The sequence below is a fragment of the Methylotenera sp. genome (assembly GCF_029946165.1).
Classification (GTDB): Bacteria; Pseudomonadota; Gammaproteobacteria; order Burkholderiales; family Methylophilaceae; genus Methylotenera.
Genome location: NZ_JAQSDZ010000024.1, coordinates 1 through 57,671, shown reverse-complemented (window position 1 = coordinate 57,671; position 57,671 = coordinate 1). Strand labels below are relative to the sequence as shown.

56 protein-coding genes and 1 pseudogene (1 of these 57 running past the window's edge) are annotated in these 57,671 nt (G+C 42.1%); 23 read left to right on the top strand and 34 right to left on the bottom strand.

All coding sequences use genetic code 11. The features are described from left to right. Together PSV17_RS12245 and PSV17_RS12240 are read right to left on the bottom strand one after the other, a co-directional pair. A protein-coding gene (locus tag PSV17_RS12245) for a cbb3-type cytochrome c oxidase subunit I (RefSeq protein ID WP_300483044.1) crosses the window boundary here: on the bottom strand, nt 1-1,350 show its 5' portion. It extends 27 nt beyond the left edge of the window; only the first 1,350 of its 1,377 coding nucleotides appear in the window; it begins with the start codon at nt 1,348-1,350; the stop codon falls past the left edge of the window. Nucleotides 1,351-1,377: 27 nt separating this feature from the next. Continuing rightward, complete coding sequence (locus tag PSV17_RS12240; RefSeq protein WP_300483042.1) at nt 1,378-1,803, bottom strand: cytochrome c; 426 nt, start codon at nt 1,801-1,803, stop codon at nt 1,378-1,380. A gap of 143 nt (nt 1,804-1,946) precedes the next feature. Here PSV17_RS12240 and PSV17_RS12235 point away from each other — a divergent pair, with 143 nt between their 5' ends. Beyond that, nucleotides 1,947-2,621 carry a Crp/Fnr family transcriptional regulator gene (locus PSV17_RS12235; protein WP_300483040.1) on the top strand — a complete coding sequence of 225 codons (675 nt, stop codon included), beginning with the start codon at nt 1,947-1,949 and terminating at the stop codon, nt 2,619-2,621. Between the two features lie 70 nt (nt 2,622-2,691). On the opposite strand, the gene PSV17_RS12230 is transcribed toward PSV17_RS12235, so the two are convergent. Both PSV17_RS12230 and PSV17_RS12225 read right to left on the bottom strand, forming a co-directional pair. Further along, the gene (locus PSV17_RS12230) at nt 2,692-3,249 is read right to left on the bottom strand and encodes a TetR/AcrR family transcriptional regulator (protein ID WP_300483037.1); all 558 of its coding nucleotides are present in this window, start codon (nt 3,247-3,249) and stop codon (nt 2,692-2,694) included. Nucleotides 3,250-3,296: 47 nt separating this feature from the next. Continuing rightward, nucleotides 3,297-4,076, bottom strand: coding sequence for a hypothetical protein (locus PSV17_RS12225; RefSeq protein ID WP_300483036.1), 780 nt, complete (start codon nt 4,074-4,076; stop codon nt 3,297-3,299). Nucleotides 4,077-4,222: 146 nt separating this feature from the next. Here PSV17_RS12225 and PSV17_RS12220 point away from each other — a divergent pair, with 146 nt between their 5' ends. From PSV17_RS12220 to PSV17_RS12185, 8 genes are all read left to right on the top strand, one after another. Then, nucleotides 4,223-5,269, top strand: coding sequence for a MoxR family ATPase (locus PSV17_RS12220; protein ID WP_300483034.1), 1,047 nt, complete (start codon nt 4,223-4,225; stop codon nt 5,267-5,269). Continuing rightward, on the top strand, nt 5,266-6,126 hold the full coding sequence (locus tag PSV17_RS12215; RefSeq protein WP_300483032.1) for a hypothetical protein: 861 nt from the start codon (nt 5,266-5,268) through the stop codon (nt 6,124-6,126). The genes PSV17_RS12220 and PSV17_RS12215 overlap by 4 nt, the downstream gene beginning before the upstream one ends. A 12-nt stretch (nt 6,127-6,138) precedes the next feature. Further along, nucleotides 6,139-7,047 (top strand): nonribosomal peptide synthetase MxaA, encoded by a 909-nt coding sequence (locus PSV17_RS12210; protein WP_300483030.1) that lies wholly within the window; start codon nt 6,139-6,141, stop codon nt 7,045-7,047. Continuing rightward, complete coding sequence (locus PSV17_RS12205) at nt 7,048-8,013, top strand: vWA domain-containing protein (protein WP_300483028.1); 966 nt, start codon at nt 7,048-7,050, stop codon at nt 8,011-8,013. Continuing rightward, a complete protein-coding gene (locus PSV17_RS12200; protein WP_300483025.1) occupies nt 8,013-8,549 on the top strand; it encodes a hypothetical protein in 537 nt (178 codons plus the stop codon). Before PSV17_RS12205 ends, PSV17_RS12200 begins: the two co-directional genes overlap by 1 nt. Further along, on the top strand, nt 8,546-9,517 hold the full coding sequence (locus PSV17_RS12195) for a VWA domain-containing protein (protein ID WP_300483023.1): 972 nt from the start codon (nt 8,546-8,548) through the stop codon (nt 9,515-9,517). The genes PSV17_RS12200 and PSV17_RS12195 overlap by 4 nt, the downstream gene beginning before the upstream one ends. A 156-nt stretch (nt 9,518-9,673) precedes the next feature. Then, nucleotides 9,674-10,258, top strand: coding sequence for an FxDxF family PEP-CTERM protein (locus PSV17_RS12190; RefSeq protein ID WP_300483021.1), 585 nt, complete (start codon nt 9,674-9,676; stop codon nt 10,256-10,258). Nucleotides 10,259-10,532: 274 nt separating this feature from the next. After that, nucleotides 10,533-12,098: an HDOD domain-containing protein gene (locus PSV17_RS12185; RefSeq protein WP_300483018.1), complete on the top strand. Its 1,566-nt coding sequence runs from the start codon at nt 10,533-10,535 to the stop codon at nt 12,096-12,098. A gap of 43 nt (nt 12,099-12,141) precedes the next feature. Here PSV17_RS12185 and ybaL read toward each other — a convergent pair whose 3' ends face one another. The 12 genes from ybaL to PSV17_RS12125 form a co-directional block, all read right to left on the bottom strand. Next, the gene (ybaL, locus tag PSV17_RS12180; protein ID WP_300483015.1) at nt 12,142-13,833 is read right to left on the bottom strand and encodes a YbaL family putative K(+) efflux transporter; all 1,692 of its coding nucleotides are present in this window, start codon (nt 13,831-13,833) and stop codon (nt 12,142-12,144) included. Nucleotides 13,834-14,049: 216 nt separating this feature from the next. Next, a complete protein-coding gene (pepN, locus tag PSV17_RS12175; protein WP_300483205.1) occupies nt 14,050-16,656 on the bottom strand; it encodes an aminopeptidase N in 2,607 nt (868 codons plus the stop codon). Nucleotides 16,657-16,740: 84 nt separating this feature from the next. Continuing rightward, on the bottom strand, nt 16,741-17,964 hold the full coding sequence (gene ccmI / locus PSV17_RS12170) for a c-type cytochrome biogenesis protein CcmI (protein ID WP_300483013.1): 1,224 nt from the start codon (nt 17,962-17,964) through the stop codon (nt 16,741-16,743). Nucleotides 17,965-17,985: 21 nt separating this feature from the next. Further along, the gene (locus tag PSV17_RS12165; protein ID WP_300483011.1) at nt 17,986-18,447 is read right to left on the bottom strand and encodes a cytochrome c-type biogenesis protein CcmH; all 462 of its coding nucleotides are present in this window, start codon (nt 18,445-18,447) and stop codon (nt 17,986-17,988) included. Next, the gene (locus tag PSV17_RS12160; protein ID WP_300483009.1) at nt 18,447-18,974 is read right to left on the bottom strand and encodes a DsbE family thiol:disulfide interchange protein; all 528 of its coding nucleotides are present in this window, start codon (nt 18,972-18,974) and stop codon (nt 18,447-18,449) included. The genes PSV17_RS12165 and PSV17_RS12160 overlap by 1 nt, the downstream gene beginning before the upstream one ends. Beyond that, nucleotides 18,971-20,953 carry a heme lyase CcmF/NrfE family subunit gene (locus PSV17_RS12155; RefSeq protein ID WP_300483007.1) on the bottom strand — a complete coding sequence of 661 codons (1,983 nt, stop codon included), beginning with the start codon at nt 20,951-20,953 and terminating at the stop codon, nt 18,971-18,973. The genes PSV17_RS12160 and PSV17_RS12155 overlap by 4 nt, the downstream gene beginning before the upstream one ends. A 132-nt stretch (nt 20,954-21,085) precedes the next feature. Continuing rightward, nucleotides 21,086-21,535 carry a cytochrome c maturation protein CcmE gene (gene ccmE / locus PSV17_RS12150; RefSeq protein ID WP_300483202.1) on the bottom strand — a complete coding sequence of 150 codons (450 nt, stop codon included), beginning with the start codon at nt 21,533-21,535 and terminating at the stop codon, nt 21,086-21,088. A 7-nt stretch (nt 21,536-21,542) separates the two neighbouring features. After that, on the bottom strand, nt 21,543-21,707 hold the full coding sequence (gene ccmD, locus PSV17_RS12145; RefSeq protein ID WP_300483005.1) for a heme exporter protein CcmD: 165 nt from the start codon (nt 21,705-21,707) through the stop codon (nt 21,543-21,545). Further along, nucleotides 21,707-22,456 (bottom strand): heme ABC transporter permease CcmC, encoded by a 750-nt coding sequence (ccmC, locus tag PSV17_RS12140; protein WP_300483003.1) that lies wholly within the window; start codon nt 22,454-22,456, stop codon nt 21,707-21,709. The genes ccmD and ccmC overlap by 1 nt, the downstream gene beginning before the upstream one ends. Nucleotides 22,457-22,543: 87 nt before the next feature. Continuing rightward, nucleotides 22,544-23,212 (bottom strand): heme exporter protein CcmB, encoded by a 669-nt coding sequence (gene ccmB / locus PSV17_RS12135; RefSeq protein WP_300483002.1) that lies wholly within the window; start codon nt 23,210-23,212, stop codon nt 22,544-22,546. After that, on the bottom strand, nt 23,209-23,826 hold the full coding sequence (gene ccmA, locus PSV17_RS12130; RefSeq protein WP_300483000.1) for a cytochrome c biogenesis heme-transporting ATPase CcmA: 618 nt from the start codon (nt 23,824-23,826) through the stop codon (nt 23,209-23,211). Before ccmA ends, ccmB begins: the two co-directional genes overlap by 4 nt. 131 nt (nt 23,827-23,957) lie before the next feature. Further along, a complete protein-coding gene (locus tag PSV17_RS12125) occupies nt 23,958-25,895 on the bottom strand; it encodes an ATP-dependent DNA helicase (RefSeq protein ID WP_300482998.1) in 1,938 nt (645 codons plus the stop codon). Nucleotides 25,896-26,044: 149 nt separating this feature from the next. On the opposite strand from PSV17_RS12125, the gene PSV17_RS12120 reads away from it, so the two are divergent. Then, on the top strand, nt 26,045-26,617 hold the full coding sequence (locus tag PSV17_RS12120) for a C40 family peptidase (RefSeq protein ID WP_300482995.1): 573 nt from the start codon (nt 26,045-26,047) through the stop codon (nt 26,615-26,617). 27 nt (nt 26,618-26,644) lie between these two features. Here the strand turns inward: PSV17_RS12120 and PSV17_RS12115 are convergent, their stop codons facing one another. After that, nucleotides 26,645-26,935: a SelT/SelW/SelH family protein gene (locus tag PSV17_RS12115; RefSeq protein ID WP_300482992.1), complete on the bottom strand. Its 291-nt coding sequence runs from the start codon at nt 26,933-26,935 to the stop codon at nt 26,645-26,647. Between the two features lie 147 nt (nt 26,936-27,082). Between PSV17_RS12115 and PSV17_RS12110 the strand changes: the two genes are divergently transcribed. From PSV17_RS12110 to PSV17_RS12095, 4 genes are all read left to right on the top strand, one after another. Further along, complete coding sequence (locus PSV17_RS12110) at nt 27,083-28,615, top strand: S41 family peptidase (RefSeq protein ID WP_300482990.1); 1,533 nt, start codon at nt 27,083-27,085, stop codon at nt 28,613-28,615. A 138-nt stretch (nt 28,616-28,753) separates the two neighbouring features. Then, nucleotides 28,754-29,935, top strand: a complete 1,182-nt coding sequence (locus tag PSV17_RS12105; RefSeq protein WP_300482989.1) for a (Fe-S)-binding protein — start codon at nt 28,754-28,756, stop codon at nt 29,933-29,935. Between the two features lie 15 nt (nt 29,936-29,950). Next, nucleotides 29,951-30,580, top strand: a complete 630-nt coding sequence (gene coq7, locus PSV17_RS12100; protein WP_300482986.1) for a 2-polyprenyl-3-methyl-6-methoxy-1,4-benzoquinone monooxygenase — start codon at nt 29,951-29,953, stop codon at nt 30,578-30,580. A 14-nt stretch (nt 30,581-30,594) separates the two neighbouring features. Further along, nucleotides 30,595-30,912, top strand: a complete 318-nt coding sequence (locus PSV17_RS12095; RefSeq protein ID WP_300482984.1) for a DUF2322 family protein — start codon at nt 30,595-30,597, stop codon at nt 30,910-30,912. Between the two features lie 6 nt (nt 30,913-30,918). Here the strand turns inward: PSV17_RS12095 and PSV17_RS12090 are convergent, their stop codons facing one another. The 5 genes from PSV17_RS12090 to bioA form a co-directional block, all read right to left on the bottom strand. After that, nucleotides 30,919-31,332, bottom strand: a complete 414-nt coding sequence (locus tag PSV17_RS12090; RefSeq protein WP_300482982.1) for a VOC family protein — start codon at nt 31,330-31,332, stop codon at nt 30,919-30,921. Continuing rightward, on the bottom strand, nt 31,319-31,750 hold the full coding sequence (locus tag PSV17_RS12085) for an OsmC family protein (RefSeq protein ID WP_300482980.1): 432 nt from the start codon (nt 31,748-31,750) through the stop codon (nt 31,319-31,321). Before PSV17_RS12085 ends, PSV17_RS12090 begins: the two co-directional genes overlap by 14 nt. Nucleotides 31,751-31,942: 192 nt before the next feature. Then, nucleotides 31,943-32,437 carry an FKBP-type peptidyl-prolyl cis-trans isomerase gene (locus PSV17_RS12080; protein WP_300482978.1) on the bottom strand — a complete coding sequence of 165 codons (495 nt, stop codon included), beginning with the start codon at nt 32,435-32,437 and terminating at the stop codon, nt 31,943-31,945. A gap of 75 nt (nt 32,438-32,512) precedes the next feature. Then, nucleotides 32,513-33,916: a D-alanyl-D-alanine carboxypeptidase/D-alanyl-D-alanine-endopeptidase gene (gene dacB / locus PSV17_RS12075; RefSeq protein ID WP_300482976.1), complete on the bottom strand. Its 1,404-nt coding sequence runs from the start codon at nt 33,914-33,916 to the stop codon at nt 32,513-32,515. Beyond that, nucleotides 33,913-35,232 (bottom strand): adenosylmethionine--8-amino-7-oxononanoate transaminase, encoded by a 1,320-nt coding sequence (bioA, locus tag PSV17_RS12070; protein ID WP_300482973.1) that lies wholly within the window; start codon nt 35,230-35,232, stop codon nt 33,913-33,915. Before bioA ends, dacB begins: the two co-directional genes overlap by 4 nt. Before the next feature lie 117 nt (nt 35,233-35,349). Between bioA and PSV17_RS12065 the strand changes: the two genes are divergently transcribed. Continuing rightward, a complete protein-coding gene (locus PSV17_RS12065) occupies nt 35,350-37,266 on the top strand; it encodes a U32 family peptidase (RefSeq protein WP_300482970.1) in 1,917 nt (638 codons plus the stop codon). A gap of 13 nt (nt 37,267-37,279) precedes the next feature. Here the strand turns inward: PSV17_RS12065 and PSV17_RS12060 are convergent, their stop codons facing one another. The 5 genes from PSV17_RS12060 to PSV17_RS12040 all read right to left on the bottom strand — a co-directional run bounded on the left by PSV17_RS12060 (nt 37,280) and on the right by PSV17_RS12040 (nt 41,106). After that, complete coding sequence (locus PSV17_RS12060; RefSeq protein ID WP_300482968.1) at nt 37,280-37,681, bottom strand: DoxX family protein; 402 nt, start codon at nt 37,679-37,681, stop codon at nt 37,280-37,282. A gap of 107 nt (nt 37,682-37,788) precedes the next feature. Continuing rightward, on the bottom strand, nt 37,789-38,919 hold the full coding sequence (locus PSV17_RS12055; protein ID WP_300482966.1) for a phospholipase A: 1,131 nt from the start codon (nt 38,917-38,919) through the stop codon (nt 37,789-37,791). 165 nt (nt 38,920-39,084) lie between these two features. Next, nucleotides 39,085-39,426, bottom strand: coding sequence for a zinc ribbon domain-containing protein YjdM (locus PSV17_RS12050; protein ID WP_300482964.1), 342 nt, complete (start codon nt 39,424-39,426; stop codon nt 39,085-39,087). A gap of 49 nt (nt 39,427-39,475) precedes the next feature. Continuing rightward, a complete protein-coding gene (locus tag PSV17_RS12045) occupies nt 39,476-40,534 on the bottom strand; it encodes an aldo/keto reductase (RefSeq protein WP_300482962.1) in 1,059 nt (352 codons plus the stop codon). Between the two features lie 11 nt (nt 40,535-40,545). Continuing rightward, a complete protein-coding gene (locus tag PSV17_RS12040; RefSeq protein WP_300482960.1) occupies nt 40,546-41,106 on the bottom strand; it encodes a hypothetical protein in 561 nt (186 codons plus the stop codon). A gap of 266 nt (nt 41,107-41,372) precedes the next feature. Between PSV17_RS12040 and PSV17_RS12035 the strand changes: the two genes are divergently transcribed. The 3 genes from PSV17_RS12035 to PSV17_RS12025 all read left to right on the top strand — a co-directional run bounded on the left by PSV17_RS12035 (nt 41,373) and on the right by PSV17_RS12025 (nt 44,146). Next, complete coding sequence (locus tag PSV17_RS12035) at nt 41,373-41,660, top strand: co-chaperone GroES (protein WP_300482958.1); 288 nt, start codon at nt 41,373-41,375, stop codon at nt 41,658-41,660. A gap of 53 nt (nt 41,661-41,713) precedes the next feature. After that, a complete protein-coding gene (gene groL / locus PSV17_RS12030; RefSeq protein WP_300482956.1) occupies nt 41,714-43,357 on the top strand; it encodes a chaperonin GroEL in 1,644 nt (547 codons plus the stop codon). A gap of 249 nt (nt 43,358-43,606) precedes the next feature. Further along, nucleotides 43,607-44,146 carry a hypothetical protein gene (locus PSV17_RS12025; protein ID WP_300482954.1) on the top strand — a complete coding sequence of 180 codons (540 nt, stop codon included), beginning with the start codon at nt 43,607-43,609 and terminating at the stop codon, nt 44,144-44,146. A gap of 233 nt (nt 44,147-44,379) precedes the next feature. Here the strand turns inward: PSV17_RS12025 and PSV17_RS12020 are convergent, their stop codons facing one another. Beyond that, entirely contained in the window at nt 44,380-44,493 is a 114-nt protein-coding gene (locus tag PSV17_RS12020; protein ID WP_300482951.1) for an FMN-binding protein, read from the bottom strand. A gap of 397 nt (nt 44,494-44,890) precedes the next feature. Between PSV17_RS12020 and uvrD the strand changes: the two genes are divergently transcribed. Next, entirely contained in the window at nt 44,891-47,089 is a 2,199-nt protein-coding gene (gene uvrD, locus PSV17_RS12015; RefSeq protein ID WP_300482949.1) for a DNA helicase II, read from the top strand. 51 nt (nt 47,090-47,140) lie between these two features. Here the strand turns inward: uvrD and PSV17_RS12010 are convergent, their stop codons facing one another. From PSV17_RS12010 to PSV17_RS11995, 4 genes are all read right to left on the bottom strand, one after another. Beyond that, on the bottom strand, nt 47,141-47,878 hold the full coding sequence (locus PSV17_RS12010; RefSeq protein ID WP_300482946.1) for a BPSS1780 family membrane protein: 738 nt from the start codon (nt 47,876-47,878) through the stop codon (nt 47,141-47,143). 11 nt (nt 47,879-47,889) lie between these two features. After that, nucleotides 47,890-48,852 carry a homoserine kinase gene (gene thrB, locus PSV17_RS12005; protein WP_300482944.1) on the bottom strand — a complete coding sequence of 321 codons (963 nt, stop codon included), beginning with the start codon at nt 48,850-48,852 and terminating at the stop codon, nt 47,890-47,892. Nucleotides 48,853-48,953: 101 nt separating this feature from the next. Further along, complete coding sequence (locus tag PSV17_RS12000) at nt 48,954-49,334, bottom strand: DUF2782 domain-containing protein (RefSeq protein WP_300482941.1); 381 nt, start codon at nt 49,332-49,334, stop codon at nt 48,954-48,956. Between the two features lie 79 nt (nt 49,335-49,413). Further along, nucleotides 49,414-50,142, bottom strand: coding sequence for a TIGR00730 family Rossman fold protein (locus PSV17_RS11995; protein ID WP_300482939.1), 729 nt, complete (start codon nt 50,140-50,142; stop codon nt 49,414-49,416). Between the two features lie 202 nt (nt 50,143-50,344). Between PSV17_RS11995 and polA the strand changes: the two genes are divergently transcribed. Beyond that, complete coding sequence (gene polA / locus PSV17_RS11990; protein ID WP_300482937.1) at nt 50,345-53,146, top strand: DNA polymerase I; 2,802 nt, start codon at nt 50,345-50,347, stop codon at nt 53,144-53,146. 87 nt (nt 53,147-53,233) lie between these two features. On the opposite strand, the gene PSV17_RS11985 is transcribed toward polA, so the two are convergent. Further along, nucleotides 53,234-54,409, bottom strand: coding sequence for a diguanylate cyclase (locus PSV17_RS11985; RefSeq protein ID WP_300482934.1), 1,176 nt, complete (start codon nt 54,407-54,409; stop codon nt 53,234-53,236). A 206-nt stretch (nt 54,410-54,615) separates the two neighbouring features. Here PSV17_RS11985 and PSV17_RS11980 point away from each other — a divergent pair, with 206 nt between their 5' ends. Both PSV17_RS11980 and PSV17_RS11975 read left to right on the top strand, forming a co-directional pair. Then, nucleotides 54,616-55,371: a molybdopterin-binding protein gene (locus PSV17_RS11980; RefSeq protein ID WP_300482932.1), complete on the top strand. Its 756-nt coding sequence runs from the start codon at nt 54,616-54,618 to the stop codon at nt 55,369-55,371. Between the two features lie 14 nt (nt 55,372-55,385). Beyond that, nucleotides 55,386-55,667 carry a YkgJ family cysteine cluster protein gene (locus tag PSV17_RS11975; protein ID WP_300482929.1) on the top strand — a complete coding sequence of 94 codons (282 nt, stop codon included), beginning with the start codon at nt 55,386-55,388 and terminating at the stop codon, nt 55,665-55,667. Here PSV17_RS11975 and PSV17_RS11970 read toward each other — a convergent pair. After that, nucleotides 55,668-56,953: pseudogene (locus PSV17_RS11970) on the bottom strand (MFS transporter). Nucleotides 56,954-57,113: 160 nt separating this feature from the next. On the opposite strand from PSV17_RS11970, the gene PSV17_RS11965 reads away from it, so the two are divergent. After that, a partial coding sequence (locus tag PSV17_RS11965) for a zinc ribbon domain-containing protein (RefSeq protein WP_300482927.1) occupies nt 57,114-57,671 on the top strand: 558 nt, incomplete at its 3' end.

Below are 57,671 nucleotides of genomic sequence, written 5' to 3'. Positions count from 1 at the left end.
AACAAAGAAACTGCCAATGTAAAGCAACAGGCCAATTAAGAACACCAAACCAGCGCCTTCACGAGCCCAGTAAAAGATTGATATTTGATCTTGTACCGCCATAAAACTCATGGGTGTTGGTGACATGCGTTGCAGCCAAACTTGCACGATTCCAGCACCTGTCAGAAACAAGGCAATAAAGAACATAGAAATTGTCATTAGCCAAAATGACCACATTTCCATAATTTGCGCTCGCTCTGGGTTAGCTGCACGTCCCCGCAAGATAGGCATTGCATAAGAAATCATGGTGAGCACCACTAAGGCATAAGCACCAAAGAAAGCCAAGTGACCATGAGCAGCCGTTAACTGCGTACCATGTGTGTAGTAGTTAATTGGCGCTAATGTGTGCAAGAAACCCCACAAACCAGCACCTAGGAACGCCATTACACTAGTACCTAAAGCCCATAGTACTGCAGCTTTGTTTGGATGTTCACGACGACGTTTATTAACCATGTTGAAGGCAAATATAGTCATCATTAGAAAAGGTATAGGCTCTAATGCTGAGAAGACAGAACCCCACCATTGCCAATAAGCCGGTGCGCCAATCCAGAAGTAATGGTGACCTGTACCAATGATGCCTGTTACTAACGTCATGGTGATAATGACATATAACCACTTTTCAACGACTTCACGGTCCACACCTGTTACTTTAATCAACACGAAAGCTAACATTGCACCTAAAATCAATTCCCAAACGCCTTCTACCCAAAGATGCACTACCCACCACCAGTAAAATTTATCTTTTACTAGGTTGACTGGGTTGTAAAACGAGAACAGAAAGAACACTGCCAAACCAAGCATACCAAGCGATAACACTATGCTGATGGCTGTTTTTCGGCCTTTAAGCACCGTCATAACGATATTGAACAGCCAAGATAAAGCCACTATCACAATCCCTACTTTGGTAGGCAATGGTTGCTCTAAAAACTCACGTCCCATTGTGTTGAGCAGATCGTTACCAGTCCATTTTGCAAGGGATGCATAAGGTACAAGCAAATAGCCAAGTACAGTTACCGCGCCAGCCACTAAGAATATCCAAAAGGTAATGATGGCGAGTTTAGGGCTATACAACTCGGTTTCTGACTCTTCTGGAATCAAGTAATACGATGCTCCCATAAAACCAAATAGCAACCATACAATCAACAAATTGGTATGCACCATTCGAGCTACGTTAAAAGGTATGACTGGGAATAAAAAGTCCCCTACCACATACTGCAACCCCATAATCAGACCAAATAGAATCTGACCAAGGAAAAGGCCTATAGCAGCGATAAAATAAAGCTTCGCCACTGCCTGAGATTTATATTTCATTTTATTATCTCCTTAGAAAATGACGGACTAGCCTTCAATGTTTGGCGGCCATTTATTAGTGTTGATTTCAGAAGCGTATTTAAGAAACGCAACAAGATCATCAATCTCCGCATCAGTTAAATTAAACTGCGGCATTTGACGACGTCCAGGAACGCCTGTTGGCTGCCCTTTGATCCACGCTTTAATAAAATCTGGTCCGCGACGGGGATACACATTGCCTAGTTCAGGAGCAAAATACGCACCTTCGCCCAACAACGTATGGCAACCAATACAATTGTTGGTCTCCCATAGCTTTTTGCCGTGTTCAACGGCTGGCGTAATGTTTTGACTATTGTCTCGCTTCGGTAAAACCTTCATAGTGTCGAAAGTGAGTGCGATAAATAAAAGGAAGAAGAAAACTCCTCCACCATAAAAAACATTTCGCGCCATGGACTTAGTGAAAGTTGCGCTCATAACATTGCTCCTACAGAGTGAATAAAAATACAGCTCGAACAATAGCAGTAGGCAGCATTTTAATTCTTGACCGGAATCAAGTTTTTTTAAACTTGAGTAAATTAGTCAACAATAATCTTTAATAGAATTTAAGGTATTAAAAAATGGATAAAGTACTTATTGCTCAAAAGCTATCTGAGTTTTACATGTTCTCAGAGCTTCAGCCCGCCCAAATTGAGCCGCTTGCCAATGGAACAAGATTAGTGGATGTGCCAAGAGGAGGAGTACTGTTTAACCGTGGCGATAAAGCGCATGGCTTTTACTTACTGCTCGACGGTCAGATTAAGCTTGGCGTCATTTCTCCACAAGGAGATGAAAAAGTCATCGGTTTAATTCAGGCAGGTGAAAGTTTTGGTGAGGCAGTTTTATTCCTAGAGCGTACTTTTCCAATTTACGCACAGGCAACCTTAGACTCCAAAGTTTTATTAATTACCAGAGATGCAATTTTTGATATTCTGGATAACGATGTAACGGTTGTGAGACGCATGTTGGCTGGCATATCTGCCCGTAACCGCCAACTGGTCAATGATATTGAATCTATTTCATTGCAAAATAGTACGCAACGCCTGATTGGCTATTTATTACAGATTAGCTCTGAGTCCCCCAACCCTGAGCGAGTGTTGTTACCTGCTAACAAACTGACAATCGCATCCATGCTCAACATCACGCCAGAAACGCTCTCCCGCGTAATGTTAAGGCTTAATAATGTTGGGTTAATTGAAGTGAATGGTAAGGAAATTGTGATTACCAATATTGCTGGGTTACGAAATTTCGAGTGAAATCGATAACATAAATCAAGGCGCTGATTTTAGTGATGGCTAAAAGATCGATTAAAGACCTAATACATCACTATTTGACTGCACTCTGGATTAATGCGACAGCTGCATTCTTTGCTCTTTTTGCGGCCCCAGTACCTGGGCTTAATCTATCAACTAAAGCAGCCCCTTCAAATATGATGGTGAGTTGTTGTCCAAGCGCAACTGGGTCACGCGCCCCCGCTGTTTTAGCGATTTTCGACAGATAACCTTGTAACTCCGCAGCGAGTACAACAGAGTATTGATTGATTGGGTGATCTGGGTCTGGAAACTCCACCGAAGCAATATGGAATGGAAGTCCATGGAATTCTGGTGTTGAAATCCACACTTCAACCAACTCGCATAGGGTTATCAGAATCTCAATGGAGTCTTCTTTTTTAGAAGCCAATTGCGAATTCAACCACTCGTAGAATTTATCAGATTTACTCTTGAGATAAGCAATGACCAAGAGGTTTTTGCTTGGATAATGTTTATAAAGCGTTGCTTTCGCTACGCCAGACTCAGCAATAATCGTATCTACGCCAGAAGCTTGTATGCCCCTACTGTCAAATAGAAGTGTAGCGACGGCTAATATTTTCTCATTGGTTTTCATCAAAATTCCTTTATTCAAACATAACTAAAATGTTTTAGTTTGAGTGATTAATGTATAAGTGGACGCATAAGTTCTTGTGGGTATAAACAACTCACGTAGCCAAATGCATCTCTTAAATTTTCCACATTATTCACGTCTATCGTACCTTCATTCACAAAAGCCAAAAATGCTTGTCTTTGGCGTTCTGGCAACATAGCTGCTTGCGGAAGTTGGCAAGTGCCCTTTTTCATTTTGCTATAAGCAAGTTGTAACATACTGATGGTAACGGGGTCGGCTATACCTACAGGCATTGAGTTTTTTGGTGCTTCGAAAAGCATGTCATCGCCACTTGCACTTGCTGCGTAATGTTTTGTAGGGATAATTTGCAACGTGCTCAGGCAAATCATAAAAAACATGATTAAGGCGCCGAATTGATAAACTCGATATTCACTTTTAGGATTTAAGTAGTCATCAATGGTTTGCGATAATAACTTCCAAGCCTGAGAGGAATCAGTTTGAGATTGAATTTGAATGGCGCCTATCGTCAAAAAGAACAGCTGATCTATGAATACTTGTGTGCAATTTTTTACAGATTTGCTAACCGCCTCTTGAATTTGGTTCTTAATAAAACTGATGTCTTCAAAAGATAAATTTGAATGTTGTCCATTGGCAATTAGGTTTGCAGCCCTAGCTCTATTCCAATCATTTAACTGTTTTGGCAGCAAGATAAGTGCGATATTTCTACCCGATTTAGAAGAGATGATTTTTTGCAGGCCAGTAAAAGAAACTAAACCTGTTAGATCCCAGAGCTTAATTTTTCTTACCTGATAATTGTGTAATTGGGTCAACTTAATTTACCTCAAAAAAATATCTTGCGTTCACTAGAAAACTTAAAGTAGACTATAAAAACGAACAGACCTGTCTGCATGTTAACGCAATGTATTGCACAATGCAATGCATCGTTCTCCGTAAACTTTATTTATATAGGATTCATATGCAAATATCAATTAATGATGCAAATTTGGCAGATTGGCGTAGTCATGCATTAAAGCTAGAAAACGAAGTGAAAAAGGTAATCGTAGGACAGGAAAAAGCCATTCGTTTGATCAATATCGCGATTTTTGCCCGTGGTCATGTATTACTTGAAGGCGGTGTAGGCGTAGGTAAAACGACGCTGTTGCAATCTATTGCAAGATGCATAGGTGGTGACTATGAGCGTATTGAAGGCACCGTGGATTTAATGCCAAATGACCTTATTTACCATACTTATTTGGGAGAAGATGGTCGCCCAAAAATTGATGAAGGCCCTTTATTAAGAGCTGGCGAGAATTTATCTGTTTTCTTTTTTAATGAAATTAATCGAGCAAGACCGCAAGTGCATGCACTAATGCTGCGTGTAATGGCTGAGCGACATATCAGTGCTTTCAAACGCGAGTATCGCTTGCCTCACATGGTGGTATTTGCCGATAGAAATCAAGTTGAAAAAAATGAGACTTTTGAGATTCCATCGGCCGCGCGCGATAGATTTATGATGGAAATCCCCATCAACATACCAGATGATCGTGATTTGCGTAAAGCGCTCATGTTCGATGTAAAGTTTCAGCATGCAGAAAGTTTGACCCAGCAAGTGGAATCAAAAGTATTGCAGTTTGATCAGCTGAATGCATTTTCAGATTTACTTCAAAGTCATATTAAATCAAGCAATGTTCTAGAAGAATATGCCCTTGATCTGTGGGAGGCAACACAATCACCAGAGAAGTTTGGCATCAAGCTAGACAGTGCTGATATTACTCGCCTGATTCACACGGGCGCTAGCCCGCGTGGAATGGGAATGTTGCTCAAAGCGGCACGCGTGAATGCATGGTTAATGAATCGAGATAGCTTATACCCAGAAGATATTCATGCGGTTTTCCATGAATTGATTGCGCACCGCTTAGTGTTTAACACGATGTATGAGAACCGCAGAACAGTGCTAGCTCGCGAGTTAACGTCACAGATTCTACAAACTGTTGCCGTACCGGCTCAGGCTAAAGCTGCATGATTCCCGCTTACGCAAAACCTTTTACCTATCAGGTTCCTTGGAAATCGAGCAGCGTGCATTACGGCGGCCATCGCGGTACACAACGTGGATTAGGGTTTGAATTTAAAGGAAATGTGTCTCTAATTGATTATCCAGATGCAAGACGCATGGATATCCGCCAAACGTTACGTGACCCTTACGAGCAAGTGCAGGTCAGAGTATTCAATCAAGACAACACGACGCCCATTTTTGCAATATGTGACTTATCAAGCTCAATGCAATTTAAAGGGCGCGTTAGAAAGTTAGATATTGCGAAAGAGATCGCTGCTTCAGTCGCCTATTCAGCTTTTGAGGTTGGTGATTTGTTTAGTTTGATTTGCTATGACAAAACGGTGATTGAGGACATGACACTTACACTCAATCGCAATGTTCAACAATCATTTGAAACCATTGAGCAACTTTCCCAAGTTCATGGAATGAACATCGGATGCGAAGGTATTTTAGAAGTCCCTCAATACTTAAGTCAGCATAAAGGATTAGTGTTTTGGATTTCCGATTTTCATATGCCCTTAGCGCTAATTGAGCAAGCGCTCAGCGCAATGTCTATTCATCAGCTTGTACCTATTGTGCTTTGGGATGAACATGAGTATTTGAAACTACCTAAGTTTGGTTTCGGAAACATGATTGATCCTGAAACTGGGTTGCAAAAAACCATATTTTTTCGTGAGGCCGTAAGGCAACAATTTATTGCTGCATTCGAGCAAAGAAAACAAGCGCTAAACGCCTTATTTTCCAAATTTGAAACACAAGCAGTTTTCATCAGCAATCAATATAAACCAGAAATGATGTCGCATTATTTTGAAGAAATGATGGGTTAGGAAAAACAAAGTATGAAAAATTTAATGCTTAAATGCCTGATATTACTTAGCTTAGTGTCATTCTCTGCAATGTCTGAGGGTCAGAATACCGAGGCCAAACTGATAAAAATCATAAATCCGCCGCAGAATCATGGCGTACAAATTGGTGATGTTTTACATCGCACAGTGGAAATTGAGGTGCAAGAATCTTACAAACTCTCCAAATCTATATTACCTATCAAAGGGAGAAACTTAGATGGGATTGAATTAAAAGATATTCAGGCAAAGTTATCTCACTCAAGTGGAAAAAATAAGTACTTAATTAATCTTACTTACCAAGTATTTGTCAGTGCCAGCAAGCCAGCATTAATACAATTGCCTAAAGAACATTTAACTTTCACAGCTGATAAAAGCAACTTTATTGTAGAGGTGCCTAGATGGCAGTTTTGGTATGCCGCTTTAGTACCAGAAGGTATTTTAAACGCTAAACCGGTTATGCAACCGCAACATAAAGCCGATTTACAGAATGTAGTTTCACATCAAGTTAAGCTAGGATTAGCTATGGCACTCCTAGCAATTGGCGTACTAGGGCTTTTGTATATGAATGCAGATGGGCGTTGGATTCCATGGATGAATGGCGCATTTGCACAAGCGCATCGAAAATTAAAAAAACTACCCAAAACCTTAGAAGGTCAAAAGCAAGCTTCTGTTTTTATGCATCAAGCTTTTAATCAAACCTATGGCTCAAATCTATTTGATTATGAGGTGGATAAGTTTTTGCTTAGCCATCCTCAGTTTTCAAAATTTAAGAATCAAATACGCGATTTTTTCGACCAATCAAATGCATTTTTGTTTGCAAATCACTCCACTGATTCCTCACAATATATGAGCGAGCTACTCAAACTCAGTAAGCATTTAAGAGATTGTGAGCGAGGTGCATAAATGACCCTATTACAACCCATGGCGATTTTGCTTTTGCCCATTATTGCGGTGCCATTTTTGCTAAAGAGCCATCAAGGGCAGATGTATTCGTGGCTTGATATTGTACCTTCGGACAGATTCTCAGAGATTGCTAACCTTACCGTTAAAACTATTACTGCATTATTATTGCTTAGTCTTGTATTGGCACTTGCATCACCGCAAGGCGCGAGCAAGCAGGAACAAAAAATTGGCAAAGGCGCGCAGACTGTGTTGGTCATTGATCGCAGTGTGAGTATGGACCACCCGTTCGCAGGTCAAGTAACAGGCGGCAGGGCGGCAGAGATAAAGTCAGCCGCAGCTAGAAGGTTAATCACGGCGTTTATCGACTCACGCCCTGACGATATGATGGGTGTAGTTGGTTTTACTAACTCAGCACTGTATGGCATGAAAATTACAGCAAATCGTGATGCCATACATGCCGCGATTAACGCAGCTACAGGACCTGCCTTAAACCAAACCAATATAGGTGCAGGTATCACGCAAGCGGTAACACTGTTCGATAACATTCAAAGCTCAGGTTCCAGGGCGGTCATCTTGCTTTCAGATGGCGCGGGAAAGTTGAGTCCAAGAGTTAAATACAAAATCTCACACCAATTAGCGGAAAAAAAGCTCAATCTTTATTGGATTGTATTGCGTGAGCCAGATGACATTAGTATTTTTAGTAAAGAAAATTACACCGAAGAACAAGCGCCTGACTCAATTAATTTAGATCGCTTTTTTAAATCACTCAAACTCAAATACAAAGCTTTCGAGGCAGATAATCCAACCACGCTAGAGTCCGCGCTTCGTGAGATTAACGCTAAAGAAAAAAATATGATTCAGTACTCGGTCACTATCCCCGGTCATGATTACTCAAGAGACCTGATTGTGATTGCATTAGCACTGAGCTTGCTCATTTTATTGGTTAAAAATCTTAGGATACATTAATGGCAAAACACATCAAAAATAGCAATATTATCTTTGGATTATTATTAATTATTGGGCTTATCGGGACGGCTTTTGAAGCTTATCAATATCATAAAATCACGCGATTAAATGACCAAATTGCTTCGGGCAAGTTAATCACAGACATTGATTATCCTTATTTGCAAAAATTTACCGCGGCTTATGATCAAGGAAATAAATCTGATTACAAGCATGCAGTGCAAACTTACAGCCAGTTATTAGATAACGCGCCATCTTTAGCAGATCAAGCCAAAATTCATTTCAATATTGGCAATAATCTGTTTACTTTTGGCTTAATTCGTAGAATTAATGATGATGGCACATTCCAAGATGAAGCAAGATACGCTTATATTCAAGCCAAATTGGCTTATGAGCAATCACTTCGTATCACGCCAGAAGATAAGGCAACCAAATTTAATCTAAGTCTTTTGAATTCCGTGATGGCAAAAAATATGAAGGCAGCACCTAAAGAACAATCCACGATGGAATTAAGTAACTTGCCAATAGGATTACCATGAATAAAACACTTACATTTGTTAAGAGAAATTACGAAACATTTCTCTATATAACAGCCATCGTTTTTATGATACTGGCAATTTTTAAGCCCAATATACAATTAAAACAACGGGTACATAACTACTTACTGGTTGCAGATGTATCTCAAAGCATGAATGCTGAGGATGAAAGGCTCAATAATAAAGCAGTCAGTCGGCTAGCTTATACGCGCTATTTAATGAGGAATATTGTACAAACATCACCATGTGGCACTTATTTTAGCGTAGGTATTTTTGCATCAGACAACGTTGCGTTATTAATTAATCCTCTAGAGGTCTGTAAAAACTTAGATGTCATTACAGATTCTATAGACCATCTTGAGTGGCGTATGGCTTGGAAAGGCAATAGTCGCCTAAGTTTTGGTGTACGCGCAGCGGCGAATGTATTTGACTCTCTCAATGTGCCTGCACAAATGCTATTTTTCACAGATGGAGATGAAGCTCCAAGAGTGAATGTCACTATTCAGCAAGATTTAAGTGGCATACAAATGGGTAAAAATCTAACGTTTGTAGGGATTGGTGGCGTTACGAAAGTTGGTGTTCCGAGGTTTAGCTCGAATAATAAAAGAGTGGGATATTGGCCTATCACTGATAACAATAATGCAGGCGCAGTCGGTGTGACCTATGCTGACCCAAGCCAAGATGAGCCTGATCCCCCAGTCGCAAATGCAGAATATGATCGATTTTTATCTCAATTAGAATCGGAATACTTAATTAAGCTTTCGGCAGATATTAAAGCGACCTACATTAAAGGCAAGGATACATCTAAATTTTATGAGTTTTTAGAGAAACAAAAACCAGCTTCCAGCTTTGTTACTGACTACAACATTCGTTGGCTGTATTTAATTTTATCAATAGTGATTTTGCTGGCTGCGTATATTCCTAGTTTTGTTTCTTTAAGGCATGCAAAAGTTAGAGCTAACCAATTGTAATATCTTTGGATTAAATGGTGATGGATAAGTATTAGTGATAGCAAGATCATTCATCTATTTTGTGCAGCTAGTCCATACGGACTATTGCCGAATATTCTGGCTCAGATAGTATTCGCACGTCGACTTAAATCAGAATAACCTCAAGGAAAATAATACATGTTTAATAATCTTAAAGGATTGCTTCTTGCAATCACAATGCTTACAGCGGTACCAGCAATGGCTTCAACAGAAGACTACGGTACACTTCTATCTGGCTCTTATCAGCCAACTGAAACATTTGCTAGCTTGTCTGTTACAGGTAGCGGTAGTGTTTACAACTTCACACTAACTTCTTTTGACCTTAACAGTATATTTACAACTGGTGCTTTCATTGGCGCGATTGCTGTAAATACAGACCCGGCATTAACACCAGTAGTTTCAAACGTTGTTGGTGGCGCTCCTGTAACTGTTTCTAATGGTGGTGGCCCTACAGGTCAATGGGAATTCCGCTTTGACTTAACTGATAAACAAGCACGTTTAACATCAGGTGAGACAGTATCTTTCACTGCAACATTTGCTAATCCAGTAGCTTTTGCTGGTGATGAATTCGCATTGCATGTACAAGGTTTGACAGACGCACAAGGCGGCAGCGCTTGGTATGTTAACTCAACCTCTCCTGTACCAGAACCAGAGTCATATGCAATGATGCTTGCAGGTCTTGGCTTAATGGGCTTTGTAGCTCGTAGACGCAAAAATGCATAATATAGCTGACTAGCAATATTATTGAAAAGGCCCTGAATATTCAGGGCCTTTTTTCATTTTGCGTCACCAACCTTGTACCACTGTTCAGATGAATCTGAAAAACAAAGTAGCTTTTCTTACAACCGAATCTGAATCAACGTAAGAACTACACCGCAGAATCATTGACCATTTATTAAATGCACTTAGCCTTTTAGCATATAATCTTTCCCATCGATTTACTAATACTTAAAATCAAAACTTTTATAACTCTGGATTGATTACATCTTTTTCATTAATGGCTATAACGGACACAAATAACACTTCTGCACTTGAATCACTGCTACGTCGCATGCGTAGCAATGAGGACTTTCCTGCGCTATCTACCACTTTCAGCGAAATCAATAATGCAGTCAGCTCTGATCTTTCATCTACGCTCAGTCTAACAAAAATCATTCTGCAAGATTTCTCGCTCACCAATAAGTTGCTTAAGATTGTCAACACGGTTTCTTATGGTCAATTTGGAGGAAAAATTAGCACCATTTCTAAGGCTGTAGTCATTCTGGGGTTTGATGTAGTACGTGATATTGCCACCACCTTGATTTTGATAGATTTTTTACAAAACAAATCACAAGCCACTCAACTAACAGATCAAGTGATTTTTTCATTTTTCTCAGGCCTAACTGCTCGGCAACTCACTTATAATTTGCATAAGCAGAATCATGAAGAAGCGATGATTTGTGGAATTTTTCACCACCTAGGACAACTACTCACGACTTTTTATTTTTTTGATGAAAGTCAAAAAATCAATCAACTGATTTCTGATGGTATACCGCCTAAACTAGCATCAATTAAAGTATTGGGGATTAGTTATGATGATTTAGGTAATGGCGTGGCTAAGAGTTGGAATTTCCCAAGCCGCTTACTTCATGGCATGCAAGCGTTACCGAATATTAAAGTTGGTAATTCTACCAATGAGTTGGATCAACTCAATGTAACAGTTAATTTAGCCAGTGAACTCACTGCAATCGTCTCAAGTATTAGTATCGAAGATAAAAATGTAGCCATTGGGCAATTGGTAAAAAAATATAGAAATGCCATTCAAATAGATGAAAAGCTGCTACATGAAACGCTGGAACAAAGCCTTCAGGAAATGGCCATTCGCGCTAAGATACTTAATATAGCCATCAAAAAAAGTTTATTCCTAAAGCGTATATCTGAATACACAAACAAGGCACTGAAAGATCAAAACCAAACAGCACATGACGAAGCAAATGCCAATAAAGAAGCCAAGCAAACTAAGGAAGATTTCGAACATTCTGCTGAGTTATCAGAATCTAATGAAAAAATAGACTCCGAGAGTATTCTTCAAGCCGGCATACAGGAGGTCATGAACACTTTAGTCAGTGACTATAAACTCAATGATGTTTTGCAGATGATATTAGAAACCATGTATCGAGGTATGGGATGCAATCGAGTGTTAATGCTTGTGCGCGATGCAAAAACGAACTTAATGCAAGCTCGATCTGGATATGGTGAGGATACGGAAAAGATATTGCTAGCATTTAAATTTCCCCTACATTCCACACCCGATGTTTTTTATCTTGCCGCTGATACTGGTGCGGATATCGTGATTGAGGATACCGATTCTGAATCAATTGCTGCAAAAATACCCCTATGGTACAAAAAGATTTCTTCGGCAAAAAGCTTTTTACTATTACCAGTGATGATTAATAAAAAAGCTGTTGGTTGCTTTTATGTGGATATGCAAACTACCCATGCATTTGATGAAAAATCCAAAAACCTGAGCCTTCTGCGCACATTGCGCAACCAAGCTGTATTAGCAATCAAGCAAAGCCAATAATTAAAAATAGTTCGTGCAAGCTTGCTGGTCGCGAGAAAACAAATTATTGTGGAATGTATTGTGAAACGATGAACTTGCTCATTCCATTTGCGAGTTCTTCTTCACCATAAAATATTTTTCCAATATTCTCTGTTGTCATTAAATTTGACTCTTCTTCATTATGCGTTCTTATCACAATGATAATTTCAGGTTGCAGCGTTTTTGCAGTTTCGACCATTTTTCTTATATTAAGCGTATCTGGGATTGCAATGACCAGCATGGATGCATTGGCAATATGTGCTTGAATTAAAACAGCAGGTTCTGAGGCATTCCCCGAGACTGCAGGTATACCTTTTTTACGCAAATCCTCAACAATCTCTCTATTTTCATCAGCTACAACATAAGGGATATGATTATCGCTTAATACTCTGGCAATTCTTTGCCCCACTCGTCCATAACCCACAAGTACAACCTGGCCTTCCAAATATTTGCGCTCTGTACTCATAGGTAACTCGGAAAACTGATCTACACGTTGCTCATATAGGCGGGCAGTTTCAGAAATGCCCAGCACCCATTTCTTAAATGGTTTAATGATTGAGAATATAAGTGGATTGATGGCTATTGAAATTAAAGCGCCAGCTAGAATTAAGCTCATGCCTTCAGCGGGCAGAATTTTTAATGAGACGCCTAAACCAGCTAGAATAAAAGAGAATTCGCCAATTTGAGCCAAACTCGCGGCTACAGTAAGTGCAGTATTGAGCGGGTAACGAAGTACCAAAGTGATGACCATTGCAGCAATAGATTTACCAAAAACAATGATGGCTACCACGGCTAATACGCTCAGCGGTTTGGAAAGTAATATTGCTGGCTCAAACAGCATCCCAACTGACACAAAAAATAGCACTGCAAAAGCATCTCTCAATGGTAATGATTCCTGAGCGGCTCTATGGCTGAACTCGGACTCACGCATCACCATCCCAGCAAAAAAAGCGCCTATGGCGAACGACACGCTAAACAAGATGGCCGCGCCGTAGGCAATGCCAATTGCCGTGGCAATAACGGATAAAGTGAATAGTTCTCTTGAGCCTGTTTTTGCAACATGCCACAGAATCCACGGCAACAAACGCTTACCAACGACTAACATCAAGGCGATAAAACCAGTCACCTGCAAAAGCGTAAAGCTAATGGTCTGCCATAATGGCGTAGATGAACTTGCTGTAGTGACGCCGCCTAAAATGGCCGCTAGTGGCGGCATTAATACCAGCACTAATACCGTCACAAGGTCTTCCACCACTAACCAGCCCACAGTTATTTTGCCATTCATACTGTCAAGTATGCCTCTAGACTCAAGTGCTTTTAATAACACAACAGTGCTGGCGCATGATAAAGCCAAACCGAAAATTAAGCCCTCGCCAAACGTCCAACCCCACCAACTAACTAGCAACATGCCAAGTATTGTTGAGATGGTCATTTGTATGACCGCACCAGGTAATGCTATTCGCTTAACTGACATTAAATCGTTAATTGAAAAGTGTAAGCCTACGCCAAACATGAGTAGCATGACGCCAATTTCAGATAATTGAGAGGCAATGCTTATATCTGCCACAAACCCTGGCGTGGCTGGGCCAATCAGAATGCCTGCGAATAAATAACCAACGAGCGCTGGAATCTTACAACTTTCGGCGATAAAACCAAATATAAGTGCCAGCCCAAAGCCAGAGGCGATTGTGGTAATTAGTGTTAAGTCATGATCCATATGTTCGCCTTTTTAGTGGAGCATATTAGTCTTGAAGCATATCAGTCTTTAAGTCATTTCAGATTGATAAAAGCTACTTTAATATAGCATCACTACTTGCAACTAAACATTAAACTTAACAAATGACTTTGCATTATCCTTGATGCGCATTAACACTGTGAGATGCATATCAAATATAACAATATAGCCAGTTTCAGTACGCCGCGCCTCTAGCTTCTAGCCATTCAAGCTTTTACTTACAATCTCAAACACATCGTTTGAAAGGTTAGGCGTGTTCATAATGCTTTGTAGTGCCTCTTTCATATGCGCTTGCAAGGCTGGAGTGTAGCGTTTCCATTCGCGGAATGGTGTTACTTGGCGTGAAGCAATTTGTGGATTGATTTCATTCAACTGGATAATCACATCTCGTAAAATGGCATAGCCTTGACCGCTGGGGTCATGGAGTTTCACTGGATTATTGATTGAGAATGCTGAATAAAGTGAACGCACACGATTAGGATTTTTAATATTAAAGTCTGGATGCTTAAGCAGTTTCGCAAAGTCATCAAATATTGCCTCTCTATTGGCAATCGCTTGAAGCGAGAACCATTTATCCACAACGAGCGGATAGTCCTTAAATCGACGATAGAAATCAGCTAACACTTCTTCTCTTTGAACTTGCGTACTGTCTGACAGACACGATGCCGCAGCAATCATATCGGTCATATTATCAGCGGCATCATAATGCGCTTTTGCAAGTGCGGCGCATCCAGTTCCATTGGTGACAGTTAACAATTCCAACACCGTATTTTGTAATGCTCTACGTCCCATAGCTTCTGGCGATAATGAAAACTCACCCGTATTGCTATTGGCTTTATATAAACGTTGCAATGCTTCTTTGTGGGTCTGTTTAATGGTTTTAAGTATCTGCGTACGGGCATTATCTATTGCCGTAGGGTCAATGACTTCCTGACTTTGTGCAATAACGCCTATCGCAGGTAGCGTGAGGGCGCGTGCGAGTAATGCTTTATCGCCATTATTGGCAAGACCTTGTTCAATCATGGCGCCAAAATCATCTATAAATTGAGAGATATTGGCTTCGCTATCAGCCATCACCCGCTCAATATTACGCAATGCTATTGTTTGTCCTGCTTCCCAGCGGTTGTAACCATCAGTATCTTTAAGTTGTAATAGACGAAGATCATCATCGCTCAAGTCTGTGATTAATTTTACAGGCGCAGAAAAACCACGCAAGATTGACGGCACTGGTGGCGTATTAACATTGTTGAAGGTGAAGCTTTGTTCACGCTCAGTCAGTTCAAGTATCTGTGTTTCATGCGTTTGCGCACCTGTTGCGTCTAGCAAACCAACTGCCACAGGTATGTGAAGTGGTTTTTTATCTAGCTGCCCAGGCGTTGCAGGCTGAGATTGCTCAAACGTGAGTGTATAAGTACTCGATGCCGCATTGTATTGACTAGAAGCTTTTAAAGTTGGCGTGCCAGCTTGTTTGTACCACAAGAAGAATTGCGACATATCGCGACCAGACGCATCTGCCATACATTGCACAAAATCATCACAGGTCACAGCATGGCCATCATAACGGTCAAAATACAAATCTGTCGCTTTGCGAAATGTTTCTTCGCCCAACAAGGTGTGCTGCATACGAATGATTTCCGCACCTTTTTCATACACAGTTTTTGTGTAGAAATTGCTAATCTCGATAAATTGATCTGGCTGAACTGCGTGTGCCAACGGCCCTGCATCTTCTGAAAATTGCAAACGGCGCAAAGAGTTAACATCATCAATGCGCTGCACTGCTTGAGAGTTCATATCTGCACTAAACTCTTGATCTCTAAAAACAGTAAAACCTTCTTTGAGTGATAATTGGAACCAATCTCTACAAGTCACACGATTGCCAGTCCAGTTATGAAAATACTCATGACCAATCACACCTTCAACACTCATAAAGTCACTGTCAGTCGCGGTATTTTGATGGGCGAGGACAAGCGAAGTGTTAAAAATATTAAGTGAGGTATTTTCCATGGCACCCATGTTGAAATCACTCACGGCGACGATATTAAACAAATCCAGTTCATATTCCCGGCCGTACTTTTCTTCATCCCACTTCATGGCTTTAATCAGCGATTGCATGGCGTGGTCACATTGTTTCTCATCACCTGTGCGAACATAAATATGCAAGTCGACATGGCGACCAGACATTGTTTTAAAGCTGTCTGCAACTCGCACCAGATTTCCTGCGACTAATGCAAAAAGGTAGCAAGGTTTTGGAAATGGATCATGCCAAACAGTAAAGTGGCGACCTTCGCCGCATTCGCCTGACTCTACGAGATTACCGTTAGAAAGCAATACTGGATATTTGCTTTTATCTCCTTCAACACGCACAGTAAATGTGCTGAGCACATCTGGACGATCTTGAAAGTATGTAATACGGCGAAAGCCTTCCGCTTCACATTGCGTGCAATAGTTACCTTGAGATTTATATAAACCCTCAAGCAATGTGTTGGATTCTGGGTCAATTTCCGAGGTAATCGTCAGCGTAAATTTCTCAGCTGCATTATGGATAGTGAAGGTTTCATCTGTGAGAACGTAGCCATTAAACGGCTTGTTATCAAGCTCAACAGAGGTAATGGTCTGACCTTCACCGTTTAAGATTAAGTCATGTGAAGCACTATTCGGGTTTTTAACGTACGACACCTCAGACTTAACAATTGTTTTGTCTTCAAACAAGGTAAAACTCAGATTCACATGCGCTACGCTATAAGGCGCTGGCTGATAGTCTTTTAAGAAAATAGTTTTAGGTGTCAGGTCTTTATCAATTGGCATCGTCATAATTTTTTCAGTTCTATATCTTAATCATTAATTAAAAGAGTTAATGCGCAACAAGCTGTCGCCTAGTCTATGATGAAATTACTTTAGCAGCTCATTGATTTCAATATCAACATTTCCGCCATTAGGTTTAACTGTTGCTGACGTGCCTTGTAAGTCACCCGCTTGCGGTTTTGCATCGCCTGTTTTAGAGATGCGTGCCACGATGACCACTTCACTCGCTTGTGAAAGTTTATTCGCGGGCATTAAACCCTTACTGTCATCTAAATGATAAGTGTAAGGCAAGTCTTTTACCGTAGTACGCTCAATAGCAAGCGGCATTGCGGCGCCTTGTGCGGCACGTGCATACACAAATACCGTATCAGTCGGATTAACGTTTGAGGCAAGCGCTGGTGCTAACTTAACCGTACCGTTCACACCTTGCGCGGCTGGCGCGGCTGATGCATCACTAACTAAAGGTGCCTTGATGCCCGCTAATCGATATACTTCATCTAACGAGGCTTTTACTTTAGGTGCGATGTCAGAGTCAGGAGGCAATTCTTTTTGCAGATTTTGCCAATGAACAATGGCTTGCTTGTAATCTTTACGATTAGTTGCGGCCGCAGCGGCTAACAGTAAGGATTTAATGTGATGTGGATCTAGCTTTAGCGCCTGATCTACTAGCTCGGTTGGTTTACCTGCTAAGTTATAATCATTTGAAACCGCTAAAGCATCTGCATAATCGGCTAATAATTGTGCGTCATTCGGAATTATTTTTACAGCTTTTTCATAAGCTGGAACAGCATCAGTAGCACGCCCAAGCTCAACATAAGTTCTTGCTAATAACGCCCAGCCTTTACCGTCTGTTGGATTTTGCGCTAACTTAGCATTCATTGCTGCCAGTAGCGGCTCAACGTCACCTGCTCTTGCACTTTGCTCCTCAATAGTTTGAGCTGCATTTGGCGTGGCAATCGCTGCGGGGCTACCAATTTTGTAATAAATGAATAATGAAGCAAGCGGTAAAATTATGAGTAAAATCAACGCCACTGTACGGTCTGGCTTATTATTAGCTGCCACCACGTGGTTAACATCAATTTCATCCAACATGCGTCGCTCAAGTTCAGTTTTAGCAAGCTCATACTGCGCAGCGTCTAGAATGCCGTTGGTTTTATCCTGTGCGATCTCATCAAACTGCTGACGAAAAATTGCTCGCTTTTCAGCATTAGCGTCTGTCGTGACAGTCTTACTTGGCTTTAACAAAGCTGGCAGTATGAATGCCAGCGTAGCGACTATCATTGCAACTACAATTACCCAAAATAACAACATCATGCTTCCTTATTTTATGAACTACTTATTAAGTAATTCGCGTACTTTACGGGTTTCTTCTTCAGTCAGCGGCGCATCAGCAGCCATTGCTTGGCGCCTACGCAATTGAAGAAATAAACCAAACCCACCAACCACTAGCAAGGCAAAAGGACCTAACCACAACAAAACAGTGCTTGATTTAAGTGGTGGGCGATAACGCACAAAATCTCCATAACGCGCGACCAAATAATCAATAATCTCTTGGTCGCTCATACCCTTAGTGGCCATTTCTCTTACCTCTTGCACTAAGTCTTGCGCTAGCGCCGCGTGTGAATCTGCCAAGGTTTGGTTTTGACATACTAAACAGCGTAGTTGTGTAGACAAGCGCTGAACCTGCTCTTCAACCGCCGCATTATTTTGCATTGGTTGCGCTTCTTGCGCGTTGAGGCTTAAGGCATGCATTAAAAAACAAGCAACGAATATATTGAGTAATTTATTGAGCATTATTGAGCCTGCAATTGTTTAATTAGTGGAACAATTTTATCGCGTAACGCTTCCATCGTGATGGGGCCAATCTGCTTGTAAGCAATAAGGCCTTTTTTATCAATCACATAAGTTTCAGGTACGCCGTAAACACCATAATCAATACCCACACGGCCATCAGCATCCACTGCATTAATTGCATAAGGATTGCCAGCCTCATCTAACCATTTTTGCGCGTCTTGATTATTGTCTTTGTAATTCAAACCAATAATAGGCACAAAGTTTGATTTGGCTAGCTCCACTAAAAGTGGATGTTCATCTTTACAGGCCGCGCACCAAGATGCCCAAGTATTAAGTAACCAAACTTTGTCTAACATTTCTTTTGGTGAAAATGTTGCATCAGCAGCATCTAAACGAGCCAAACTGAACTGCGGTGCAGGCTTACCCACTAATGGTGAAGGTACCTCTCTGGGATTTAGAAATAGGCCTTTGAAAAGAAAACCGACTACCACTAAAAAAATGATTAAAGGTATTAAAGCGCGCTTCATATCGCAACCTCTTCTTGACCTAATTCCGCCCCATTTGAATTCTTATTGCGCTTTTTCATGCGATAACGCCTATCAGATAAGGCCAACAAACCGCCTAACCCCATCATTAGACAGCCTACCCATATCCATTCCACCATAGGTTTATGATAAATACGGACGCTCCAAGCGCCATCACTGAGAGGCTCGCCAAGAGATGCGTATAAATCATGAATCACTGCTGGGCTGATACCAGCCTCGGTCATCGGCATATTAGTTACGGTGTATAGTCTTTTTTCAGTGTTGAGTATCGTGCGCTCAACTCCGTTTTTACTCACCAGAAGTTCCCCTCTGTTTGCGGTATAGTTTGGCCCTTGAACTTCTTTTACGCCTTTAAAGGTAAAATCAAAACCCGCTAGATGCGCGACATCACCGGGCATCATACGTATTGCGGTTTCTGACTCAAAGCCTTTAACGATGGTGACGCCTATAGTGAACACGGCAATCCCTAAATGCGCAATCACCATGCCCCACCAAGCGCGTGGAACGGCTTTAACGCGTGAAGTTAACGATTGGTCTGCACCGCGTAAACGATGGCGCACCATATTCACTGTAGTCGCGATAATCCAAAAAGCTAAGAATAAACCAAGGCCTATCATTGGCGTTAAATTACCCAGCCATAACGGCAGAATAATAGCCGTAACAACACTCACACCAAAAGCCCAGCGCAAGCGCATGGCCAATTCAGGCAATGAAGCATTTTTCCAACTTGCAATGGGACCGATACCCATCAAGAACAGCGCAGGCGTCATGAGTGGCGCGAATACTGCATCAAAATATGGAGGGCCGACAGAGATTTTGCCGTAATTTAATGCATCCAAAAACAAGGGGTAAAGTGTACCGAGCAATACAGACATTGCCGCAACGGCTAACAACACGTTATTCGCTAGTAGAAAACTCTCGCGTGAAACTACATCAAACTTACCGCCACGACCCACCGTTGGCGCACGCCAAGCAAATAGCGCCAATGAACCACCAATCACTATCACTAAAAACGCTAAAATAAATACACCGCGTCTTGGGTCTGTGGCAAAAGCATGAACAGAAGTGAGCACGCCAGAACGCACTAAAAATGTTCCAAGAAGGCTTAAAGAAAAAGCGCAAATGGCTAGTAACACTGTCCAAGCTTTAAAGCTGCCACGTTTTTCCGTGACCGCAAGTGAGTGAATAAGCGCAGTACCCACCAGCCAAGGCATGAAGGATGCATTTTCTACCGCATCCCAAAACCACCAACCGCCCCAGCCAAGCTCGTAATAAGCCCAATTACTACCGGCCATAATACCAACAGTGAGAAATACCCATGCCAAGGTTGTCCATGGGCGTGACCAACGTGCCCATGCTGCATCTAACTGCCCACCCAGCAAGGCGGCAATAGCGAAGGCAAATGCCACCGAGAAGCCAACGTAGCCCATATAAAGCATTGGCGGATGGAAGATCATGCCTGGATCTTGCAATAAAGGGTTTAAATCACGGCCATCTAATGCTGCTGGAATTAAACGATCAAATGGATTTGAAACCATAAGCATAAACAATAAGAAGCCAACACTGATTAAGCCCATTACGCCCAAGATACGCGCGCGCATATCATCTGGCAGATGTTTAGAAAAGGCACTCACGGCGACAGTCCAAACACTTAATATGAGCGCCCAAAGCAATAATGAGCCTTCATGACCGCCCCACACCGCTGCGATACGAAATTGAATAGGCAGTTTTGAGTTAGAGTTTGATGCTACGTACAAGACAGAATAATCTTTGGCTGCAAAGGCATAAGCCAAACAAAGGAAAGCGAATGCGATTAGCAAGAATTGAGCGCGCGCAAGCGGTCTGGCTAAGCCCATCCACACCACATTGCCTCTAGCAGCACCTATTATAGGCAAGCTACCTAGCGTGAGCGCCACCAGCAAAGCTAGTATGAGAGAAAAATGGCCAATTTCAGGAATCACGTTAATATCCTTAGTAATTTAATCTATATATTGATTTTATTGCGAGTATTGGTAATAGCATGAGCCTGTTTTGTATAGGTGACTTTTAGGTCCATCTATACAAAACAGGGAGTGCTTTGTAAGTTTTATTACTTAGGGCATCACGACCGTTTTACCTTGTTCTTGAGCGCGTTTTAGCGCTTCTGCGGCTTCTGGGGGCATGTAGTTTTCATCATGCTTTGCAAGTACTTCACTGGCGACAAATATACCATCCGGCCCCACCTTGCCTTGCGCTACTACGCCTTTGCCTTCTTTAAACAAATCAGGCAAAACGCCTTTGTATACGACTGGCACAATTTTGGCGGTATCGGTAATAGAAAAATGAACGGTTAGACCATCATCTTGGCGTTTCAAACTATCCTCTACTACTAAGCCACCAATACGGAAGCCAGTACCGTGCGGCACTTCGCCTTTATGCACTTGTGTTGGTGTATAGAAAAATACCATATTGCTTTGAAAAGCATTCAAAATCAGCATTGCGGCTAAACCTAACAATGCCAAGCCAATCGCTATCAAAATAAATCGTTTATGTCGTGCTTTTATAGCCATATTAACCTTGTGCCAAAATTTTAGATAAACGTAATGCAGCCTTGCTACGTTTGCGCAGGGATAAGACTTCCCAAACGACACAAAGTGCCGTTAAGCCGAAAGAAAACCACACATAAAATGCGTAGCCGCCCATATTAAAAAACGCTGACCAACTTGCCCATTGCATTATGATTTTCCTCCTGCTGTAGTTGACAACGCTTTAACCCAATCCGCTGAGCGCTCACGTTCTAGCATAATGCAGCGCACGCGCATCAATGCAACAGCCACGGTATACATCCAAAAAGCTAAGGCCATGAGTAGCATCCCCATCAACATAGTCGCGGCCATTTTTGGCGCCGCTCCCATATTGATGCTAGAGCCTTGATGCAAGGTATTCCACCATTTCACTGAAAAATAAATAATCGGCACGTTAACTACGCCAACCAGCGCTAACAAAGCCCCCGCTCTATCTGCACGACGCGGATCATCAATCGACGATTGCAAAGCAATGAAGCCTAGATATAGAAATAATAAGATAAGCTCAGAGGTTAAACGCGCGTCCCACACCCACCAAGCGCCCCACATTGGTTTACCCCAAAGTGACCCTGTGACTAAAGCGAGTAAGGTAAAAATTGCACCAGTAGGCGCTAGCGCCTGAGCCATCATGGCTGATAATCGCGCATTGAGCGCTAAGCCTAGCCCTGCCCATCCAGCCATGACGATATAAATGACCATAGACATCCATGCTGCAGGCACATGAACAAAAATAATGCGATAAGCTTCACCTTGCTGAAAATCAGTCGGGGCGACAGCAAAGCTAATGTACAAACCTGCGATAGCTAAAATTGTGGCTAGCCCAGCAAACCACGGAATCATTTTTCCAGCTAGCGGATAAAAAGTCTGCGGAGATGAATATTTAAACCAATTAATGCTCATAATTTATTTGCTCAAATTCACTGTAATGTTGCTGTGTTTAAACTCGCGCATATTTTACTCTACTCTAAACTTTATTCTACCTAAGGATTATTCTACAGAGATACGTAATGCAGCCGCAGTAGCCAAAGGTGCCAACACCAAAGCTAGTAACGAACAGGCCGCCAACAATGACAAATGCGCCTGTGCGCTCATACCATGCTGACTTGCCGCCACTGCGCCAGCACCAAAAATCAACACTGGAATATATAAAGGTAATACCAATAATGCTACTAATAATCCACTACCTCGAACGCCTAAGGTAAGCGCGGCACCAATTGCGCCAATTAAACTTAATGCTGGCGTACCCAATAATAAAGAAATAATCAGCACTGATAATGCATCGCTTGGCAGTGCATATTGCAAACCTATTAATGGCGCTAACAATACCACTGGCAAGCCGCAAACAAGCCAATGCGCTAAAACCTTTGCCGTCACTAATAAAGTTAGCGGCTGAGGTGCGAGTAACATTTGCTCTAAACTACCATCCGCAAAATCGGCTGCGAATAAACGTGTGAGTGAAAGCATGCCCGCCAATAATGCCGCCACCCATAAAACTCCTGGTGCGATGCTGCTTAACACCGCAGGTTCTGGGCCAATGCCCAATGGAAATAAACTCGAGACCATCAAGAAGAAAAATAGCGTGGTCGCAACATCTGAACGTCTACGGAAAGCTAGTAAAAGATCGCGCTTAAGCACGGTCACCCATGCGCCACTCATTCACTTAACCTCAAAGTCTGTATCGATTGCGCATGTATAGTCACATCTTGATGGGTAGTCAGAATTGCCATACCACCACTGGCTAAATGCTCACCCAGCTTTGCAGCGAGTCTACTGACTGACGCAATATCTAATGCAGCAAAGGGTTCGTCCAATATCCATAATTTACCTTTTGCCAACCAAAGCTTAGCAAGCGTTACTCGTCTTTTTTGCCCTTGCGATAGCACGCGCGCTGGCAAATTTGCACAACGCTCAATGCCAATAGCCGCTAATGCTGCAAATGCTTTATCTTCTGACACATCATTACCAGCAGCACGCGCGCTCATCGTTAAGTTTTCAAGTGCAGTAAGGTCATCTTTAAGGCCATTTAAATGTCCAATATAAGTAAGATTCGACAAATAACCTTCAGTTTCTTCTTTGATGGTTTTTTTATCCCAGAAAACTGTTCCTGTTTCTGGCAATATCAAGCCGCATAACATGCGTAGTAAACTACTTTTTCCGCTACCATTCTCACCCAGCACATAGAGTAAGCCGCCAGCATTAAGCTCGAACTCTACATTTTTAAATAGCAAACGGTCACCGCGCAAGCATGCCAAGTTCTGTACAGTTAACATAAGTGCTGTGCCATTAACATATTAATAGTGTCGCCAATTTCATCAATAATAGTATCCGTCGCCATTCTAACACTCAATGAGTTAGGCACTCAAAACCTCAACAGCAGCGTTTCGACTTCGAGACGCTGAATTTAATTCTCGGTCTCTGCAAAAAAAGCCTGAACATCGGCCAACACACGAGTACGCTTGAATGGCGGCAAGCTTTGCCAAATGCGTTTTCCATAAGATTTTGTGATTAATCGCGGATCGCAAATCATCAATACGCCGCGGTCATTTTCATCGCGAATCAAACGCCCTGCGCCCTGCTTTAGGGTAATCACAGAATAAGGCAATTGATATTCCATAAAGGCATTTTTACCTTCTGCATTTAATTTATCTACACGTGCAGATAACACAGGGTCATCTGGCGGCGCAAATGGCAATTTATCAATAATCACCACGCTTAATGCTTCGCCTCGAACATCTACGCCTTCCCAAAAACTTTGCGAGCCCACCAATACAGCGTTACCCAGTTTACGAAAGCGGTCTAATAACTCTGTACGTGAGCTTTCACCTTGCAGCAGTAACGGGCTTTCTATGCCGTTTTCAGCGAACTCTTCTTTCAATAAAGCATGAATCTCGCGCATAGCTCGCAAGCTGGTAGATAGCACAAAGGCGCGGCCTCCACTGGCTTGCAACACAGGTAAAGCAGCAGCCACCACGCTTGCCGTATAAGCTGGACTATTGGGGTCGGGCATGTCCGCTGGTACGTAGAACAATGCTTGCTCTTGATAATTGAATGGGCTTTCCCAGTAGCCCGTTTTGGCGTCCTGCAAGCCCATGCGCTCTAAATAGTGACTAAAGTCGCTTTTAACCGCCAATGTCGCCGAAGTAAAAATCCATGCGCGCGGTTGAGCATTTAATTGCTTACCAAAGCCTTCTGCCACACTTAAAGGAGTGGCATGAAGTTGCACTGAGTGCGTAAACACCTCAACCCAACGTACCAAATTATTATTTTCGGCAGTTTTCCAGCGCCTAAACAAATCGCACAATGCTTCACTTCTTTGCCAACATTTTTCTAACAATGGGTCGCGTGCGGCTTGGGTTTCGAGTATCGTTGTCAACCCTTGCAATTGACTTTGCATATGGTCAAATGCGTCTTCAAAACCTTTGAGAGCTAAGGCTTTTTGTACAGGTAAGCGTGAACCTTCGTAAGCGAAAACCAACCTGAAATCTTTAGCTGCTTTCTCGAGCACTGGAATCGCACCACCCAAAGCAACACAGTCTTTAGCCAGCGTTAAATGTGCAGTAGTGCAATCTCGCGCCAGTTCAAGCAATTGACTAGTAGAAACATCTTCACCAAAAAATAGCCCTGCGACTTCAGGTAGTTGATGCGCCTCATCAAATATCACAGTGTTTGCCGTTGGTAGTAATTCGGCAACGCCCTCGTCACGTAACATTACATCTGCAAAAAATAGGTGATGATTAACCACCACCACATCGGCTTCAAGTGCTTTCTTCCGCGCCTCCATTACAAAACATTCTTTGTAATATGCGCAATCACTGCCTAGGCAATTATCACGTGTAGAAGTTACGCTAGCCCAAATCATGGCATTTTCTGGCACCGAATTAAGTTCGCTTTTGTCGCCTGTTTTGCTATTCTCAGCAAAAGTTTTAATCACATGCACATACTTTGCATCTTCACGCGAGGCAAAGCGCCCTTCTTGCTCAGCGCGCTCTAGATGATAATGACATACATAGTTTGCACGCCCTTTGAGCATCGCCACGGTAACTGGAACTTTAAGTGCATCACGCACATTAGGCAAATCGCGGCTATAAAGTTGATCTTGTAGATTCTTAGTACCCGTAGAAATAATGACTTTACCGCCCGTGAGCAGGGCCGGCACTAAATAGGCAAAAGTTTTACCTGTGCCTGTGCCAGCTTCGGCTACCAATTGCGTGTTATTTTCAATAGCCTCACCAATCGCCAATGCCATTTCTAGCTGTTGCGACCGCTCGCTATAGCCGTCGATATGCTTAGCTAAGGTGCCGTCTTTTTCAAATACTTGGCGTATGGATTGTTCGCTCATAAGGGCTGAGATTATCCCACGACTTCGACAGTTTTATGGGATGTTTTATGCTAAAACTTGACACATATCAGTGAGTTTTATATTTAGTAAAATATTGTTAAATTAGTCCATATTTGCTTTTTTTGTTTAAATTCTTATAATTAGCGCACATGCAAAAATTTATCAGCCATTTTATGTTCTGCTTAATGTTGGTTTTAGCCACCTCTTCGTGTGCGACAGCTGACACTGTTGCAGGCAATGAAGCGATGCCAACTGACGAGCAAGCTGCATTATTAGCGCACTCAGAAAGCGAAGTTCTGGAAAAGTGGTCTACTCGCGCAAGTGAAGTACTCATGAATGCGCTCGCGTTGAGTGGTGTTCGCTATCAATACGGCGGCAATTCACCTGATACTGGTTTTGATTGCAGCGGGTTTGTACGTTATGTATTTAAGCAAGCTACCAGTTTAAGCCTACCGCGTTCTGCGCTTGGAATGAGCCAACTGGGTAAATCTGTACGCAAAAGTGATCTTCAACCAGGCGACTTGGTGTTTTTTAATACCCTTAAATCCGCATTTTCTCATGTAGGCATATACGTGGGTAACAACCGCTTTATTCACTCGCCTCGCAGTGGTGGTGTAGTGCGAGTGGAAAATTTAGAAGCAGATTATTGGGCAAAGCGTTATGACGGCGCTCAACGTATTGATGCCAAAAAAGACACTGAAACCGTTAAACTTACTTACTAATTATTGATTAACTTAATACCTATGAGCCTAACTCTGTGGTTTAGGCTTATCACTGTGACCCAAATCCCGCTCCGGGTCTATGCAATCTCTCACCAATTGCTTAACTTCTTTAGCCTCAGGAAATCGGCCTGCTTCTTTGCGAGAGAAAAGCAGTTTTTGATTTAAACTAATCTCAAAAATACCATTACTGCCTGGCTTTAAAGTCACGCCAGTTAAGTCCTGCTCAAATGTGGTCAATAACTCTTGTGCTAACCAAGCGGCACGCAAAAGCCAGCGACATTGTGTGCAATAAGTAATTTCAATGTTATACGTGGTCAATTTAGTCATCCTTACTGTTATACTTTTAATTGGGTTTGATTATTGAAGTTAAGTTTAATTATTGTTGTAGTTGTTAGATAAACTTGGAACTATTAAAGCTCAGTCTGTCTTATAACTCGTTGCGTCATTAATTTGTGGGAATCGTAAATGCAAGCTAAAAACAAACATAAGGGTTTTACTAAAATTGCTTTAGTGGGCTCAGGCTTAATCCTTGGTCTAATGCTTAGTCTAACATATTCAGCAGTTGCTGAAAAAATGGCTAAACAACAATTTCCAATCGCCGACTTGCGCGCATTTGCCGAAGTATTCGGCAAAATCAAAAGTGATTATGTAGAACCTGTTGAAGATAAAAAGTTAATATCAGAAGCGATTAGCGGCATGCTCACAGGTTTAGATCCGCATTCGACCTATATGGATGCTGATGCATTCAAAGATATGCAAGCAGCAACGCAAGGTGAATTTGGCGGCTTGGGTATTGAAGTTGGCATGGAGGATGGTTTAGTTAAGGTAGTTTCACCTATTGAAGATTCCCCTGCTTTTGCTGCTGGCATTAAGAGCGGTGACTTAATCATGAAGTTAGACGAAACACCCGTAAAAGGCTTGAATTTAAATGATGCGGTAAAACGCATGCGCGGCAAACCAGATACCTCAATTGTGTTAACCGTTTTACGTAAGAACGAGCCTAAACCACTTACCTTTACGCTAGTTCGTGCCATTATCAAAAATAAAAGCGTTAAATACAAAATGACTGAGCCTGGTTATGCATATGCTCGCATCACACAGTTCCAAGAACATACCGGCCAAGATTTAGCAAAAGCCATTAAAACCATGCACGACGAAAATAAAGGTCCGTTTAAAGGCTTTGTTTTAGATTTGCGCAACGACCCAGGTGGTTTGTTGAATGGCGCCGTTGGCGTTTCAGCAGCATTTTTACCAAAAGATACTTTAGTGGTGTACACCGAAGGGCGCGCTGCGGATTCTAAAATGAAGTTAACTGCAAGTGCTGAAAACTATGTAAGCAACAGTATTGCAAGTGCTTATATGAGAAAAAATAATCTAAATCCAAACAACCCGTTAAGTTATGCAAGTGCAATCACCAATAACGACTATATTAGTGATTTACCTGCTGACCTTAAAACCGTACCGATGGTTGTTTTGATTAATGCAGGTTCTGCTTCAGCTTCTGAAATCGTAGCAGGTGCATTGCAAGACCATAAACGTGCAACATTAGTGGGCATTAGAAGCTTTGGTAAGGGTTCCGTGCAAACTATTATGCCAATGAACAACGGCGCGGCTATCAAGCTAACGACTGCGCGTTACTTCACACCAAATGGTCGCTCGATACAGGCTAAAGGTATCGATCCTGACTACATTGTTGATGATGGAACAGATCAAACTTATAACATTCATGAAGCTGATTTAACGGGTCACTTAACTAATCCTAAAGATTTGCAAACTGGCGCAGCAAAAAAATCTGATGCAGCAACTCCTGCAAAAGGCGCTGCAAAAGATAAATTGAATGAGAAAAAATATGCTGAACCTGCTGGCCCGATTGAACCGACAAGCAAAGAAGATTTACAATTTGCTCAGGCCATGAATTTTCTTAAAGGTAAGCCAGTAGTTGCGGCTGATCCAGCTAAGGTTGAAGCTGCTAAAGTTGATGCACCTGCTGATAAATAATAGTCTTAGTCATTAATTAATCCGCCTTTGTGATGAAGGCGGATTTTTTATTTCTGTTAGCTTATAAATAGGCTTTCTAACCATATTTTCTAAGGCAAGCTTGCTCCAAGCGCACATGGCAAGGCTTATAATAAGCATATGACTTTATCTATAAAAGAATTGATTGTAGAGGCTGACCGTTGTGTGGCCTGCGGCTTATGCTTACCACATTGCCCAACCTACAGAAAAACTGGTTCCGAAGCTGATTCTCCACGCGGACGCATTCAGCTCATGCGTGCAGTAGCGCAAGAAATTTTGCCAAACAATACGCGTTTTAATGAACATATCGATTTATGTTTGAGTTGCCGTAGTTGTGAATCTGCTTGCCCAAATAACGTGAATTATGGTGCACTTGTCGATACCACACGCGCACTTTTTATTCCTAAGAAAAGTCCATTTTCTGCACTGACTAAAGTATTTATACGAAGCCGCTTTCTCACCAATGCACTCGTTTGGAAAATTTGGTTAATTCAAAAAACTGGCCTTTTTAGCTTAATCAAACGCATCATTCCTGTGGCTAAACTATTACCAATGGTTGAGAAACCAAGCGCCTGGAAAAGTCTTTATCCAGCAAATAGCGAGAAAAAAGGTGCCGTTAGTTTGTTTTTAGGCTGCGCAGGCAATGCGCTTGATACGACGACATTAAAAGCCAGCATTCAAGTGCTAAACCAATTGGGTTACGATGTTCACATTCCAGCGCAGCAAACCTGTTGTGGCGGCATAGCAAGGCAAATGGGCGACGCGGAAGAATCCAGTAAACTGGTAGCACAAAATCAAAATAGCTTCGACGCCAGCTTACCAATCTTAACGACCGCAAGTGGTTGTGGTGCAGGGCTTAATGACTACTTACCGACCCATAAAATTCAAGACATCAGCGCATTTTTAATGGCGTGTGATTGGTCTAATGTGGAAGTTAACCCACTTCAGGAACAAATTTATGTACAAGACCCATGTACCTTAAGAAATGTACAAAAAAGTCATCAAGCGGTTTATAGCTTACTTAAGAAAATCCCCGATGCCACAATCATCCCACTTGCAGGGAATAGTCAGTGCTGTGGCGGCGCAGGTGCTTACATGCTCACCCAAAGCGAAATGGCCAATAATTTATTGAAAGACAAATTAAATGCCATTAGCGCTAATAATGTTGCGATACTTGCGACTTCTAACATTGGCTGTAGCTTGCATATCGCCAATGGATTGCGCGAAAAAAATCTAAGCGTTTCTGTGATGCACCCTATTCAAATAATTGCCAAACAAATGAGGGCTTCTGAACAAGTTTGAGGGTAAACTGTCATTATGCTAAATAGATTAGATACACTGATTACTGAGTTTGACACTGGCTTACGCACATTGCTGGCAAAGCCGCATAGTATCCGTATGCACCCAGATGAAAACATTACCGAAGCAGCATTATCTGAGACGGAAAAGAAACAAGCTGGAGCACTCATGCGAGTAAACCATACTGGTGAAGTCTGTGCACAGGCCTTGTACAGCGGTCAATCATTAACATCAAAAAATGCAGGAACTACCGCCGCCTTAAAACAAGCTGCTCAGGAAGAAACTGAGCATCTAGCATGGTGCGAATCTCGGATAACTCAACTAGGTAGCCGCACAAGCGTGCTCAATCCTTTGTTTTATTTAGGTTCGTTTAGCTTAGGTGCAATTGCGGGTGCAGTAGGTGATAAATGGAGCTTAGGCTTTGTAGAAGAAACCGAAAAACAAGTGGGCGCACACTTAACTAGCCACCTTGAAAAACTGCCACAAGCCGACAAAAAAACGCGTAAAATTATTGAGCAAATGCAAGAAGATGAAGCTAAACATGCTAATGAAGCTAAGCAGCTCGGCGCGGCAGAGCTTCCAGCTCCAGTAAAGTTTTTAATGCAAAAAGTTTCAAAATTGATGACAACATCAAGTTATTATTTATAAAAGGTAAGTATTCAATGCAAAAATTCAGTGACGTTTTACAAACTCTAGACGATGCCTCGCATGTGCAACGTATTGAGCTTTTTAACAGCGATGGTAGTTCGGCAGGTATGTTAGAGAATAAGCCAGGCAGCCAAGGTTCGGTGAAGGTGTATTACCACCTGTTTCGTATGTATGGAGAAATTTCTCTAGATGCCGCTGTAGAAGGTTTAAGTTTATTTGCTGAACACACTGCCGATGCAGAAAACTGCCCAGGAAAACATCCTAATGTTGATAGATTACTTAATCTGCTGGAAGATGAGCAACCACTCACGGTTAAAGTGACTGAGAAATAAGGATAGTTAAGCAAGCTTTTTAATAATGGGTGGATGGTAGATTAGCTCTAGCAAATGCCCTACCGTATCTAAACAATAAAAACCTCTTGATCCATCTCGGTGCGTTTTAGGCCGCTCAGTAATTTTAACGCCGCATTTCACGAAATGATCGTACCAACTGTCAACATCTTCAATCGAATTTAACACGAAGCCAATATGATCTAGCCGTTGCTGAGCTTGCGGTACGTAATCAACACGATGCAGGGCGAAAACATCACCTTGGTTGGTTAAATAAACATTATCTAAATCTGGCTGCCATTCAATTTTCATACCCATAATATCGACATAAAATTTGACGCAAGCTTCTAATTCTTTTACAAATAAAGCCACATGCCTAATGCCGAGCATACCACTCGGCACTTTAGCTTCAGGCTTGTGCATAGGCTGTAGGTCTTATTTCAAAATCATGCGTAATTTCTACGCTCTTACTCAACATAATTGAAGCAGAGCAGTATTTCTCAGCAGATAATTTTACAGCGCGTTCTACTTGTGTTTCGTTTAAGTTATCACCAGTCACCACGAAGTGTACGTGGATTTTAGTAAATACTTTTGGAATCTCATCCGCACGAGTGGCGTCGATTTCTGCCACACATGCCGTAATCGGCTGACGTGCTTTTTTAAGTATTGCGACAACATCAAATGATGTACAACCGCCCATACCAATCAATAACATTTCCATCGGGCGCATACCAATATTACGACCACCATTTTCAGGTGCGCCATCAAGCACAACCGCATGGCCTGTTTCAGATTCGCCGACAAAACTAACGCCGTCTATCCACTTGATTGTAGCTTTCACTAAATCTCCTCTAAAAAATTTAAATTTCTACTGGTATATGGCATCACCATCAATCTAAAGTAGCTAAAGCTACAAGATTGATGCGATAAATCAGACAAGGCGCGAACAAAAAATAAGGCCGCCGCATATGGGTTATATGTAAGGCATTATTTTTTGTGAGCAACGCCGTATGTTGACGAAAATTATATTTTTTTATTTAACGTCTAGTAATTCAACATCAAAAATTAGATCCGCATTTGGAGGAATTGCACCACCAGCACCACGAGAGCCATAACCCATTTCTGATGGAATCACTAAAGTACGTTTGCCACCGATTTTCATACCAGCAAAACCTTCATCCCAACCTTGAATCACTTGGCCACCGCCTAAGAAAAATACAAAAGGCTGTTTACGATCTAAGCTGCTATCAAACTTTTTGCCTTTGTGGCCTTCTGCCGCTTCTTCATACAACCAACCTGTGTAATGTACGGTAACATTAAAGCCTGGCTCTGCTTCGCGGCCTGTACCAACCTGTGTATCAAGTTTTTGTAACTCTGTAATTTTTGCAGTCATTTCTGGGGTTCCTTTTGTTGAAGCTACTTGAGTTGAAGCTTCTTGAGTTGATGTTTTAGGGGCTGTTGATTCAGCTTTGCAAGCGTTAAGTGAAAGCACGCATACGCTTGCAAGCAAAAAGTTGAATAATTTCATTATGTAACCTTAAAGTTAAAATTAGCTTAAATAAACTTAGAGATATGATACCGCAAACTTAACTAAGTTCATGCATTAAGGCTGCTGATGCACCCATTCAATCAAGGAATCTTGCGCATTTCTACTTGCTGATGCTTTGGGGTGGTTGACCAGCATTACTAACACATGACGATGATTGTTGGCATCTAATACATAACCTGCGATTGAGCTCACCCCATCTATAGAACCAGTTTTAAGATGCGCTCTACCATTTGACGCGCTTTCATTAAGACGCTTTTTTACCGTACCATCGAGCGCCAGTATCGGTAGCGACGCGATGAACTCTGGCATCACAGGGCTATTGTGAGCACTTACCAACATTTTTCCGAGATGCTCTGCGCTAATGCGCTCAATACGCGACAGCCCTGAGCCGTTTTCTATGACCAATTCATCTAACCTCAAGCCTTTGTCAGAAAGCCATGTATTAATCACGGTAGCGCCATTTTGTTCATTCGCGGGAGTTCCCGTACGCTCGGCTGCCAATGTTAACAATAACTGACGCGCCATTATGTTGTTGCTCCATTTGTTAATGTCACGTACCACATAAGCTAATGGATCGGAGAGTTGCTCCAGCACCTTTACCACAGCACTTGGTATTTCTTGAATTTTTAGCTGACCAGTAAAACTTCCGCCTAACTCTCGCCACAGTTTTTTGAAAGTATAAAAAGCATATTTTTCGTCATCAAATACACTCAGTTCCAAATATCGTTCACCACAATCTGGTGAAAATGTCCCACTGAAAATCACTATTGCACCACTTGCATTAGGCTTAATCTCATAGCCAAATCTGCTGCGCCAGTCTCCACAAGCTCCTTGCGCAAGCTGCATATTATTCACAACTTGAATGTCGTTTAACTCAAACTCTTGGTTAATACTCATGCCAGTGTCGGTCGCGATAAACTTAAAACTAGTGTTACGACCATTCACTAAAAAGGCGCTGGGTTCAGCGTTATAGGCTCGCCAAGTTTCGTCATCAAATGCTTTTTTGTTGGCCACATCTTTAGCAAAATAACTTTTATCAATAATTAAATCGCCTTTAATTTCTTTAATACCAGCTTGTTGCACACTCATTAACATGCGCCAAAAGTCTTGCGCTTTAAAACTAGGATCGCCATAACCTTTAATAATTAAATTACCCATAAGCACACCGTTAACCACTTCGCCATCGCGATACACTTCCGTTTTCCAACGGTAAGCGGGCGTTAATAAATCAAGTGCAGCATTAGTAGTGACCAACTTCATGACCGAAGCGGGATTCATACTTTTATCGGCATTATGGCTAAGTGTTGCGTCGTTACTTTCTACAGCCTGAACATAAATTGCTACATTTTGTTGAGGAATCCCTGCTTTTTTTAATGCCGTAACAACCGTTGCTGGCAACTCTGCTTGGGCTTGAAATCCCACCAACGTTAAGACTAAAAATACGAATAGTTTTTTCATAAAATGCTGCTAATAACTTGGTGTGTCGTGTTCACCATAAAATCAATTTCATCTTCGCTAATAGTATAAGGCGGCATCCAATAAACCGTATTTCCGATTGGGCGTAGAAGTAACTCATGTGACACGGCAACTTGATAGCATTGTTTAGCGAACTGCGCATTTTGCGTATCAACATCAAACGCGAATATCATGCCAGTATTTTGTACGCCTGGCGTACGTAAATGCTTAATTGGCAGGTCAGTAAGCACTTGCATCTTAGCTTGTATCAACTTAGATTTTTCTTGGTTACTTTGTAAAACATTATCTGTTTCAAATATCGCCAAAGTCGCCAACGCAGCACTACATGCAAGCGGATTGCCTGTGTAACTATGACTATGTAAAAAGCCACGCACGGTGCTGTTGTCATAAAAGGCTTGATAGACTTTATCCGTGGTGAGTACGGCAGATAAAGGCAAGTATCCACCCGTAATACCTTTGGATAAACATATAAAATCTGGTGTGATATTAGCTTGCTCACAAGCAAACATTGTCCCAGTTCTACCGAAGCCCACCGCAATTTCATCGGCAATTAAATGTACTTCATACTCATTACATATTTCACGCACGCGGCGCAAATAAGTCGGATGATACATGCCCATTCCAGCGGCACATTGAATCAAAGGCTCAATAATAAAAGCGGCTAAATCGGCATGATGCGCCGCGACATGGTTTTCTAAAGCTTGCGCGCAACGCAAGGCGAAAGCTTCTGCATCCTCCCCTGCTTCTGCTAACCTAAAATCAGGGCTTGGCATTTGGGCAGATTGCATTAACAGTGGCGCGTAAGTATCTTTGAAAATCGCCACGTCCGTGACTGATAAAGCGCCCAGTGTCTCGCCGTGATAGCTATTTTGCAAGCTGATAAACTTGGTTTTATTTGGCTTGTCAGTGTTACGCCAATAATGAAAACTCATCTTTAACGCAATTTCAGTGGCGCTCGCACCGTCACTGCCATAAAAAGCATGACCCAAACCCGTTAACTTAGCGAGCTTCTCAGACAGCTCTACTACAGGTTCATGCGTAAAACCCGCCAGCATTATATGTTCAAGCGTATCAAGTTGCTGTTTAATCGCATCCTTGATTCGAGGGTTGTTATGCCCAAACAAATTCACCCACCATGAACTAACCGTGTCTAAATAACGTTTCCCATCTGCATCGTATAACCACACGCCATCACCCCGCGCAATTGGAATAAGCGGATAGGTTTCATGTTGCTTCATCTGCGTGCAAGGATGCCAAACGGATTTAAGGCTTCTGTTCAATAGAGTTTGATTGTTCATGTCAGAATTGTACGATGTTTTTCATATAGATAGATTCGAAATGTCTAAATCAAATGTCGTCATTCAAAGCTGTTTCGTCTAAAATTCGGTATTCGCTTATCTCATTGCTTTCATGCCATGCTAAAAACTCGCCGCCATCTTGAACTACTCGCTCCTGCACGCAATGCAGACTTTGGCATTGAAGCCATTAATCATGGTGCGGATGCGGTTTATATTGGCGGCCCTGCTTTTGGCGCGCGTGCAAAAGCGCCTAATACGGTAGGAGATATTGCGCGCTTGGTGAAACATGCACATCGTTTTAATGCTGAGGTGTTTGTAGCGTTGAATACCATTTTTCATGATAATGAACTTGCTGGCGCACGGGCGCTAGTTCAACAGCTTTATGATGCTGAAGTGGATGCGCTAATTGTGCAAGACATGGGTTTGTTGGAAATGGATTTACCGCCGATTCAACTTCACGCCAGTACGCAAACCGATATTCGCACCGTTGAAAAAGCCGTGTTTTTAGACCAAGTTGGCTTTTCACAAATTGTATTAGCACGTGAGTTAGATTTACGTACTATCAGACAAATTGCCGATGCGACCAGTTGCAACTTAGAGTTTTTTATTCACGGCGCGCTTTGTGTGGCGTTTAGCGGACAGTGCTTTATTAGCCACGCACATACTGGACGCAGTGCTAACCGCGGCGAATGCTCGCAAGAGTGTCGTTTGCCTTTTACGCTGGAAGACCAAAAAGGTCGCATTATCGGTAAAGATAAACATTACCTTTCGATGAAAGATAATGACCAAAGTGCCAACCTGCGCGCCTTAATTGATGCTGGCGTTAGCTCATTTAAGATTGAGGGTCGTTATAAAGATTTACCTTACGTAAAAAACGCCACTGCGCATTACCGATTGATGCTGGATGAAATCCTTAACGAATCGCCAGAGCTCGCAAAATCATCTACTGGCAGCGCTACTTACACATTCACCCCACAACCTGAAAAAACCTTTAACCGTAGCGCGACGGATTACTTTGTGAACGGTCGCAAAGGCGATATTGGCGCATTTGATACGCCAAAATTTTCGGGCGAAATTTTAGGCAAAGTAAGCAAAGTCGGTAAAGACTTTTTTGAGGTTGAAACAGAAACGCAATTGCACAATGGCGATGGCGTGTGCTTTTTTGATGTGCATAAAGAGTTAGTCGGCTTACGTGTGAATACGGTAGATGGCAAAAAGTTATATCCTAACGAAATGCCTGTCGATATTAGAAACAATACAACTGTGTACCGCAACCGCGACCATGCCTTTATGCGCTTACTAGAAAAAGATTCAGCTACACGAAAAATTGCGCTTCAACTGATATTTGCTGAAACCCCTGATGGTTTTGCATTAAGTTTGACAGATGAAACAGGCTTGAGCGTAACTGTGCAAACCTTGGCAGACAAGCAACGCGCCGATAATAGTGAAAAGGCTGAAGCCAGCTTACGTGATAATTTGAGCAAACTTGGTAATACCGATTTTACTGCGGAAGAAATCTATATTCAGACCACGCAAGCTTGGTTTGTACCAGCATCTGTGGTGAACAATTTACGACGCGATGCCATTGAGCAATTGCAGAAGGTGCGACAAGCCGCTTATCTGCGCCCAGCACTTAAGCCAGCCGCTGTGCCCGCGGCTATTTTTCCAGAAGATACGCTCAGTTATTTGGCTAATGTTTACAATCAAAAAGCGCGCACTTTTTACGAGAAGCACGGCGTAAAACTCATTGCTTCAGCCTATGAAGCGAACAAAGAACTAGGCGAAGTGCCGCTCATGATTACCAAGCATTGCTTGCGCTTTAGTCACGGCCTTTGCCCAAAAGAAGCTAAAGGTGTAATTGGCGTACAAGGCACCGTTACGGCAGAACCTATGACACTCATCAACGGCAACGATAGATTCACACTTAAATTTGATTGCAAACCCTGTGAAATGCACGTAATGGGCAGCATTCGTAAACCTGTAATAAAAATGGGCCCACCGCAGACGATGATGTTTCACGCAAAAAGGCCTTAATGGCACATTGTATTTAAGATTTTTTGAGCATCGAATCTAAACTGAATGCACCCGAGCCTGCGGCACTGAAATACAAGAATACAAAGCTAAACATAACCGCTAGCTCGCCCTGATTTAAGATGGGTAAGAATCCACCTGGTGCATGTGCCATAAAGTAAGCCACGGCCATTTGTCCAGATAAAATAAAAGCGGCTGGTCGGGTAAATAAACCAATCATCACCAAGGTACCGCCAACCAACTCAAGCACGCCAGCAAGTCCCATTAAAGACACGAGCTGTAAACCGTCAAACATGGCAATATGTGGCATACCTAGTAGTTTTGCAGAACCATGTTGTAGAAAAAGAAAACCAGTAATAATACGAAGTATGCCTAAAATATAAGGCGCCCATTTACTGCAAAATTGACTATTAAACATATAAACCTTCCTTAGTAGACAGAACGTAAAAAATATAACTTTAAACTTAGCATTTATACCAAAGTATTATAAAAATATTTCTAATATATTCTATCTTGGCTACTGAATTACTCGCCCAGTGAAATACCAATACCTAAAATAGTTTGGTCATGGTTATAATCCAGCAAGCTTGCACCATAGCCCGTTGACGCCATGAGATGCAGCTTTAAATAAGGGTTATTAAACACTTGTCTTTGCAAATCTAGTTGCGCATAGCCTTTATTATCGTCGCGCAGATTATTTCTAAGCGTCAAAGTTGCCGCATTTTTACGAACTTCATCTTCCCACCTGATCGACATATCGCCATAACCTAGGTACTTTTCAATATCTGGATTATCATCATTGCTCTCAGGGGTTCGCCACCAAGGTCGCACCATTAGCGAAACACGATCCGTCAACTCCCAACCGCCCTCTAGATATACACGATTCCAACTTCTAGAAATGGGATTAGAGCGCCCGTTTGATTGGTGCACCAAACCTAAATTTAGCATTCTTGGTATATAGCGCTTCTTCTCTCCGTTCACCTCATTATCTATGCCTAAAGATAACATGATTTCAGGTTCATAATTATTCTCTCGCAACGGTCTTGATGCTTCTGAATCAAACAATTGCCAATTAGATTGCTGTGTATAAGCCGCCCAAATTCTCGAACTCGTGACATAAGGTAAATCACGAATAAGTGGTATGTTGCTCATCATTTCAGTTTTTAGACTAATCTGAAATTTCAAGTCTTTGCTATCTAAGTTTCTATCTACGCTATTCAATTGACTTGGTGATTGAGGCGCATCATTCGCGTTATTAGTTCTGGTGACTAATAAGTAATTAGATTTATAAGTTTCAAAGTCACTTACACTCCAGTCACCCTGGGATGTTAAACGCCACTTTCTTTCTAGATAACTTAGCTTAGAACTTGGTTTCACGATGGCGATAGTCGGGCTTTGAGCCTGAGTTATTTGTATTGAGCCTTCTGGCTCTGGGCTATTGACTTGCGTAGTAGCCACTTCTTCTAAAAACTCTTGAGGGGTATTAATACTATCAAAACATGACAAACGTTTTTTTGACTCAAAATCGTTAGGGTAAAGTTTTTTACACTTGATTAAAGCCTGCTCAACCGTCACGGTTTCTTGTGCAAGTAATGCTGTCGGCATCCATAATACTAAGAGCAGCGCTCGCATCGTTTTAACTTTAAAATTGCTCATCTTAAGTTTTCCATTTTAGAGTTCTTCATTTTAGTTATCCATTTTTATTAATAAGTTGGGGCGTTATTTATTATTGAATAGCTAAGAGAATAAAAAAACTCTGTTAATGCATTGTTAATACAGGAAATTACTTCCACCTAGATTTCACAAGTAAAGCTCGCTCGCTTAGGCTTTTTTAACGAACTCTGACTTCAGCTTCATTGCACCGATTCCATCAATTTTGCAATCAATGTCATGGTCGCCATCTACCAGACGGATGTTTTTGACTTTGGTTCCTACTTTAACCACTAATGATGAACCTTTTACTTTCAAATCTTTAATCACAGTGATGGTATCGCCATCTTGCAGTACGTTACCGTTTGAATCACGAATAACCTTTGTGCCCTCCTCAGCATCTGCACTAGCGGTTTTGCTCCACTCGTGCGCACATTCTGGGCAAACGTAATTATCGCCATCTTCATAGGTGTATTCTGAATTACATTTTGGACAAGCTGGTAAAGCGCTCATAGTACTTTTCTTTCTATTAAATTTTGAAAAATCTTACTTAATGCAAATTTTAAGGGGCTGGATTCGTCATTTCAAGATGCAACTTATCAATCTCTTGCAATACCTCTGAGGATAATGTTGTATTCCAAGCAGCTATGTTTTCCTGCAACTGTGCCATGTTGGTTGCGCCAACAATAGTGCTGGTGACGCTCCAGCGGTGCATTACAAAACTCAAAGCCAATTGCGTTGGCGTTAAGCCGTTTTCTCGTGCTAATTTGGCATAAGCGGCGCTGGCGGCGGCAACATTCGGTTTATTATAACGTTGCGCATAGCCCAAAAACATAGTGACCCGACCTTTAGCTTGCGGGTCATCAATATATTTACCAGTTAAATGTCCAAAAGCCAGTGGCGAATATGCCAGTAAACTAACATTTTCACGATACAAAATTTCGCTAATGCCAAAATCAATCGTGCGATTCATTAAATGATAGCTATTCTGCAAAGTGGCCACACGTGGCAAATTGTATTCTTTGCTGATACGTAGAAACTCCATGATGCCCCACGGCTGTTCATTGGAAAGCCCAATCGCGCGTACTTTTCCCTCTGCGATTAACTCTGCCAGCGTTTCTAATTGCGTATGGATGCTCACCCAGTCTTTTTGATTACTTTGCGCATCCAACTCTAATTTAGGGTCAAACTGATATTGCCCAAATATGGGCACATTACGTTCTGGCCAATGCAACTGATAAAGGTCAATATAATCTGTCTGCAAACGCTTTAAAGAATCATGAATAGCGCTGCGAATATTCGCTTTGGTAAGAGATTCATCGCCATTACGAATCCAGCTAAGTCCACGATTACGCCCTGCGACTTTGCTACCTAAAATAATCTTATCGCGCGCTTGGTTTTTAAGCCAATGACCAATCATGGTTTCTGTGCGCGTATAAGTTTCTGCTTTAGGCGGTACTGGATACATCTCAGCCGTATCAATAAAATTAACGCCCTGTGCTAAAGCATAATCCAACTGCTCATGCGCTTCCGCTTGCGTGTTTTGGTCGCCATAAGTCATGGTGCCCAAACAAACTGCGGATACTTTGAGATTTGAATTTCCTAATTGACGATATTGCATGGTTAATATGCCTAATGCACCGTTTGGTGCGATGAAATAATGCTAACTTCTCGATTATCGACGTTCATCAATAAATCCCAGCCAGCCTCGCGAGTGGCTAACTGCATCATATTGGTGACCGCATGTACCAGTTGCGGAGTAAGTGCGATTTTAACGGATTGTCCATTGCTGCACTGCAAATCTAATTGAGGCGGCGAGTTAACTACGCCGATAATTAAGCATTGAACAGCTAGCATGGGCGCTTCCGAGCGTGATTCACGGTCGACAAGATATTCAGACTTGAAATCTAGATGCTCGATTTCTTTCAGCTCAGTGGCTTCGCGCGAAAAGCTATCGAGCGCCTCTTGCTTAGCTTCAGGCGTTGAGATGGCTGATAGTGAAAATTGTGGAGCCGTTGGCATATTAGTATTCGCCACGCCGTTAAGTAAATTCCACATACTTTTGCACACGCGGCGCGTAATCCAAACTGCCACCTCGGTTTTATCTGCAAGACCTACTTTCAGTAAGAGTCTATCTTCTTGCTCATTAAGACCTAAGTTAATTTGCTCAATCGCAGATTCGTTTTGTGACATTTGCCTACTTTAAATATTAAATACAGGCTACAGCATAAGGTTTTTATCACAATTTTTCTATCTTTAATCTTGAAATTCATCAATCCAACCCAATAAACAACACACCAACTAGCACTCTCATGGTTTGAGTGCTAAAATCGCACTCGCTTTGCATGGTGCGCAAGCCATGTGCAATATATTTTAGTGTTAACAACATTTAGTTTTATTCACAACTTAATACATCCGTTGTGGAGTTTATTTTAGTTATTTAATTTTTGGAGAACCTTATGAAAATTCGTCCTTTACACGATCGCGTCATTGTTAAACGCTCAGAAGAAGAACGTACAACCGCTTCTGGCATTGTAATTCCTGATAGTGCTACAGAAAAACCTGATCAAGGTGTGGTGCAAGCCATTGGTTCTGGCAAACGTGATGACAGCGGTAAAGTAATCGCTTTAGACGTTAAAGTCGGCGATAAAGTGTTGTTCGGTAAATACGCTGGCCAAACTGTAAAAGTTGATGGCGAAGAGCTATTGGTCATGCGTGAAGAAGACATTATGGCGATTGTTGAATAATTCGATTATTCAATTCAATCAATTAACACATATAGAATTTCAGGAGATTTAACATGGCAGCAAAAGACGTAAGATTTGGTGACGAAGTTCGCCAAAAAATGACAAACGGCGTGAACATTTTAGCTAACGCAGTTAAAGTAACTTTAGGCCCTAAAGGCCGTAACGTAGTATTAGAGCGCTCATATGGCGCTCCTACCATTACTAAAGATGGTGTTTCAGTCGCTAAAGAAATCGAATTAAAAGACAAATTCGAAAACATGGGCGCACAAATGGTAAAAGAAGTAGCTTCAAAAACTTCTGACATCGCTGGTGACGGTACAACAACAGCTACAGTTTTGGCTCAAGCGATTATTCGTGAAGGTATGAAATCTGTTGCTGCTGGTATGAACCCAATGGATTTAAAACGTGGTATTGATAAAGCCGTTGCTGCTGCAATTGCAGACCTTAAAGCTCAATCAAAACCATGTACAACTAGCAAAGAAATCGCGCAAGTTGGTTCTATCTCAGCAAACTCTGATGAAACTATCGGTAAAATCATTGCTGATGCAATGGACAAAGTAGGTAAAGAAGGCGTAATTACTGTTGAAGACGGTTCTGGCTTAGAGAGCGAATTAGACGTAGTTGAAGGTATGCAGTTTGACCGTGGCTACTTGTCACCATACTTCATTAACAACCAAGAGCGTCAAATTGCGTTGTTAGATAATCCATTCGTATTGCTACACGACAAAAAAATCTCAAACATCCGTGATTTATTACCAACTTTAGAGCAAGTAGCTAAATCTGGTCGTCCATTATTGATTATTGCTGAAGATGTTGACGGTGAAGCACTAGCAACATTGGTTGTGAACAACATCCGCGGTATCTTGAAAACAACTGCTGTTAAAGCGCCTGGTTTCGGTGATCGTCGTAAAGCAATGTTGGAAGATATTGCTATGTTAACTGGCGGTACAGTGATTGCTGAAGAAGTTGGTTTGAAACTTGAAAACGTAACGCTTGAGAATTTAGGTCAAGCTAAACGTATTGAAGTGGGTAAAGAAAACACAATCATTATTGATGGCGCTGGTAATGAAGCTAACATCAAAGCACGTATCACTCAAATCAAAACACAAATCGACGAAGCTTCAAGCGATTACGATCGTGAAAAACTACAAGAACGCGTTGCTAAATTAGCTGGCGGTGTTGCAGTGATTAAAGTTGGCGCTACTACTGAAATCGAAATGAAAGAGAAAAAAGCCCGCGTTGAAGATGCATTACACGCAACACGTGCAGCGGTTGAAGAAGGTATTGTTGCTGGTGGTGGTGTTGCATTGATTCGCGCACGTGCTGCAATTGCTTTGGTTAAAGGCGATAACTTAGACCAAGATGCTGGTATCAAAATCGTATTGCGCGCAGTTGAAGAGCCATTACGCCAAATCACTCAAAACGCAGGTGTTGAGCCATCAGTAGTGGTAAACAATGTTGCAGCAGGTAAAGGCAACTATGGTTACAACGCTGCTAACGAAACATACGGCGATATGATTGAAATGGGTATCTTAGACCCAACTAAAGTAACACGTTCTGCATTGCAAAATGCAGCTTCAGTAGCTGGCTTAATGTTAACGACTGATTGCATGATTGCTGAACTACCTAAAGACGACGGCCCAGCGATGGGTGGTGGTGATATGGGTGGTATGGGCGGCATGGGCGGTATGATGTAAAGTCATATTGCAAACCTACTGCGCTCGATAGCTGGCACTTGCGCGGTACTCAAAATCCTCATGTACTGAATGTATATTCCGGTTTTTGCGTTCCGTGCGCATACCATCTCTCATCGCTCGCTACGGTTTTCAATACAACTTAAGTATTGTTAAAAAGCCTCGCAATTGCGGGGCTTTTTGTTGCCTGAATAATTTGACGTAATATAAAACGTCGTTTAGGATGAATAATTTACCTTAGGTTTAAATACTGTGCACAAGAATATATCAATCATTGTATTTATTTTAACCAGTATCTTTTCTTTTTCCACTTATGCAGGTGCAGGGTCTTGTGGAGAGCTCTTCTCATTCACACAAGCATATGATGATGTATACACTAAGTATGTAATTCATGGGAAAGTTATGGGCTACTTATACTTTTCGTCACCACAAAGCCCTCCTGAACTTCGAACCGATCTTTTATATGGCCAAGAGTATTCACCTATACAAATTGAAGTTAAAAATGTTTTAAAAGGAGAGTTTAATCGCCCAATAATTGCAATACGTACCGGAGGGTTTTACCTTTGGAAACGCGCATCTGATTTTCCTGTTGGTACTGAATGGATACTCTCAATTAATAATGACGGTGGTATCAGCTGGTGCGGCGATTATGCATTAAAAGTAGAAGGCGATGAAGTCATTACCAACTATAAAAGAGCAGAAGAAAAAAGAATTAACATTTATGAGTTTTACAAATCGCTCGGCTTGTTACACCTAACCCCTCATTCAAGGACGTCCAATGGCGCCCCTTGATTCAAATGTTGGGCAACTACAAAAATGAACTCAAGTAAGCTATTAGCAAGCTTAGCTTAGGCTGGAGGTTGGTGCTGAACTACCTTAAGACGATAATCCAGTAATTAGAGGGATGTAACTTTAGATTTTTTATCTTACCGTACATCCAATTGATGGTGCAATACGCTACGTTTGAATTAATGATAACCCATTTGAGCAGGTTCTAAGCGGCTGATATGGTCAAAATACAAGGCTCACCTGACCATTTTTCCCATGGCACGTACAGACAAGGTCGCACCAGAAATTCCATCCATATTTTTATCTAGCTGATAGTCTTTTTGCAAATCCGCGCCGTGATATTGCTTCAAGAAATGAGAGTGACTTACTTCTCCGCCGCGACTTTCTATAGTCGAGCACCTTTGTCTGATTTAATTTACTTAATACAGGAATTGTGTGGCCAGAAGTTTGCACCCACAGTCCAAACTTTAATTTAAGCATCATCTCAAACCGGCTTTTTGTTTGTGATTGCGCGAACCAAAAAAAACCCCAACTCAAAGGGGTTAGAGTTGGGGCCAAATGCCTTATTGTCTAAGGCTTCCGCTCAGGGAGGAAAGTAGCGGAAAGATAGCTAAAACTTAATCTAGCTATCATGCAAAGTCAGACTAGCCTGAATTAGCTTAGTTCTGCTTTATTTGTAACAATTTGTATCACGCTGCAGGCAGATTACTTGCCAAATTTTAATTGATCCCATGCGATAATATCGCCATGGAAACCGAATCTACATTACTCTCTGGCCTTAATAATAAACAACTAGAAGCTGTCACCTTACCGCAACAATCTGCGCTAATTTTAGCAGGCGCGGGCAGCGGAAAAACGCGCGTTCTTACAGCACGCATCGCATGGTTGATACAGACTGGGCAAGTTTCGCCTACTGGTTTATTAGCTGTTACATTTACCAATAAAGCTGCTAAAGAAATGCTCACGCGCATTACGGCATCATTGCCAATTAACACACGCGGGATGTGGGTCGGGACATTCCACGGGCTTTGTAATCGCTTATTGCGCGCGCACCATCGCGAGGCTGGCTTGCCTGCGAGCTTTCAGATTTTAGATATTGCCGATCAGCTATCTGTAATTAAACGCTTGATGAAGCTCATGAATGTGGATGATGAAAAGTTTCCACCTAAGCAAGTACAAAACTTTATCAATGGCTGCAAAGATGAAGGCTTACGCGCCCATGCGGTAGAAGCCTACGATCCGCATTCCACAAAGATGCGCGAGATTTTTGATGAGTACGACAAGCAATGCCAACGCGATGGCGTCGCTGATTTTGCAGAGCTTTTATTGCGTTGCTATGAACTACTGGAACGTGATGCGAATATCCGTGGGCATTACCAAAGCCGCTTTAAATATATATTGGTCGACGAGTTTCAAGATACCAATCGCTTGCAATATTTGTGGCTGAAACTGCTAGCAGGTGAAGACAACTGCATGTTCGCGGTGGGCGACGATGACCAATCCATCTATGGTTTTCGAGGCGCACGCGTGGGCAATATGCGCGATTTTGAAAAAGATTTCAAAGTGCAGAATGTAGTGAAGCTAGAAGAAAACTATCGCTCTCACAGCAATATTCTAGATGCTGCCAATGCGATTATCTCGCACAACAACAACCGCCTAGGTAAAAATCTATGGACTAGCGCAGGCGCGGGCGAACCTGTACGCGTGTACGATGCTTATAACGATACCGACGAAGCGCAATTCATCGTTGATGAAATTAAAATGCTGCATTGTGAAGGCACGTCTTTAGGCGAAATCGCCCTGCTCTATCGCTCGAATGCTCAATCGCGCATCTTGGAACAAGCGCTGTTTAACGCCAATTTGCCTTATCGCGTATATGGTGGCTTACGCTTTTTTGAACGCGCTGAAATTAAACATGCGCTTGCTTATATGCGCTTAATTGCCAATGCCAACGATGACACGGCATTATTGCGCGTCATTAACTTCCCAACACGCGGTATCGGTGCGCGTAGCCTTGAGCAGTTACAAGAAGTGGCTCGCGCGGAAAACTGCAGCATCTGGCAAGCGGCTATTAATAAAGTCGGTAACGGTAAGCTTGGCGCTAAAGGCATTGAAGGCTTTGTCGCCTTGATTAGGCAAATGGTAGATCATGCTTACGGTATTAGCCTGCGCGAGCTAACTGAATTAGCGATTACCATGTCAGGCTTAACTGCTCATTATGAAAATGACAAAGAAGGTGAAGACCGAATAGAAAACTTGAAAGAGTTGGTGACAGCGGCCGTTTCGTTTACCAACAAAGATTTTGGCAACCATAACAATGTGGATGGTGAAACAGAACAAGATTTACTCACACAATTTTTAAGTCACGCCAGCTTAGAAGCCGGCGAGCACCAAGCCGACGTTGGACGCGAAGCATTGCAATTGATGACGGTTCACGCATCCAAAGGCTTAGAGTTTAAAGCTGTATTTATAAGTGGTTTAGAAGAAGGCTTATGTCCGCATGAGCAAAGCTTGTTTGAAAATGCCGGCTTAGAAGAAGAACGCCGCTTAATGTATGTTGCAGTCACCCGCGCTAGACAGCGACTGTACTTAAGCCACGCGCAAAGTCGTATGCTGCATGGCAAAGTACGCTACGGTATTCCATCGCGCTTTCTCGATGAAATTCCTGAAGAGTTACTAAAGCGTTTAAACAGCAAACCTGCCGCGAGGTCTGGTAGCAATCGTGATTACAGCGAACTACCAGCCATGATGAGCAAACAACAAAGCAGTAACCAGAAAAATGCCATGCCGTGGAAAATTGGCCAGCAAGTTGCCCATACTAAGTTTGGAAATGGTGTCGTGGTCAGCTATGAAGGCAATGCTAACGACATGCGCGTGCAGGTAAATTTTGGTCGTGAAGGTTTAAAATGGTTAGCGCTGGAGTTTGCTAAGCTCACGCCTATTTAGCAAGCTTATTGAGCAACAAGTTAACACGTCATTTAATTAGAATGACGTGTTTTAATCAGTGGTTTCTGTTATGTTAAAAACATCCACGTAACTCGTATACAAACTAGTCATCATTACTGGCACAGCAACGATTAAGCCTAAGCCAACTGGTATGATCGCAACGATTATTATCACCATAAAAATCAAACCGTATATCAAAAACGGTAGCATGTTTTTTAAACATGCCATAAAACTTAACTTCATTGCTTCCAACACTGTGAGGTTATGTAGGCCGATTAGCACTGGCGCATACCAATAAGCCATTAATATCGGCAGTATAAAAAGCATCGCGATTAACATGGGCAGCATCATTGCATTAGCTTGCTCTGGGCTAACCTCCTGACCTTTCATTAATAGCTCAATGGTGTCTTTATCAAGTGTCAAAACCACCATCACCATAATCCCTAGGAGGCTCAGCATATAAATACCACCTACTGAAATGAGTTGGGCGGTATTTTTTTTAAAACCTTCAAATAAATGATTGATTTCTAAATCTTGTTTTAACACGAGCGCTTTGCAGCCCCACATCATGCCCGCCGCAAACACAGGCGCTAATAATGTCGTGGCTATAGAGCCAATGATGGGTATGAATGAAATGGGGATAATAATCGCTAAATAAATCAGCAAAATCACAATCCACATCACCGGGTTAGCTTTAAATAAATTAAAGCCGCTCACAATCCAAGCCCAACCATTCCCTGCAGGAACTTGTCGGCTTTCTAAAGTTGGGTTGATTAAGTTTTCTGTCATGATATTTACCTCTAAATTGACTCAGCTAAATTCGTGCGCAACTTCAGAATTCTTTGAAAATGCTGAGGGTCTTTTGCATGCGTCAACTCGCCCGCTTGCGGATAGATTTGATCATACAAGCGCGATAACCAAAAACGTAAAGCAGCAATCCGCAATAAAGCGGGCCATGCGGCTTGCTCGGCTGAGGTGAATGGTCTAACTGCTTGATATGCGTTGAGCATAGCCTCTAATCTAGGCGCGTCTAAACTACCATCGGCATTTACGCACCAATCATTCACCGCAATCGCCAAATCGTAAGCCAGCACATCGTGGCAGGCATAATAAAAATCAATCAGCCCACCGATTTCATTACCGTCGAACAACACATTATCACGGAACAAATCTGCATGAATCACACCCATTGGCAACTGTGTAGTATCAAATTCAGCTTGAAACGCTAAAGTCTCATTTAATAACTGCTGATCAGCCGTTGGTAAATGTGGCAACACTTGGGCAGCAGTTTTAACACGCCAATCTAAGCCACGCTGATTATGACTATCGTGTTGCGGAAACTCCGCTTCAAAAGATTGCCCAGCAATATGCATTTTCGCCAATACCGAACCAACAGCTGCACATTGCAGCACATTTGGCGCTTCAATATCTTGCCCATTCAAACAACTAATTAACGCGGCAGGTTTGCCATTTAGCATGTGCAAACTTGCGCCAGATTTGTCTGCAATTGGTTTAGGGCAAGGAATTCCGTGTGCCGCAAGATGACTCATCAAATCTATAAAATACGGCAGTTCCTCTAAAGTGTTGTGCTCAAACAAAGTCAGCACGTACTTAGTTAGGCTCCAATTATTTTGAGTGGTCACAAAATAATTGGTATTAGTAATGCCAGACGAAATACCTTTTAGCGCTACAAGTTCGCCTATCGCGTAATCTTGTAGCCAAACTTGCAATTGTGGAATGCTGACTGAGGTAAATACTGACATAGATTAGAGTGTTATAAAATATATAGGTAGCTGAAAAAATGAGCGCTAAATAAATTAAAGAGGGCTATATACCCTCTTTAATTTATTTAATGTAGATTGCGTTAAAACCTAAAAATCGTCCATTTAGGAATACTAATTGGCTGACTTGGGCCGTCATTCACCCAACCACCATTTTGGTCTTCTTTATGCATGTAATAAGGTACGCCATGTGCTGGCGTTATTTTCATCATGTAAAGCTGGCCATTAATGCGATACTCCTCAATCGTCTCACCTTTTTTCTTAATGATAGTGACTTGTGGCTCGTCGGCGTTATCTTCATTAGTAATGGCAGGAGGAGGAATATCTTCTAAAGGCTGTAAATCTGCTGGTGGCGTTGGGGCTTTTGGAGTTTCCGCAACAGCTATGGTCGGCAATTGCAACACACCAAATGCGAGCAGAAACGCTATATTTTTCCAGATAATACTTTTAGATATCTTACGCATGGCCTACACCTATTCTTTAAAATGAATCGAAACCTGATTTACAGATTTTAGCAAATTACTCGTCAAAATAACGTATTTACTATAAATAAAGCTGCACAAGTTCTTCTTCCGCTGACAATTTAAATCCACGTGTTTCGTAATGCTTGAATATCGCCTCAACAACCGCTTTTGGTTCATCAATCACTTGAATCAAATCTAGGTCTTCAGGTGAAATCATTCTTTCTTCAATCAAGGTCGTTTTAATCCAGTCCACCAATCCGCGCCAGAATGATTCACCCACTAAGATAATCGGCATCTTTAAACTTTTACCAGTTTGCACTAAGGTAATGGCCTCCATCACTTCATCCAAGGTGCCAAAGCCGCCAGGCATAACAACGTAAGCACTGGCATACTTAACAAACATCACTTTACGCATGAAAAAATGCTTGAAATTCTGGCTCACATCTTGGTAGGAATTACCCGCTTGCTCATGAGGCAGTTCAATATTCAAGCCTATGCTGGGCGACTTCCCTGCAAATGCGCCTTTATTAGCGGCTTCCATAATGCCAGGTCCACCACCTGAAATCACGCTAAAACCCGTATCACTTAGCAGTCGAGCGATTTCTTCGGTAAGTTTGTAATAAGGGTGGTTAATGGGTGTACGCGCACTACCAAAAATTGAAACCGCTGGTGTAATTTCTTTCAGGCGTTCAGTCGCATCCACGAACTCTGACATAATCCCAAATGCATGCCATGACTCATGACCCGTTTGATGTTGCCCAATCACGTCTGGGTCGGCTAATTTGGGAATCTTATTTGCAATCGACATAATCTGACTTTCTTAATTTCGAGCTCTTGGTTTTTAATCTGAATATATTTAATCTAAAGTATTGAGCGCTTAGCGGATCGGACACACTCGTGGCGCAAAACTTTTTAATGACGAACCGCATATGGTTTATTATGCAAACGGCTTTAAAATATCTAGTAAAAATATAGCGCAACAACGCATCACGACAACCCTTGGATTTTATATGAAAACTTTGTTATTAGTTGACGGTTCATCTTACCTGTATCGTGCTTTTCACGCTATGCCTGACTTACGAAATAGTCAAAATGAACCGACAGGGGCAATACAAGGCGTACTCAATATGTTGCGCCGTTTACATAAAGATTACCCTAGTGATTATAGCGCCTGCGTTTTTGATGCCAAAGGCAAAACGTTTCGCGATGATATTTATGCAGAATATAAAGCCAATCGCGCCAGCATGCCAGATGATTTACGTTTGCAAATAGAACCCTTGCATGAAGCGATTAAGGCCATGGGTTGGCCGCTGATTGTGGAATCTGGCGTAGAGGCCGATGACGTGATTGGCGCATTGGCAAAGCAAGCCGAGCGCGAAGGCATTAGAACGATTATTTCCACGGGTGATAAAGATATTTCGCAGTTGGTAAACGAACATATCACCGTAGTTAACACCATGCGCGATGCCTTTAGACGCACCGACGATGTGCTAGATATTGCCGGTGTTGAGAATAAATTCGGCATTCCGCCCAGCTTAATGGTTGATTACTTAGTGCTGATTGGCGATACCTCAGACAATGTGCCTGGCGTGGATAAAGTTGGACCAAAAACCGCGGTTAAATGGCTAAAAGAATATGGCTCTTTAGATAATATCGTCGCCAACGCCGATAAAATTACAGGCAAAGTGGGCGATAACTTACGTGCTGCGCTTGATTGGCTGCCGACTGCACGCGAGCTGATTACCATTCGTTGCGACGTTGGTATACAAGAGCGTTTAAGCGACCTCGCCCCGCAAGCCATCGATAAAACCAAGCTAGCCGAACTATTTGATCGTTTTGAATTTAAAAGCTGGCGCCGTGAGCTGGAAAATATGCAGGACAATGCACCCGTTCCTCCTTCGGCCAATGCAAATGCTAAGTTTCCAACTTCACAAATTCAGCCTACGCAAACTGCGGACATGTTTGCAGTTACACAATTTACAGCGAACACCAGCCGCAATTTTGAAACTATTTTAAGCAATGAACAACTGGATGCTTGGTTAGCAAAACTGCAATCAGCCGAACTGATGTGTTTCGACACCGAAACCACCTCGCTAGACCCAATGACGGCAAAAATTGTAGGCATGTCATTCAGTGTAGAAGCGGGTAGCGCGGCTTATTTACCGCTAAAACATGATTATTTTGACGCGCCAGAACAATTAAATTTTGCTGAAACGCTTGCAAATATTAAGCCTATTTTAGAAAACCCAGCCATTAAAAAAGTCGGACAAAACTTTAAGTATGACCAACACGTTTTAGCTAATCACGGCATCGTGCTCAACGGCATCGCGCATGACACCATGCTGGAATCTTACGTGTTTGAATCGCACAAAACACATGGCATGGATGCGCTAGCTGAGCGTCATTTAGGCATACAAACCATCTCGTTTGAAGAAGTGGCAGGCAAAGGCGCAAAACAAGTCACGTTTAACCAAGTGACAGTAGAAGTTGCTAGCGAGTATGCCGCAGAAGATGCCGACATTACGCTGCAATTACACCAAGCCATGTACCCACAAATCAGCACAGATGCGAAGCTAGACTTTATTTATAGCCAAATTGAAATGCCAAGCTCGCAGATTCTATTCACCATAGAACGCAACGGCGTATTGATTGACCGCGACATGCTGAATATTCAAAGCAATGAAATTGGCGTGAAATTAGTGGCTTTAGAAAACCAAGCTTATGAGCTAGCTGGGCAACCGTTTAATTTAGGTTCTCCTAAACAACTTCAAGAAATTTTGTTTGATAAGTTGGGTATTAAACCAACGAAAAAAACGCCATCAGGCGCACCAAGTACCGATGAAGATGTGTTGCAAGAGTTGGCTTTAGACCATCCGCTACCTAAAGTATTATTGGAGTATCGCGGTTTAGCAAAACTTAAATCCACCTACACCGACAAATTGCCAAAAATGATTAATGCGCAAACAGGCAGAGTGCATACTAGCTACAACCAAGCGGTGGCTATTACGGGCAGATTGGCAAGTTCAGACCCTAACTTGCAAAACATTCCTGTGCGCTCAGCCGAAGGTCGCCGTATTCGCGAAGCCTTTATCGCGCCAAAAGGTTCGCATATTGTCTCTGCCGATTATTCACAAATCGAGCTGCGCATCATGGCGCATTTATCACAAGATGCTGGCATGCTAGCCGCCTTCGCCAATAATGAAGATATTCACCGCCACACCGCCGCCGAAGTTTTTGGCGTAGAGCGCGACGCGGTAGACAGCGAACAACGCCGCTATGCCAAAGTCATCAACTTTGGATTGATTTATGGCATGAGCGCATTTGGTTTAGCGCAAAATCTCAACATAGAGCGCGGCGCCGCAGCGAGCTATATTGAACGCTACTTCGCCCGCTACCCAGGCGTGCGCGACTACATGGACAATACCCGCGCTATCGCCAAACAACAAGGTTATGTAGAAACCTACTTCGGCCGCAGATTATGGGTGCCAGAAATTAACAGCGCAAATGTGCAACGGCGTAACGGCGCCGAACGCGCGGCTATTAACGCGCCAATGCAAGGCACTGCAGCTGATTTGATTAAGCTAGCAATGATTGCCGTAGATAAATGGTTGGAAACTGAAATGCTAAATGGCGAAAAGTTAAAATCAAAACTCATTATGCAAGTACACGATGAACTGGTGTTAGAAGTACCAGATAATGAGCTGGAACTGGTAAAACAGAAACTACCAGAACTCATGCAGAATGTGGCTAAGTTGGATGTTCCGTTGCTGGCGGAGGTTGGAGTTGGCTGTAATTGGGAAAGTGCGCATTAATAACGCAAGCAAGTGAATCTTTTTCACAAACTGGCTTGACGGTAATTGGAAGACATTTAATGCAACTACTATTGAATAAAAGCCATTTTAAATAATCACAGTTTGACTAGCTGGCGGATTTAAAACATCTTTCATTGAAAAATCAAAGTGGCGCACAACATTTCGCCCTGCTCTTTTTGCCTGATACATGGCAATATCTGCATGTTTTAGTAATTCTTCCTGCGAGCTACCATGCTCGCCAAAAAATGCTATGCCAATGCTGGGCGTACTGTTATGTTCAAGTGTATTGAGTATATAAGGTATATTAAGCGTCTTTATTATTAAGTCTGCGACTTTCTCTACTTGCGCATTCGCTACGCTTATATTTCCACTTAAATCTTCTAGCATAACGACAAACTCATCCCCTCCTAGGCGCGCAACGGTATCACTTTCTCGTACGCAACTCATCAAACGTTCAGCGACTTTTTTCAAAAGCAAGTCGCCCATAGCATGCCCGAGCGTGTCGTTAAGCAGTTTAAAATGGTCTAAATCTAGAAACAATAAGGCACCTCGCCTGCCAGAACGGCTACTCACAGCCAATGCGTGGTCAAGTCGATCTAATAGTAATCGACGATTGGGTAAATTGGTCAGTTGGTCATAAAAAGCCAGTTTTTTAATTTCATTTTCACGCTCAATAGCATCATGCCGAAGCATAATATTTTCCATAAAATTACGATTAATATTTCTAATACTGAGCAGCATAAATACTAGAAACAAAATTCCAGAAATAGCCATGATGAAAGTTATTTCATTTCTTTCCAACAATAGGCGTATCAAAATCGGGGTTAACAGCAGCACAGTGTAAGTAACTGCACTCACAATATCTATTGAGTATGAAACAATAGCGGCAGAAATTAGCCCAGTAAGGATAAAAATTATGAACGTTTGATGCTGCAAATCGTTGTAAGTATAGATTAATGCGCAAGTCATACCCCAAAATAAGCCAGTCGTCATTACACTAATACGAAACTGCGTTAACCGCCTGCTTGTGATTTTAATGTCCTGAGAGGCATGACGTTGGTGATGGCGGGTAATCAAATAACGAACAAGATTAATCGCCATAATGATCGAAAGCCATGTAATGACCAAGCGCGGTGGGAATGAGTTGCGCTCTATATATGCAAGTAAGATTGCAATGAATGTGCTGGATATAAGCGTTCTTCTATTAGCAGCAAAAAGCTGCTCTAATAACGAATGCTGAATGGTTGTTTTAAATTGGCTCATATTTAGTGGTTTTTACAAGAGCTTTAACACTGGATGCTAATAACCTGTAAACCTTTGAGGATATTATGTGACATACAGCGCACCAACTCAAGCACTTAATGAATAGGCAATCATCTTAGGCCATATGATTGATCTTTAAATAAAGGATTAAAGCTACTAAATTTAGAGATAAAATAAGGCAATATTTATTTTCATCAACACAACACATGACCCCAAACATTGGCATTTATATTATTGGCGACGAAATTCTCTCTGGTAAACGTCAAGATAAACACCTGACTAAAGTCATTGAACTACTTTCTGTACGAGGTTTGCAGCTTGCTTGGGCAAATTACTTAGGCGATATTCCAGAGCAAATTACCAGTTCACTTAAAGCTAGTATGGCTCGCAGTAAAGCACATGGTGAAATTGTGTTTAGCTTTGGCGGCATAGGCGCAACGCCAGATGACTTTACAAGACAATGTGCGGCAGATGCTGCGGGAGTCGCCATTGAGCGCCACACTGGCGCAGTAGCCGAAATTGAAGCGCAGTATGGTGAAAGTGCTTATCCAAAACGCGTGCTGATGGCAGATTTTCCAAAGGGTTGTGATTTAATTCCTAACCCGATTAATCGCGTCGCTGGTTTTGGCATTAATCAACATTATTTTGTGCCTGGTTTTCCTGAAATGTCTCACCCCATGGTTGAGTGGGTATTAGAAACCTACTACTCGCATTTATTTCACACGCAAAATTATGTTGAAGATTCAATCTTAGTCAGCGAAGCTGGCGAAAGCGACTTAATTGATTTAATGAATCACATGCTCTCACAATACCCCATGCTGAAGTTATTTAGCTTGCCCCAAAGCAATCAGCGCAGAACCACTGAGTTGGGAATGAAAGGTGAATCTGAGCAAGTAAAACTTGCAATGAACGCACTGAAATCAGGCATTACTGCGCTGGGTTATCCTTGGCAAAATATATAAGGGAAACCCAATCAATGCAATGCAGGTCAGACTGTGGCGCCTGTTGCACTGCGCCCTCTATTAATAGTCCAATTCCCGGCATGCCAAACGGCAAAGCCGCAGGCATGCGATGCGTACAATTAGATACTGAAAACCGCTGCATGATTTTTGGTCAGCCAGAACGCCCCGCGTTTTGCGCAAGCTTGCAACCAAGTTTAGAGATGTGTGGCAATACCCGTGAGCAAGCCATGATTTGGCTGACTAATTTAGAACACCTGACTAAGCCAGATGTGGAGACCAGATATAGTAAAATGTAATTAAGTCTGATTGAAATTTACCTGCTTCGTTTCCTGCATTAACATCACCGCCACCAAGCTCACTAAAGCCATCGCTGAAACGTAATAACCCACCCAGATTAATCCGCCTTTATCGACCAACAATTGTGAAATAAAAGGCGCGGTAGAAGCCCCTAAAATCCCACCCAAATTGTAAGACAAACCAGCGCCCGTGTAACGCACAGCCACTGGAAACTGCTCTGGCAGGAAAGCGCCCATGGGTGCAAAAGTTGCGCCCATTAACAGCAAGGCGATAGATAAAAATAAGGTAATAAGCACGTTTGAACCACTAGCCATTAAGGGGCTGAGGGGAAACCCGCCAACACCGCTAAAAAACAGCTAGTCAATAATATGGGTTTGCGACCGAATTTATCACTCAAACCAGCTGAAACTGGCGTAATCATTGCCATAAAAAGTACGGCAATGCATAACATTTGTAAAAAATCAGCTCGTGAAATATTAAGCGTTTTAGTGCCATAACTTAGGCAAAATACAGTGGCGGTATAAAACAAGTTATAGCAAACGGTCATGGCAAATGCGCCAAGCAATACAGGGCGCCAATGTTTACTAAGTAAAGCGCTTACAGGGGTTTTATGCGTATTATGTTGCGCTAAAACTTTTGCAAATGCAGGTGTTTCTGCTAATTTAAAACGCACATATAACCCCACCAACACCAATAAAGCACTCGCGAAAAAAGGAATGCGCCAGCCCCATGCTTTAAATGCATCATCAGATAAATACAGTGTTAAAGCCAAAAAACTTAACGTTGCCAGCAAAAAACCGATTGATGGCCCGAGCTGTGGAAACATGCCAAACCAGCCGCGCTTGCTTGTTGGCGCGCTTTCCGTGGCTAATAATGCCGCACCGCCCCACTCGCCACCCAAACCTAAACCTTGTCCAAACCTTAACAAACATAGCAAGATGGCTGCCCAAGTGCCTAGAGTTTCGTAGCCGGGCAAGCAACCAATTAACAAGGTAGAAAACCCCATCACCAATAATGAAGCGGCTAAGGTCGCCTTGCGTCCAACGCGGTCACCAAAATGACCAAAAATAACGGCACCTAATGGCCTAGCGATAAAAGCAATTCCGAATGTTAAAAAAGCGTTCAAAGCTTGCGCAGCAGGGTCGCTCGCAGGGAAAAACACTTGCCCAATCACTAATGCTGATGCCATGGCGTAAATGTAGAAATCATAAAACTCAATCGCCGTGCCAATAAAGCTGGCAAAGGCAATGTGCGTGGTGGAGGGTGTTTTATTGTAAGCTGTCATGTTGGGATTTTAGCGCTTATCATGTACTTCGTAAGAATATTCAGCGAAACACAAGGAAAGTGAGTTAATCACTTTAGAAACAACAAAGTTTTGAATTTTCTGTCGAATTGACTTTCATACGCTTGGTATGGAAATATACGGAAAACGAAGGGAAATCAATATGGCTAAATTTTGTTCTCAATGCGGCACCAAAAATGAAGAAATTAATAACTTTTGTTTTTTATGCGGTAATTCATTAGCAACTGCAGCAACAACCAATAACATAATCAAAAATAAAGCCACAGCTGCAACTGAAGCGCATGCGCCAATGATGAAGCCAAGAGAGCCAGAACATCCCACAGCTGACATTTCAGATGTCTCTCCCCTACCCTCCGAGGCAATTAAAAACGAAGCCAACATCGCAAAGAACAGTATAGATGAACCTAAACCAATAGAGGATATGCTAGCGAGGGGCATTCCCCATGCAAAACCCAACGTATTCAGTGCAGGTTCCTCATCTAATAAAAAATCCAGCTCTGCCATTAAAAACCAGTATGTGTATATTACTAGCGCATTGGTTGCAGCTACAGTTATGGGAGGTGGCATTTACTGGAGTCAAAAGCCAAAAGTAAAGGAGCCTATCATTACCATGGCTGATATTACGCAGCCTCGCGTGACGAAAAACAGAGCCTGTAAAAAAATCTGTGTAAATGATATTTTACCAATGACCTTCAAAGGA

Bases quoted from the DNA above. Each gene is read 5' to 3' on its own strand.
- PSV17_RS12240 (WP_300483042.1), bottom strand. From the start codon at position 1,803: ATGAGCGCAACTTTCACTAAGTCCATGGCGCGAAATGTTTTTTATGGT.
- PSV17_RS12235 (WP_300483040.1), top strand. From the start codon at position 1,947: ATGGATAAAGTACTTATTGCTCAAAAGCTATCTGAGTTTTACATGTTC.
- PSV17_RS12230 (WP_300483037.1), bottom strand. From the start codon at position 3,249: ATGAAAACCAATGAGAAAATATTAGCCGTCGCTACACTTCTATTTGAC.
- PSV17_RS12220 (WP_300483034.1), top strand. From the start codon at position 4,223: ATGCAAATATCAATTAATGATGCAAATTTGGCAGATTGGCGTAGTCAT.
- PSV17_RS12215 (WP_300483032.1), top strand. From the start codon at position 5,266: ATGATTCCCGCTTACGCAAAACCTTTTACCTATCAGGTTCCTTGGAAA.
- PSV17_RS12210 (WP_300483030.1), top strand. From the start codon at position 6,139: ATGAAAAATTTAATGCTTAAATGCCTGATATTACTTAGCTTAGTGTCA.
- PSV17_RS12205 (WP_300483028.1), top strand. From the start codon at position 7,048: ATGACCCTATTACAACCCATGGCGATTTTGCTTTTGCCCATTATTGCG.
- PSV17_RS12200 (WP_300483025.1), top strand. From the start codon at position 8,013: ATGGCAAAACACATCAAAAATAGCAATATTATCTTTGGATTATTATTA.
- PSV17_RS12195 (WP_300483023.1), top strand. From the start codon at position 8,546: ATGAATAAAACACTTACATTTGTTAAGAGAAATTACGAAACATTTCTC.
- PSV17_RS12190 (WP_300483021.1), top strand. From the start codon at position 9,674: ATGTTTAATAATCTTAAAGGATTGCTTCTTGCAATCACAATGCTTACA.
- PSV17_RS12185 (WP_300483018.1), top strand. From the start codon at position 10,533: ATGGCTATAACGGACACAAATAACACTTCTGCACTTGAATCACTGCTA.
- ybaL (WP_300483015.1), bottom strand. From the start codon at position 13,833: ATGGATCATGACTTAACACTAATTACCACAATCGCCTCTGGCTTTGGG.
- pepN (WP_300483205.1), bottom strand. From the start codon at position 16,656: ATGCCAATTGATAAAGACCTGACACCTAAAACTATTTTCTTAAAAGAC.
- ccmI (WP_300483013.1), bottom strand. From the start codon at position 17,964: ATGTTGTTATTTTGGGTAATTGTAGTTGCAATGATAGTCGCTACGCTG.
- PSV17_RS12165 (WP_300483011.1), bottom strand. From the start codon at position 18,447: ATGCTCAATAAATTACTCAATATATTCGTTGCTTGTTTTTTAATGCAT.
- PSV17_RS12160 (WP_300483009.1), bottom strand. From the start codon at position 18,974: ATGAAGCGCGCTTTAATACCTTTAATCATTTTTTTAGTGGTAGTCGGT.
- ccmD (WP_300483005.1), bottom strand. From the start codon at position 21,707: ATGCAATGGGCAAGTTGGTCAGCGTTTTTTAATATGGGCGGCTACGCA.
- ccmC (WP_300483003.1), bottom strand. From the start codon at position 22,456: ATGAGCATTAATTGGTTTAAATATTCATCTCCGCAGACTTTTTATCCG.
- ccmB (WP_300483002.1), bottom strand. From the start codon at position 23,212: ATGAGTGGCGCATGGGTGACCGTGCTTAAGCGCGATCTTTTACTAGCT.
- ccmA (WP_300483000.1), bottom strand. From the start codon at position 23,826: ATGTTAACTGTACAGAACTTGGCATGCTTGCGCGGTGACCGTTTGCTA.
- PSV17_RS12125 (WP_300482998.1), bottom strand. From the start codon at position 25,895: ATGAGCGAACAATCCATACGCCAAGTATTTGAAAAAGACGGCACCTTA.
- PSV17_RS12120 (WP_300482995.1), top strand. From the start codon at position 26,045: ATGCAAAAATTTATCAGCCATTTTATGTTCTGCTTAATGTTGGTTTTA.
- PSV17_RS12110 (WP_300482990.1), top strand. From the start codon at position 27,083: ATGCAAGCTAAAAACAAACATAAGGGTTTTACTAAAATTGCTTTAGTG.
- PSV17_RS12105 (WP_300482989.1), top strand. From the start codon at position 28,754: ATGACTTTATCTATAAAAGAATTGATTGTAGAGGCTGACCGTTGTGTG.
- coq7 (WP_300482986.1), top strand. From the start codon at position 29,951: ATGCTAAATAGATTAGATACACTGATTACTGAGTTTGACACTGGCTTA.
- PSV17_RS12095 (WP_300482984.1), top strand. From the start codon at position 30,595: ATGCAAAAATTCAGTGACGTTTTACAAACTCTAGACGATGCCTCGCAT.
- PSV17_RS12090 (WP_300482982.1), bottom strand. From the start codon at position 31,332: ATGCACAAGCCTGAAGCTAAAGTGCCGAGTGGTATGCTCGGCATTAGG.
- PSV17_RS12080 (WP_300482978.1), bottom strand. From the start codon at position 32,437: ATGAAATTATTCAACTTTTTGCTTGCAAGCGTATGCGTGCTTTCACTT.
- dacB (WP_300482976.1), bottom strand. From the start codon at position 33,916: ATGAAAAAACTATTCGTATTTTTAGTCTTAACGTTGGTGGGATTTCAA.
- bioA (WP_300482973.1), bottom strand. From the start codon at position 35,232: ATGAACAATCAAACTCTATTGAACAGAAGCCTTAAATCCGTTTGGCAT.
- PSV17_RS12065 (WP_300482970.1), top strand. From the start codon at position 35,350: ATGCTAAAAACTCGCCGCCATCTTGAACTACTCGCTCCTGCACGCAAT.
- PSV17_RS12060 (WP_300482968.1), bottom strand. From the start codon at position 37,681: ATGTTTAATAGTCAATTTTGCAGTAAATGGGCGCCTTATATTTTAGGC.
- PSV17_RS12055 (WP_300482966.1), bottom strand. From the start codon at position 38,919: ATGAGCAATTTTAAAGTTAAAACGATGCGAGCGCTGCTCTTAGTATTA.
- PSV17_RS12050 (WP_300482964.1), bottom strand. From the start codon at position 39,426: ATGAGCGCTTTACCAGCTTGTCCAAAATGTAATTCAGAATACACCTAT.
- PSV17_RS12045 (WP_300482962.1), bottom strand. From the start codon at position 40,534: ATGCAATATCGTCAATTAGGAAATTCAAATCTCAAAGTATCCGCAGTT.
- PSV17_RS12040 (WP_300482960.1), bottom strand. From the start codon at position 41,106: ATGTCACAAAACGAATCTGCGATTGAGCAAATTAACTTAGGTCTTAAT.
- PSV17_RS12035 (WP_300482958.1), top strand. From the start codon at position 41,373: ATGAAAATTCGTCCTTTACACGATCGCGTCATTGTTAAACGCTCAGAA.
- groL (WP_300482956.1), top strand. From the start codon at position 41,714: ATGGCAGCAAAAGACGTAAGATTTGGTGACGAAGTTCGCCAAAAAATG.
- uvrD (WP_300482949.1), top strand. From the start codon at position 44,891: ATGGAAACCGAATCTACATTACTCTCTGGCCTTAATAATAAACAACTA.
- PSV17_RS12010 (WP_300482946.1), bottom strand. From the start codon at position 47,878: ATGACAGAAAACTTAATCAACCCAACTTTAGAAAGCCGACAAGTTCCT.
- thrB (WP_300482944.1), bottom strand. From the start codon at position 48,852: ATGTCAGTATTTACCTCAGTCAGCATTCCACAATTGCAAGTTTGGCTA.
- PSV17_RS12000 (WP_300482941.1), bottom strand. From the start codon at position 49,334: ATGCGTAAGATATCTAAAAGTATTATCTGGAAAAATATAGCGTTTCTG.
- PSV17_RS11995 (WP_300482939.1), bottom strand. From the start codon at position 50,142: ATGTCGATTGCAAATAAGATTCCCAAATTAGCCGACCCAGACGTGATT.
- polA (WP_300482937.1), top strand. From the start codon at position 50,345: ATGAAAACTTTGTTATTAGTTGACGGTTCATCTTACCTGTATCGTGCT.
- PSV17_RS11985 (WP_300482934.1), bottom strand. From the start codon at position 54,409: ATGAGCCAATTTAAAACAACCATTCAGCATTCGTTATTAGAGCAGCTT.
- PSV17_RS11980 (WP_300482932.1), top strand. From the start codon at position 54,616: ATGACCCCAAACATTGGCATTTATATTATTGGCGACGAAATTCTCTCT.
- PSV17_RS11975 (WP_300482929.1), top strand. From the start codon at position 55,386: ATGCAATGCAGGTCAGACTGTGGCGCCTGTTGCACTGCGCCCTCTATT.